Below are 55333 nucleotides of genomic sequence, written 5' to 3' on the forward strand. Positions count from 1 at the left end.
TGCTCCTCGCCCTCCCGCTCGCGCTCCTCTCCGCCCGCGCCGCCTTCATCGGCCACGACGCCGGCCACGCCCAGATCAGCGGAAACCGCAGGCTCGGCCGGGCCGTCCAGCTCGTCCACGCCAACCTGCTCCTCGGCATGAGCCGCGAATGGTGGAACGACAAGCACAACCGCCACCACGCCCACCCCAACCATCTCGACAAGGACCCGGACGTCGCCGCCGACGTCCTCGTCTTCGCCGCCCACCAGGCCGCCACCCGCACCGGCCTGCGCCGCTTCCTCACCCGCCACCAGGCCTGGCTCTTCTTCCCGCTGACCACCCTGGAGGCCATCGCCCTCAAGGTGTACGGGGTCCAAGCCCTGTTCTCCCGCACCGGTCCGTGCCGCACCCGCCACGAACGCCTCGTCGAGGGCGCCCTGCTCCTCGCCCACCTCGCCGGATACGCCACCCTGCTCCTGAGCCTGCTGACCCCGCTCCAGGCCCTCGTCTTCGCCCTCCTGCACCAGATGCTGCTCGGCGTCCACCTCGGTCTGGCCTTCGCCCCCAACCACAAGGGCATGGACCGCCCCGACGCCCATCCGGACGGGGACTCCTGGGGACATCTGCGCCGTCAGGTCCTCACCTCCCGCAACATCCGCGGCGGCGTGGTCACCGACTGGTTCCTCGGCGGTCTCAACTACCAGATCGAGCACCACCTCTTCCCCAGCATGCCGCGGCCGCACCTGCGCCTCGCCCGGCCCGCCGTCCGCGCTCACTGCCGGGCGCTCGGACTCCCGTACACCGAGACCGGGTTCGTCGACTCCTACCGGCAGGCACTCGGGCATCTGCACGAGGTCGGCGCGCCGCTGCGGGCCGGGGAGGCCGCGTAGGACCGGGGGGTCGGCACGGAGAGGGGGACCAGCCCGCCGGTCGTGCCGAGCGCCGCCCCGGCGCCCCGTCCTTCTCAGAGCAGTGCGCAGGAGTTGACCACGTCACCGCTCGCGGGCCGCTCGATCACCCGGTCGGCGGGCGGTGCGACATCCGCCTCCACCCACTGCCGCAGCGCCGTGAACGCCGAGCGGTAGCAGGGCAGGATCGGCCGCAGCCGGTCGGGGTACGTGTCGTAGAGACCGTCGACGTGCGTCCCGTCCTGCACGGTGTAGTAGCGGTGCATGCGACCCCGGCCGCGGTCGTCGATCATCCGCGCGTACACGTCCGAGTCCGTGGTGATCGGCAGCAGGGTGTCCAGATCGCCGTGCAGCGTGATCAGCGGCTTGCCGATCCGCCCGGTGAGCGCCACCTTCGCCACCGCCTTCCGCACCGAAGCGGGCCGCTTCGCGTAGTCGTACCCGGCGTCCGAGGCGCACGGCGCGAAGATCTGCTCCACCGTCGAACCGGCCGTCGTGCCGGGGCAGTCGCGGTCGTACGAGGGGTCGAACTCGGCCCGGAAGATCTTCTGGGTCAGCCCCCAGTACGCCTTCTCGTGGTACGGCCACAGGAACCGCGAGCCGGGCGCGAAGCCCGCCCGGAGCAGGTCGTCGTCGGTGGCCCGGCCCAGCCGGCGGGCGACGGTCACCGGTAGACTGGTGAGCAGATTGGGGCCGTCGGTGGTCCACAGGACGCCCTCCCAGTCGACACCGCCGTCGTAGAGCTCGGGCCGGTTCTCCAGCTGCCAGCGGGTCAGGTAGCCGGCGTTGGAGACGCCCGTCATGTACGTGCGCCGCGGGCCGCTGCCGTACCGCTGCCGCACGGCCTGCTTGGCCGCCTTCGTCAGCTCGGTCACCCGGCTGTTCCACTCGGCCACCGCGCCGCCCGGCTCGCGCCCGTCGGTGAAGAAGTCGGGGCCGCTGTTGCCCTTGTCGGTGGCGGCGTACGCGAAGCCCTGTGCGAGGACCTCGTCGGAGACGACCGTGTCGGTGGAGTACTGGCGACGGGTGCCGGGGGCGCCGGTCACGACGAGGCCGCCGTTCCAGCGGTCGGGCAGCCGGATCACGAACTGGGCGTCATGTGCCCAGCCGTGGGTGGCGTTGAGCCGGGAGTCGTCGGGGAAGTAGCCGTCGATCTGGATCCCGGGGACGCCCGACGGGTTGACGGTGTCCTTCGCCGACAGGCCGGCCTGGTCGGACATGTCCGTGTACGGAGTACCCGCGAGCCCCGCCGTCGTCAGATCCGGCAGACACGCCGCCTCCTGGTGCTGGGCCCCGGGGACCCGGAGCCGGTCCTGGCGGGCGCAGTGACCGCCGTCGTGCGCTCCGGCGGGGGAGACGGGGCCGAGGACGGTGAGACCCGTCAGCAGGGCGGCGAGCAGGGGTACGCCTCGGGAAGGGCGCAGGCGCATGGTGGGCCTTTCGGTGGGACGACGGTACGGACGGCGCGCGCGGGGCGCACGCCGGTGCGCGCCGAGGAGGCGCGCCGCCACATCCTGCGGGGCGCCCCGTTCACCGGCCATGGGGCCGCACCACACGTCGCGAGCGCGCGCCATGTGGGACACGCTCAGATGGGTCGCTCCGCCATCGCGGCGAGCGCCTCCAGCAGTGCCGGGAGCCGCGGACCGCGGGTCACCGGCAGCACCTCGCGCGGCGCTTCGTCCAGGAGGACGAAGGCCATGTCGTCGGTGCGCGCCACGAACGACCAGCCCGGGCCGTCGGCCCGCAGCAGCCGCGCGTCGCCGTCAGCGAAGACGGACCGGATCCGCCCGGCGGGCGGCGGCTCCTCGACGTACCCGCCCAGCTCCTCCAGGACCCGGCGGACCGTGCCGCCCGGGCCGGGGGAGCCGGGGGAGTCGTTCCCGGTGACACCGTCCGTCCCGGCCGGGGTCTCCTCTCCGGCCCGCGCGTTCTCCGTGCCGTCCGGGCCCATTTTGCCGCGCCACTCGCTCCACCGCAGCGCCACCGTGTCGGCGCCCAGGCGGCGTTGTGCCGGTCCCCATGTACCGCCGTCCGGCGGGGTGAGCGGAGGCGGCGATCCCTCCTCCGGGGCCGGGTCGTGCGGGGCGGGAAGCCCGGGGGCACGGGTGGCGACGGCGAGCGGCCAGCCCGGCAGCGCTTGGACCACGGACCTTTCGTCGGGCGAGAGGTCGTACTCCATGCCGCAGTCCCAGGACGCGATGGCGACGGCGACCAGGGACACATCGTCGACGACCACGGTCCACCGGGCGCCCGCGCCGTCCTGCCCGAGGACCAGGCCGTACCCGTCTGCCCACGGTTCCAGTCCGAGCGCCGCGCAGGACTGCGGGTAGTCGTCACCGAGCACGGTGGGGAACCGTGCCGGTGTGAGCAGGGCCGCCGTCAGGACGAACAGCTCGCCGTCATCGCCGCCGTCGGCACCGGAGCCGTCGGCGACACCGTTCACGGCGGATTCCGGTTCACCCACGTCGGCCTCCCCTTCTGGTCGTCGGCGCACCCTAACCAGTGGGTAACCCGCCCGTCGAGAGGTGCCCCGGGATCTCCTCCGGGAAACGCCCCCGACCATGCGGTCGGCGCGACAGGCGTCGCCCGCGTGACACGGGTCGTGTCCGTGACGCGGGTCGTGCTCGTGGGGCGGGTCGTGCCCGCGACGAGGTGCGGGCACACGCCGGACGCGACCGCGGGCGGTCCGTCACCCCGCCCCGCGTACGGCGAGTACCAGATAGCACGCGTCCTCGTCCACGTAGGAACGCATCTCCCAGCCCGAACCGGCCAGCAGGGGCCGGAGGTTCGGCTCGGCCCGCAGATCGTCGTCGGTGATCCGCCGCCCGTGGCGGGCGGCGAGGGCGGCCCGCCCCACGGGATGGAAGAGCGCGAGGCACCCGCCGGGCCGGACCACCCGCGCCAGTTCGCCGAGGCCCAGGGCCGGGTCGGAGAGGTGGGAGATCAGCCCGGCGCCGAACACGGCGTCCAGCGCGCCGTCGCGCAGCGGCAGCCGGTTCACGTCCGCGAGGAGCAGTGTTCCGTCCCGGTCGCGGTTCCGACGGGTGGCCTCGGCGAGCATCTCGGGCGTCAGATCCGCTCCGATCACCGTGCCCGTCGGCCCGACCGCCGCACGCAGGGGCGGCAGTGCCCGGCCCGTACCGCAGCCGGCGTCGAGGACCGCGTCGCCCGGACGGAGTCCGAGTCCGGCGACAGCGGCGGCATAGGCCGGGCCGTCGTCGGGGAACTTGTCGTCCCAGCCTGCGGCGCGGGCGCCGAAGAACTCCCGTACATGTGTGGGGTCATCGCTCATGTGCCTCATGATCCCGGATCCATGGCTCCCTCCTCCGTGTGATTCCGGAGAAGTCGGAGAAGAGAACATGCTTGTTCCCCCTGGAAGGATGAGCGATCTGCGCACACGTTCGACATTGCCTTGATCGTTCATGAACATTGCTCTGTCATATTCCAACCGGTTTCGAAATGCGCCCCCGACGCGACCCCGACCCCGCACTAGCGTCCCCGAGTCATGGGACACCTGGACCACGCCACCTACGGCTGGCTGACCCCCGTGCTGTCGTACGCGATGGCCTGCGCCGGCGCCGCCCTCGCGCTGCGCTGCACCGTACGGGCACTGGAAGCGACCGGCCGCTCGCGCCGCAACTGGCTGCTCACCGCGGCCTCCGCCAACGGCACCGGCATCTGGACAATGCACTTCGTCGCCATGCTCGGCTTCGGCGTCACCGGCACCGACATCCGCTACGACGTACCCCTGACCCTCCTCAGCCTCGTCGTCGCCATGACGGTCGTCGGCGCCGGCGTCTTCGTCGTGGGATACGGAAGGGACCGGAGCCGATCGCTTCTGATCGGCGGCCTCACGACCGGCGTCGGCGTGGCGAGCATGCACTACATGGGCATGGCCGCGCTCCGGCTGCACGGACAGGTGACCTACGACCCGACCCTCGTCGCCCTCTCCGTCGTCTGCGCGGTCGCGGCGGCCACCGCCGCCCTGTGGGCCGCCCTCAACATCCACCGGCCCACCGCCGTGGCCGTCGCCGCGGCGGTCATGGGAGCCGCCGTCAGCAGCATGCACTACACCGGCATGTTCGCCGTCTCCATCGACGTCGCCCCGTCCACCGCGCCCCTGCCCGGAGCCGGCGCCATGCAGTTCGTCTTCCCGCTGGCCGTCGGTCTCGGCTCCTACCTCTTCATCACCTCCGCCTTCGTCGCCCTCTCCCCGACGGCGAGGGAACGCGCCGCCTACGCCTTCGCCGAGCGCCTGACCGAACCGGACGAACGCGCCGTCGACGTGGCACCCCCCGGCTTCCGCCCCGGCCCCGCCCCCTACCCCGCGCCGACCCGGCCCCACGCCCACGCCGCCGCCCACCTGTCGGGCCCGGTACATGGCCCCGCGGACACCTGTGACGCACCGCTCTGAGACTCCAAGAGCACGCCCACCCCCGCTTCCCGGCCCTTCCCCTCCGGCCGATACCCGCCCACCCCTGACCGCTCTCCACCTCCGGCCGCTCTCCGTCCCCCTCCCCCTCCCGCTCCCCGCCCGGCGTCGTCCCGCCGACGCCCGTCCTGGCGGACCCGCCCCCCCCGGGTCCGTGACCGAAGGAACCAGCAACCATGCGCCCTCCCCGCAGATCCCCGGACGACGCATCCCCCGCGCATCCGCCGCGGCACGTCCGAGGACGCCGCGCCCACGCGGGGCCGCCCGCCGACGAACCCGCCCCGCACGAACGCACCCCCGACTCCGCCCCCACCCACCTGCCCGGTCCCGTTCCCACCCCCGAACACACCCCCGTTCCCACGGTGGCCCCGGATCCGGCGACCCGGCCCGAGCCCCGCCGCCCCTACCGGCTGCGGGCCGCGGGACCGCGCACCGTCCGCGCCAAGATCGTCTCGCTTCTCATGGTCCCGGTCGTCTCGCTCCTCGCCCTGTGGGGCTTCGCCACCGTCACCACCGCCCAGGACATCGCCGGTCTCCGGCGCCTCCAGTCCGCCGACAGCGACATCCGGCAGCCCGTCGTCCAGGCCATTCACGCCCTTCAGGACGAACGCCGGGCCGCCGTCCGCCAGGCCGCGGCCCCGAGCACCGGGCGCGCCGCCGAGCTCGGGGAGCGCGCCCGCGCCACCGACGCCGCCGTCGCCCGCCTCCGCATCGACGACCGGCACACCGTCGGCGACAGCGGCGGACTGCCCGCCGACGTCTCCACCCGCGTCGCCGGCTTCGTCGGCCGGGCCACGAGCCTCGCCCGGCCGCGCGCCGACGCCGCCGCGGGCCGCGCCGACCGGGACCGGGTCTACGAGACGTACACCGGAGCCATCACGGCCGGATTCGCCGTCGGCGGCGCCCTCGCCGGAATCGAGGACACCGACGCCGGCCCCGACGCGCGCGTACTGCTCGAACTCGGCCGCGCCGGCGAGATGCTCGCCCGCGAGGACGCCCTGCTCGGCTCCGCCCGGCTCACCGGACGGCTCCCCGACCGGCAGTTGCGCGAACTGAGCGGAGCCGTCGAGACCCGCCGCACCCTCACCGACTCCGCCACCGCCGACCTGCCCGCCGCGCAGCGCGCCGCGTGGCAGCGGATCACCGCACAGCCCCTCTACCGGCGGCTCGCCGGTGCCGAGGACCGCACCCTCGCCGCCGCACCCGGCCGGTCCGCCGCCGAGGCCGTCACCGCCGCCGACTGGGACACCCTCCACACCTTCGTGCGCGACGGCCTCAGAAGTGTCGAGCGGGACGGCCACACCGCCGCCGCGGACCGCCACGATCCCCTCGGCGCGGGCATGCTCAGCCCCGGCGGTGCCGCCGTCCTGCTCGGCCTGCTGGCCGTCGCCGCCTCCCTCGCCGTCTCCGTACGCGTCGGCCGAGGCCTCGTCGTCGAACTCGTCGGCCTCCGCAACACCGCCCTCGCGATCGCCCGCCGTGAACTCCCCTCCGCCATGCGCCGCCTGCGCGCGGGCGAGAACATCGACGTACGGGCCGAAGCACCGCCGAAACCCGCCCCGCACGACGAGATCGGCCAGGTCGGCGAAGCCCTCACCAGCGTCCACCGGGCGGCCCTGTCGGCGGCCGTCGAACGCGCCGAACTCGCCGACGGGATCTCCGGCGTCTTCGTCAACCTCGCCCGCCGCAGCCAGGTCCTGGTCCACCGCCAGCTCACCCTGCTCGACAGCATGGAACGCCGCGCCGACGACCCCGGCGAACTGGGAGACCTGTTCCGGCTCGACCACCTCACCACCCGCATGCGCCGCCACGCCGAGAGTCTCATCATCCTCTCGGGCGCCGCGCCCGGCCGGGCCTGGCGCACGCCCGTCCCCCTCACCAGCGTCGTCCGCGCCGCGGTCTCCGAAATCGAGGACTACGCGCGCGTGGAGATACGACGCCTCCCCGAAACAGCCGTCTCCGGAGCCGCCGTCGCAGACCTCACCCACCTCCTCGCCGAACTCGTCGAGAACGCCGCCCAGTTCTCCCCGCCCCACACCAAGGTCCGGATCAGCGGCGAACCCGTGGGCAACGGCTACGCCCTGGAGATCGAGGACCGGGGACTCGGCATGGGCAAGGGGAGCCTCGACGAGGCCAACGCGCGCATCGCCCGGTCCGAGGCCCTCGACCTCTTCGACAGCGACCGGCTCGGCCTGTTCGTCGTCAGCCGGCTCTCCGCGCGGCACGCTGTCAAGGTGCACCTGCGCCCCTCTCCGTACGGCGGGACCACCGCCGTCGTCCTGCTCCCGACCGAGCTGCTGCAAAGCGCCCCTCCCGTCGGGCATATGCCCGCATCAGAGCCGGACGAGGCGGCCAGGACCCCGGAGCACACGCCGCTCGCACCGTCCACTGCCACCCCCACGGGGGCCGACGTCCGTACACCCCCGTGGCCGCCCCGGATTCCCGTGCCGACCGCGCCCGCCGAAGAGCCGGCGGGTGTCGCCCCCGGACCCCGGCCGTCCGCCGTGACCAGCCTGCGCCGACGCCCCCGGGGACTGCCGGCGGCCCCACCGGCTCCTGATGTCGTGAAGGCGGCCATGCACGTCGGTGGAGACGGGGACACGACCAGAGGCGCGGGCGGGCCCGGGGGCGACGACGGAGACCTGCCGCGGCGGGTACGGCAGGCCAGCCTCGTACCCCAGTTGCGCACGGCGCCTCACGCCCCCGCCTCCGCCGGGGGCCCAGCCGGCGCACCGCCGCCGGCCGGAGCTCCCACCGGCCCGGCCGACCGCACCCCCGAGCAGGTCCGGGCCCGGATGTCCGCCTATCACGACGGCTGGCGCCGGGGCGGTGGACGGCGACCCGGAACACCGGCCCCCACGCCACCCGGGGCCCCGAACCCCGCGGACCCGACCCCGGTCCCCGGCTTCGGTTCGTACCAGCCCCGTACACCCGGCATGTCGGCCATCGGCACGCCCGCCGACCCCGGAAGGGAAGGAGACCACGCATGATCGACCACAAGAGGACGTCCCGCCGCCGCTCCGGAGAGCTCGACTGGCTCCTGGACGACCTCGTCACCCGCGTCCGCGAGGTCCGCCACACCGTCGTGCTCTCCGACGACGGTCTCGCCGTCGGCGCTTCCAGCGCGCTCAGCCGCGAGGACGCCGAGCACCTGGCCGCGATCGCCTCCGGATTCCACTCCCTCGCCAAGGGCGCGGGACGCCAGTTCCACACCGGAGGCGTGCGCCAGACCATGGTCGAGATGGACGACGGCTTCCTCTTCGTCGCCGCCGCCGGCGACGGCTCCTGCCTCGCCGTGCTCAGCGGGCCCGACGCCGACATCGGTCTCATCGCCTACGAGATGGCCCGCCTGGTGAAACGGGTCGGCGAACACCTGTACACCCCGCCGCGGCTCACCGTGCCCCCACCGGCCGCCGGCTGACCGGAGAACAGACCCCCTATGAACGAGGACAGCACCGGCCCGGCCCCGGCCGCGCCGGGCAGTCAGTGGTTCGACGCCGAGGCCGGGCCGCTCGTCCGGCCGTACGCCATGACCGGCGGCCGCACCGAACCCGGCCCCAGCGACGTGCGGTTCGACCTGATCGCGCTCGTGGCCGCCGAAGACCACCCGCCGGACCGGGCCGACGAGGCCCTGCTCGGTCCCGAACACCGCATCCTGCTCCAGCTCTGCCGGGACGAGAGACAGTCGGTCGCCGAACTCTCCGCCGACGCCGACCTTCCCGTCGGCGTCGTCCGGGTCCTGCTCGGCGACCTCCTCGAAGCGGGACTCGTGAAGGTCGGCAGACCCGTGCCGCCCGCGCAGCTCCCCGACGAACGGATCCTGAGAGAAGTCATCAATGGTCTACGAGCGCTCTGAGAACGACCTGTCGGGCGACGGGGACGAGCCCGACCTCGCCCTGAAGATCCTGGTCGCCGGCGGATTCGGGGTGGGCAAGACGACCCTGGTCGGCTCGGTCAGCGAGATCCGCCCGCTGCGGACCGAGGAACGGCTCAGCAGGGCCGGGGAGTCGGTCGACGACACCGGGGGAGTCGACCGGAAGACCACCACGACCGTCGCCATGGACTTCGGCCGCATCACCATCCGCTCCGGACTCTCCGTGTACCTCTTCGGGACCCCCGGACAGGACCGCTTCTGGTTCCTGTGGGACGACCTGTCGCAGGGCGCGCTCGGTGCCGTCGTCCTCGCCGACACCCGGCGGCTGGAGGACAGCTTCCCGGCGGTCGACTACTTCGAGCACCGGGGCATCCCCTTCGTCGTGGCCGTCAACTGCTTCACCGGCGCGCGGCGGTACGGGGTGGACGACGTCTCACGCGCCCTGGACCTGGACCGGGGCACCCCGGTCGTGCTCTGCGACGCGCGGGTCAGGGACTCGGGGAAGGACGTCCTCGTCCGGCTCGTCGAGCACGCGGGGCGGATGCACGCCGCACGGCTGCTGGAGACGGTGGGGTGACGTCCGACACGTCAGGGGACGACAGAAGCTTGCCCTGCCCACCACAGTGGGTAAGGCTTGCGGTACACACGCAACATGAGGTCACGCGAGGCCGCGGACGGGGCACGCGGGGCCACAGGGGGAGGACCGACATGGCTCTGGACCGAGGGCTCGACTGGCTGCTCGACGACCTGACCCGCCGGGTCGCGGCGATACGGCACGCGCTGGTGCTGTCGAACGACGGACTGGTGACCGGCGCGAGCGACGGACTCGAACGGGAGGACGCCGAGCACCTGGCCGCGGTCTCCTCCGGACTGCACAGCCTGGCCAGGGGCTCCGGCCGCCACTTCAGGGCGGGCCGGGCCCGGCAGACGATGGTCGAATTCGACGAGGCCCTGCTCTTCGTGACGGCGGCGGGGGAGGGCAGCTGTCTGTGCGTGCTCAGCGACGCGGAGGCCGATGTCGGCCTGGTCGCCTATGAGATGACATTGCTGGTCAACCGGGTGGGAGAGCACCTCGGGGTGTCCGCTCGACAGCTCGACGGGAGGGATGGAATGGGCGGCGTCTGAGAGTTGTCCACAGGGCGTGCGAGTGTCGTCACTTTGCGTTACAGTCATCACTGAGAGTGTTCGAGCTGAACGCTGTACGGGGGAGGACTGTCCGTATGACCACGAAAGAGACGACAGGGCGCACGCCGGGGCTCGCCATCCCAGGCGCCCGAGCCGCCCGAGCCGCCCGAGGTGACCTCGCGGAAGGCGGCACGACAGCCGCGGGAGCGACCGGTGCGGGGTACGAGCGGGGGCGTGCGGCAGGCGGACCGCTCACCGGGCGCCCGCGCTCACTGCCCATGCTTGCCGGACCCGCGGCCGCCACTGCCGGTGACCGGGCAGTGGCGGCCGCGACCGAAGCCGGGCCGCCACGCGCCGGATCCGGGCCCGGAGTCGCATGCTGGCCCGGATTCGGATCCGGAGCCGGGCCCAGGTCCGGATCCAAGTCCGGAGCCGGGGCCGAGTCCGTGCTGGATGACGACCCGGGAGCCAGGCTCGGCGTGACGGTGACACCGGGCCGAGCCGCGCGTGAACTGGAGCTGAAGCGGGACGAGTTCGAGTTCGCCGCTCTGACCGGCATCATCCGAACCGTGCCGGCCACCGGGCCCGCCGCCTCGGAGGGGCCTGTCGACGTGGCCCGGCGTCGCGTCGCGCGCACCGAGATCGAACGGCTCCGCTCGGCCGGCGATTTCCCGGACGGGCTGCGCGAGCGCGTCCGGTGCGTGGGCGTGACCGAGGGAGCCCGGCTGCTGCCGGCCACCCCGCACCGCTTTGCCCGGCTCGCCCGGACCGGGCACTTCAGTCCCGTGCGCTTCTACGTCAACCGTTACCGCGCCGTCGTCTGGCTCTATCCGGTCGCCGAACTCAGGGAGTTCGCCCGCGACAACGCCGGACTGCTGACCGGCCGGCTTCCGGCGGGTGTCCGCGACCGGGAAGACGAGAACATCGACTGGCGCCCGCGTAACTGGCGGGCCCGACGGCTCGACCTGCTCCTCAGGACGAACGACGATCCGTGGGCGCGCGTGGCCGCCATCGCGTCCCTGCTGGATCCGGCGCAGCTGGCGGAGATCGTCGACGATCCCTTCGAACGGGCCTATCTGGACCGGTTCCGGCCCAGGCCCCCGGCCTGGCGGCCGACCTCCCCCACGGCCAGGGAGATCGCGGACCGGATCCTGCTCGCCGACGACCCCGACGAGATTCTCTGGCACCGGCTGAGTCTCGTCCTCGCCCTGGACCACGCTCGCGCCCACCGTGAGGCTCCACGCCCGGGCGCCCCGGCGCCGACCCTCTTGCGCCTGCCTGTTCCGGCTCGTCCGGTGGCCGCGTGGCCCGATCCCGACAAGCCCGTCCACGCGGCACGGACCTCCACAAGCCCGGCCACGGCTCCGGCCACGACCTCGGCCCCGGGATCGACTTCGTCAGCGTCTGTGCCGGAGACGGCGACGGCTGCGCGGCCACCCGGCCTGCTGTCACCCGCTGCGAGGGCCGGACGCGGACCCGCCGCACCCGGACGGCCGCCGGCCATGGAGCGGCCTATGGGCCGTCGGGTCAGGCGGAGTCTGTTCGAACGACTGCGGGGGCGGAGGGAGACGAGCCCCTCCGGTGGGTGAGGAGTACCGGCCGGGGTGCGGGGGCGGCACGGCGCGGGCACGATGGGCGCATGCTTCTTGCCCGGGTCGCGGAGGTGTCCGGCGAGGTCGCCGCCACATCCGCGCGGTCGCGGAAGACCGGGCTGCTCGCGGAGCTGTTCGCGCGGGCCGAGCCCGAGCAGAGCGCGCTGGCCATCTCCTATCTCTCAGGGCGGATTCCGCAGGGGCGGATCGGCATCGGCTGGAGCGTCCTGAAGGAGGTCCTGCCCCCGGCCGTTTCACCGGCGGATACTCCGAGGCTCACCCTGTCGGACGTGGACGAGGCCATGGCCGAGCTGGCCGGGGTCGTCGGCGCGGGCGCACAGAGCCGGCGGCGGGAAAGGGTGCGGAAGCTCTTCGCCGCCGCGACCCTGCCGGAACAGGAGTTCCTGATCCGGTTGCTCACCGGTGAGCTTCGCCAAGGAGCCCTGGACGCCGTCGCGCTCGAAGGCGTCGCCCGTGCCGCCGGGGTGGGCTCCGGAGAACTGCGGCGTGCCGTGATGCTCGACGGGTCGCTGCCCCGTGTCGCACAGGCCGTACTCAGGGAAGGAGGAGATGCCCTCGACCGGTTCACGCTCCGGGTCGGCAGTCCCGTCCTGCCGATGCTTGCCCATACAGCGAGCAGTGTCACCGGCGCGGTCGCGAACCTCGGACCGTGTGCCGTCGAGGAAAAGCTCGACGGGATCCGGATCCAGGTGCACCGGCGGGGTGAGGAGGTCCGGGTCTACACCCGGTCCCTCGACGACATCACCGACCGGCTGCCCGAGGTGGTCGCCCTGGCCCGGGAGATCTCCGGCGACATGTTCGTCCTCGACGGCGAAGCCATCGCCGTCGACCCGGTGACGGGCCGGCCGGTGTCCTTCCAGGACATCGCCTCTCGGGTCGGCTCGCGCGTCGATGTGGACGCGGCGCGGACGGCCCGGCCCCTGTCACCCGTCTTCTTCGACGTACTCGCTTCGGAGGGGCGGCCGCTGGTGGACCGGCCGGGTCACGAGCGGCACGCCGTGCTCGCGCGGCTGCTGCCCGAACCGCTGAGGGTACGCCGCACCGTCGTCGCCGACCCGGCGGACGCGATGGCGGTGGGGGCGGCGGAGACGTTCTACCGTGACACGCTCGCCCGAGGCCACGAGGGCGTCCTGGTCAAGGCGCTCGCCGCGCCGTACATCGCCGGCCGGCGGGGCCGCACCTGGCTCAAGGTGAAACCTGTCCACACCCTCGACCTCGTGGTCCTCGCCGCCGAATGGGGGCATGGGCGGCGCACGGGGCTGCTGTCCAACCTGCATCTGGGCGCCCGCACGGTTGACGGGACGTTCGTGATGCTGGGTAAGACCTTCAAGGGTCTGACCGACGCCATGCTGCGCTGGCAGACCGAACGTCTCGGCGAGCTCGCCGAGAAGGACGACGGCTTCACCGTCCGGGTCCGGCCCGAGCTCGTCGTGGAGATCGCCTACGACGGCCTTCAGCGCTCACCGCGCTACCCGGCCGGAGTGACGCTCCGCTTCGCCCGTGTCCTGCGCCACCGGCCGGACAAACCGGCCACCGAGGCGGACACCCTGGACACGGTCCTGGCGAGAGCCTGAACCAGGGGCAGGAAAGAAGAAAGGGGGAGGGGGGGGAGGCCCCCCCACCGTGTGGTCAGGCTCGGCTGCCGGGTCCTCCGCGTGTGGCGAGGTGAGGGGGTAGGCGTGCCCCCCTCGGGTCAGCGTCGGGGGCCGTCGGCGTCGGTATGGCGGCGGCGGACCCAGAGGGGGAGGACGAACCAGCAGAGCAGACACCAGACGAGGAGTCCCGCGACCAGCCAGGGCACGAACGCCGCGCCGGTGGCGACCCGCAGCACCAGCAGGAGCGCGGCACCCATGGTGGCGAGGAGCAGGACGAGGCCCAAGAAGGTGAGCCGGGCCGCCCAGGTCACGGCCCGGGGCTTGAGCCGGCGGCCCACCACCACCCGGTGGAAGGACACGGGACTGATGAGCGTCCCGGTCGCGGCGGCTCCCAGGCACACCGTGACGATGTAGATGAGCCGGTCGTAGTCGGACAGGTGGGCGAAGCGAGGAGTGAAGACGACGGTCAGCAGAAAGCCGAAGAGGATCTGTACGCCCGTCTGGGCGACCCTGATCTCCTGCATCAGCTCGGCCCAGCGCCGGTCCGCCCGCTCATTCGGTGTTTCGCGGCGCCCCAGGAACAGGCCGTCGGCGTCCGGCTCCACGATGTCCTCCCCGCCTCCGGTTCCGGCGGGCCGCCCGCGCTGCCCGGATCCCCTGGGCTCACCGGTTGCCGCGGGCTCCCGGGGTTCCGCAGGGCCCTCCGGTCCGTCGTGCGTCTCTCCCGCCATGCCGCCTCCTGAGCGCCCCGCCGTACCGTTCTCTCCTTCACCCTGCCTCTCCACCGTGGCATGAACCTCGCGGGACGCCGCGCCGAGAGGCATCCTGGAAGCGGCACCCGAGGAGATGATCGACGTGTACGACTTGCACATCGACACCGATGTCACCGTGCAGCTGAGTGAATGCTGCCGGGAGGACGCCCGGGCCGTCTTCGACGTCCTCGATCACGCCTACCGGCTCGAGGACCTGTCGGCGCCCGGTACCCAGGCGGAGACCGTGCCCGCCACCAACGTCTGGACGGCCACCTTCGACACGTCCGGAGGCAGGCACGAAGAGACCGCGCCCGCCCCGCTGACCGGCATGGTGGGAGCGGTACTCAGCGGCGGCTACCACGCCGTCGATGAGGTGGAGAAGGTACTCGCCCGAAGTTTCGCCATCCAGTCCGTCGAGTCCGTCTCCGGCGACCAGGAGACCGAGGCGCGTCTCCTCCTCGCGTCCCGCTGACGAGCACCCACCCCGGCACCCACCCCCGCAACCCGCACACCGGGCCCCAGCCCACGCTCCCCGGGCGGAGTGGACCGTCTCCGTCCGGGGATCACTTCTGCCCGCCCCCTCCCCACCAGCGCGAACCCGCCGCGAGCCCAGCTATACACCGTGTGTAGAGTACGAGCGTGCCGCAGGGCCGCGCCGTGGACGCGCGTGGGCCCCGGTCGTCGCATCGTCAACGGGGAAAGCGGGTCTCACATGTTCCGAACCAAGCCGGGCCGCCGTCAGTGGCCGGCCCTCGCCCTGCTCGCCACGGCGTCACTGGTTCTCACCCTCGGCGGCTGCGCCGCCGACACGGTCACGCCCGCCGAGGCGCGCGAGCAGGCCGGTCAGGGTGACGGTGCGCATACGGAAGGCAAGGACGGGAAGGGGGAGATACCGGCCAGTGGTGCGGTCGACTGCGCCAAGGTCAAGTGCATAGCCCTGACCTTCGACGCCGGTCCGGGCAAGGACACCCCCCGGCTGCTCGACATCCTCAAGGAGAAGCAGGTCCACGCCACCTTCTTCCTCCTCGGCAAGAAGCATGTCGTCCGCTATCCGGAGGTCGTCCGGCGCATAGCCGACGAGGGGCACGAGGTGGCCAACCACACCTGGACCCATCGCATCCTCACCGACACCGACGCCGCCGAGGTGCGCGACGAGCTCTCCCGCACCCAGGACGCCATCGCGGAGATCACCGGGCACAAGCCCACCCTCATGCGCCCGCCGCAGGGTCGCACCGACGACACCGTCTCCGGCGTGTCCCGCGATCTCGGCCTCGCCCAGGTCCTGTGGAGTATCACCGCAAAGGACTACTCCACCGAGGACTCCGCGCTCATCCGGCAGCGTGTGCTCGATCAGGCCCATGGCGACGGCATCATCCTGCTCCACGACATCTACAAGGGCACGGTCCCCGCCGTCCCCGGCATCATCGACGAGCTCAAGCGTCGCGGCTACACCTTCGTGACCGTTCCCCAGCTGATCGCCCCCGCCAAGCCCGAGCCCGGCACCGTCTACCGCCCGGAGCGCCTCGAGTAGGCGCGCGATCGCGCGATTGCGCCGTCGCGCGACCCAACAGGTCGAAAAGGGGTGAGGTGACTCACACCCGGCACAGGGGGCACCCTGGAACAAGCGGGAGATGCGCGCCGTTGGACTGTACGTGACGGCGAAGGGGCCCGGTCCCCAAGGTTCCCCCCCAAGAGGCGACCGCTCTTCGCATCCCCGTCACGGCAACCGGCCCCGGTTTGGAACCCCCCGTCCAACCGGGGCTTTGTCGTGGCCGCCCCAGGCTGCCGACGCCCGGACATCCCCCGCACGGCGCGCGCTCCGGCGCGTTGGCCACCTTCGGGTGAGTCACCCCTGCCCCTGGCATGGCCCTGCGGACTTGGGGCATTGATCGCGACGAACCGGCGAACGCACAGAACCCCACCCGCGTACGTGCCGACCACCACGCCCGTCCGCCCACCGTTTGCGGCTTCTCCACCGTCAGCCCGCCTTCAGGGAAAACCGGGGGATTCCATGCCACGCACCACCCGCCGGGTGACCGTCACCGCTGCGGCCGCCCTCGCGCTCGCCTGCTCCGCCGGCACCCGGCCGGTCCCCTCGACACCGCCCGCCGCCGTGTCCGGCCCCAGCGCCCGGCAGCACCAGGACCGGTTCCTCGAGGCGGCCGAGCACCGGCTCGTCGTCGAGTGTCTCGAGGCTCAGGGACTCTCCTTGCCCCCGGCCTTCCGGGCCCGCGCCCCGGATCCCGCCCCCGCCGAGGAAACCCGGCCGTGGACCGCGCTCTCAGGAAAGGACCCTCGTGAACCCTCCCTGACCCTCGTCACCGGCGTCACCGGCGTCACCGGCTGTACGGCCGAGGCCCGCGTCCGGCTCTACGGAGACCAGACCCGCTGGTTCCGTGCCCGGGCCACCGTCGACAACCTCCGGGCCGAGGCTCACGCCCGTATGCGGGACGATCCCGCGTACCGCGCCGCGTTCGACCGCTGGACCCGGTGCGCCACGCCCGTCGGCGCCCGGCGGGCGGGCAGGACCGCCCCGGCCGTCGCCGGCAGGTGCGGACGCGAGAGCGGACTGGCCGATGTACGGGCCCGGCGTGAACCCGTGGAACTGGCCGCCGTACGCGCGCTTCACCGTGATCAGGTCACCACCTACGAGCAGATGCGTGCCGGCGCGCTGAAACGCGCGGCGGAACTGTCCGCGCCGCCGTCGCCCACCGGGAAGGGCGGGGACGTCACCCCCTGACGCCTCTCCCCTCTTCACGCCGCGGGGAGAACCGGAGAGCGGCACGGGGGCGCATGCCGTTCAGTGATCCGGGAAGGCCGCCGGCGCATGGTCCCAGCGATCGGCCGCGTCGCGCAGGGCGGCCGTGGGCATCCGTATCTCCACGGTGTACTGAGGGGCAGCGGTCCCCTCGTCCTCCCACTGCCAGGTCGGCGCCGCCTCCAGGGACGGATGCACCCGTACGACGGCCTCGTGATCGGTGTGCCCGGCGAGGCTGAAAGCCAGGACCGGTTCGAGGAACCAGAGCTTCGGGGACAGCCACCCCTCGTCGCCGGGCTCGGTCACCGCGATCGTCCCGGCGGCCACCGCGCGCAGCCAGGCGGACATCCGGCGGGCCTCGTCGGTCAGCGGACACGACTCGGTGAAGGACCAGCCGCCCTTGGAAGTCCGCGCCTTCCCGCCGATGATCAGCCAGTTGTCTTGTCGTCGTAGAGGTCACCCCGGACCTGGGAAAACTGGTAGCGCAGCGGGTAAAGCTCGATGCTGTTCGCCCGGTCGCTCAGAAGCGTCGGGAGATGATGTCAGGGGCACCGGGGAGTTCTCGCCGCCCGGCGCGACTCGAGTCGGCCGGGGCGGGGCCGACCGCGTGTCCGTGGTCATGAAGGTGATGCGGAACAGCCCCAAGGCATCGAGGTGCGCGCCGTCACAGACCGGTGACCACACCCGTCCCCGCCGCGCGGGATGGCAGGCAGGACGGGCCGCAACGACGGTTCGAGGATGCGGGAACTCGAAAACCCGAAGACCCGAAGAGTCGGGTCCCTGCGGATACCCGGGCGGGAGCCGATCAGCGCCCGCGGCCGGGCCGTCGCTCGGTCGGGTGGCGCAGCGTCGAGGACAGCAGCAGCCCCGCGCCGCGGACGGTACTGGTCGCCGGGTCGTTGGCGAGGCGCAGCCGGGCACCGAGCCGGACGGCCAGGCGGCTGGTCAGATCCATGCGCAGCGCGCCGCCCCCGGTGATCAGCACACCCCGGCGCAGCGCTCCGAGCACGGCGCCGGTCCCGTCGCGCCGCCACAGGTCCCGCACCATGTCCGCGGTCGCGTCCACCACGGTGCCGGCCGGGCCGCCGTCCGATTCGGGCAGGTCGTCGAGGCCGACTTCGGCGAGCAGGGCGTCCTGTACCAGACCGTCCACCAAGAGCGTCACCTCGGTCAGCGCCGCGCCGAGGTCGACGACGAGCAGCGGGCCGCCGCTGGTGGGAGCCGCGTAGGCCGCGGCGGCCCGGGCGCTGTCCACCGACACGACCCGGGCAGGGCCCAGGCCGGCCACCATCCGGCGTGCCGTCTCCCGCTGCACGGGGTCGGCGAGGACCGGATGGCACAGCATGACGACGGTGTCCTCCACCGCCCCGCCGAAAGCCGAGTCGGCGACCTTCCGCAGCAGCCGCTGGTGCGGCCCGGCGTCCGTCACACGGCCGCGCAGGACCGGTCCGCTCGGTACGTCCGCGAGCACGCCCGCGCCCGGTACCCACACCCGGGTGCGGGAGCTGCCGATGTCGAGGGCGAGCCCGCGTACCGCGCCCGCCGTCCCTCGCGCCGCCTTGTGCGCCGTGCTCATCGCCCACTCCCGCCGCTGATCCGTTGTGCCAACGGATCCGAGGTGAATCCGCGGCATCACTATGCAATATCCGTACGGATAACGCCATGCTGCCGCGGATCGCAGGTACATCGGACCGTCAGGCCGCGGCACCCAGCCACAGGTCGGGGCCGAACACCTCGTAGTGGACGTCCGCCGGGGCGACGCCCCGGCCGATCAGGTCGCCGCGCACGGCGCGCATGAAGGGCAGCGGGCCGCACAGGTAGGCGTGGACGCCCTCGGGCAGGTCGAGCGTGGTCACGTCGGCGCGGCCCTCGTGGGCGCCGGACGTGCCCGGCTCCTCGTACCAGAGGTGCAGCGTGCCCTCGGGGAGGGCGGCGACGAGCCGGCGCAGTTCCTCGGCGTGGGCGTGCGAGAGGGGGGAGCGGTCGGCGTGGACGACGGTCACCGGACGGGTCGAGCCCGTCTCGGCGAGGTGGTCGAGCATGGCGAGCATCGGGGTGGAGCCGATGCCGGCGGAGGCGAGCAGCAGCGGGCCGTCGCCCTCCGGCAGGACCAGGTCACCGAACGGCATCGAGACGTTCACCGGAGTGCCGACGCCGCCGTTGGCGTGCAGCCAGGACGAGACCTCGCCGGCCGGGTCGCCGTCGACACGCTTGACGGTGATCCGCCACTCGGGGCGGCCCGGCGCGGTGGACAGGCTGTACTGGCGGATCTGGTGGGCGCCGTCCGGCAGCTCGACCTGGACGCTGATGTACTGGCCCGGGCGGAACGCGGACACCGGACGGCCGTCGGGGTGGCGCAGCGTGAAGGAGGCGATGTCGGCGGTCTCCTCGTTGCGGCCGGTGATCTCCATCTTGTGCCACACCTGGCCGGCGTCGACGCCCTGCCCCTGGTAGAGCCCGGCCTCGATGGCGATGAGGGCGTTGGCCATCAGCCAGTAGACCTCGTCCCATGCCTGGGCCACCTCGGGCGTCACGGCCTCGCCGAGGACGTCCACGATGGCGGCGAACAGGTGCTCGTGGACGATCTTGTACTGGTCGGCGGTGACGCCGAGGGAGGCGTGCTTGTGCGCGATGCGCGACAGCATGACGTCCGGACGGGTGTCCGGGTTCTCCAGGAGCGCCGCGGCGAAGGCGGCTATGGAGCCGGCCAGGGCCTTGCTCTGGTCGCCTATCGCCTGGTTGCCCCGGTTGAAGAGGTCCCGCAGCAGCTCGGGGTGGGCCTCGAACATCCCCTTGTAGAAACGCTTGGTGATCTCGTCGAGCGCTCCGCCGACGGCGGGGAGGGTGGCGCGGACAACCGGGGTGGCCTGCTCGGACAGCATGGCGACTCCAAATCTGGTAGATGATCTACGTATTTAGGCCTGTGAGATCCCGTGTGCGGGGCACGCGGGGGTAGAGAGGGTGGATCAGGGGTCGCGGGGGCCGGTGGACAAGGTGAGGAGCACCGGTCCGGTCGGCGATTCGACCAGGTCCGCGACGGTCAGCGGGTCGAGCGTGCGGTAGAACGCCTCCTGAGCCTGGCGCAGGAGGCCGCGCAGCCGGCAGGCCGTCCGCAGAGGGCAGGGCGGGTCGCCCTCGCAGGCGACGACTTCCTCGTCGCCCTCCAGGGTTCGGGCCAGCCAGCCCACGGACGACCGCCGTCCCAGCTCGGTGAGGGCGAGACCGCCGTTCCGTCCGCGCCGCGCCTCGACGACACCCAGGTGCTGCAGTCGCGTGACGACCTTCGCCATGTGCGCGTAGGGCACGGCCATGGACTCCGCCACCTCGCGGGTGGTGGGGTAGCTGTCCTGCTCGGAGACCGCCAGACGCATCACGGCACGCAGCGCCAGGTCGGTGAACTTCGTCAACCGCACGCCCTGACGCTATCAAAGGCGTATTTCAGAGTCGTATTTAGGGGGGTGCTTCGGGGTGCCTCGGGGCGAGGGTGTCGGAAGACCGCCCGGAAGGGCCGGTCAGCTCCCGTGAACCGCCCGCAGCACGGCCAGCGCGCGGTCCGCGTGGGCGCTCATCCTCAGCTCGCTGCGTACGGTGCCGAGCACCCTGCGGTCCTCGCCGATGACGAAGGTCACACGTTTCGTCGGTGCGAGCGAGAAGCCGCGTCGTACCCCGAACCGTTCGCGGATCTCCCCGGACGGATCCGAGAGCAGCGGGAAGCCGAAGCCGTGCCGGCCGGCGAACTCCCGCTGCCGCGGCACCTCGTCCGCGCTGATGCCCACCGGCCGGGCGCCGACCGCCCGGAACTCCGCCGCGAGGTCGCGGAAGTGGCATGCCTCGGCGGTGCAGCCGGGGGTGAGGGCGGCTGGATAGAAGAAGAGGACGACCGGCCCTTCGGTCAGCAGTTCCTGGAGGGAGCGGGGCTCCCCGGTCTCATCCGGAAGCGTGAAGTCCTCGACGAGGTCACCGACGTTCATGCGCCGGGACGTTACCCGACGGCGGCCCCGGCGCGGCAGTGCCGGCCGGTCCCCGCGCGGGGGAGGAGAGGGGTCCCGGGCCTCCGCCGCCCGCTTTCGACCCCCACCCGTGCGCCCGCTGCGGGCAACGGCCCCGGCTTGGTGTCATTCGGTGCGGAATCGGTGCCGAATGACCTCGCCGGTCCCGTCCGGGCCTGCCCGCTCGGCCCGTCGCAGCCGCTCAGCCCGTCGCACCTGGTCCGACCTGCCCGATCAGGTCCGTCCTACCCGACCCGGTCGGCGTCGACCGGCTGCCGGTCCGCGCAGGCACGGGGCCGCTCCGCGCGCTCCGCCAGGACCGCGAGCGCACGCTCGCCCCAGCGCACGTTCTCCTCCTCGGACGTCATGCCGCGAAGGAGTGTCAGATACGGGCCGACCCGTTCGGTCTCCCTCAGATACGCGGCCTCGTCCAGGCCGTCCAGCATCCGCTCGCGCATTTCCTCGTATCGGGCGAGTTTCCCCCGGGCCGCCTCCATCCACTCCCGTACGTGTGTGTGCACGGCCGAGGCGTCGCCTTCGTCGCACGCCTGCACCTGCACCATCAACTCGTCGCGGACCGCCGTCGGCTTCGGTGGCCCGGCCGTGTACGCCACGAGGTCCCGGTGGCCCGCCTCGGTGAGGGTGAACACGCGCTTGTTGGGGCGTCGTTCCTGCCGTACCACCCGGGCGGCGATGAGGCCGGCCTCGGACAGCCGGTCCAGCTCGCGGTAGAGCTGCTGCGGCGTGGCCGCCCAGAAGTTGGCCACGGACACGTCGAAGACCTTGGCCAGGTCGTACCCGGACGCCTCGCCCTCCAGGAGAGCCGCGAGGACCGCGTGCTTGAGAGACATCCGGACAACGTAGCAGCAGGGCAACGGGATCCGGTCCGCCTATTCGACCGTGAAAGACCTGGTGAGGGGCGGGGTCCAGGAAGCGTGACGCAGGATCGCGCGGACCGCGGCGCCGGACGGGGCGAGCCGAAGGAGTGTGTTGCGCAGGGGTACGGCGAGGGGGTGCGCGAGCTGCTGTCCCATCCGGCCCGCCTGCCGGGCGGCGGCCGCGACGGCGGTGGTACGCGGACGCCGTACGGCGTCGTATCGGGCGAGCGCGGCGTCCACGTCCGTCGCCTCGTCCAGTTCCGCCGCGAGGACGACCGCGTCCTCCAGCGCCTGGCAGGCACCCTGGCCGAGGTGCGGGGGCATGGCGTGGGCGGCGTCGCCGAGCAGCGCCAGACGGCCGAGAGCGAAGGACGGGAGTGGAGTGGCCAGTTCCATGATGTCGTGGTGGAGGACGGCCTCGGGGCGGGTCGCCGCGAGCAGTGCCGGAATGGGCTCGTGCCAGCCGGCGAAGCGCCGCCGCAGCACCGCGAGCGGATCCCGAGGGCGCACCCCGGCGGGCGAGTTCAGGACGGCGTGCCACTCGGCTCGCCCGTCGGCGAACGCGAGGTGTCCGAACTCGGCGCCCCGCCCCCAGGTGATCTCGAAGTCGGTGCGCAGGTCCAGCGGACGGTCGGTGACGGCCCGCAGGACGGTCGAGCCGCTGTACACCGGGCCGGGATGGTCCGGGAACAGGGCGCCCCGCAGCCGGCTCCCGACTCCGTCCGCACCGACCACCAGATCCACCTCGGCCACAGTCGCTCCAGCCGGTCCCGAGCCCGCCGGGCCGGGCTCCGTCACACCCGCCGTCCCGGCTCCCGTACCCGCCGTCCCGGATGCGAGCCCCGGAGCCGGCCCGGCTTCGTCACCCGCGCCGAACGTCACCCGCGCCCGCCCGTCCGGCAGTGGTACGACGGCCGTCGCCGTCACCCCCGTGCGCACCGTCCCCGGAGGCAGCGCGGAACCGAGCAGCCGGTGCAGCTCGGCGCGCGGGATGCCCACGAGCGGGGCGCCGAGGGCGCGTTCGAGAGCGGCCCCGTCCATCCGTGCCAGCCAGGAGCCGCGCGGTGTACGGGTGCCACCGGTGTACTGGCCGCGTCCGGCGGCCCGCACGGCCGTGCCGACCCTCAGCGCGTCGAGGGCGCGGATGCCGTTGGCGGCGAGCGAGATACCGGCCCCGGCGTCCGCGAGGACCGGCGCGCGGTCCACCACCGTCACCTCCCAGCCCGTCCGCCGGAGTCCGATGGCGGCGGCGAGCCCGCCGATTCCGGCGCCGACGACGACCGCGGTCCGCTGGTGGCTGCTCATGCTTCGTGCCCCTTCCCCTGAACCCCTGATCCGAGCCGTGCGGCAACGAGCCCACGGCTTCTACATCCGTAGAAGAATAGACCTGGGGTTCTACAGGTGTAGAAAGAGGGTGTGACTCCACCCTCCGAACCCTCCGACGGTTCCCGCCGTCGCACCCTCCTGGCCGACACCGCCCTCGACGTCCTGGCCGACGCCGGGATGCGCGGCCTCACCCACCGGGCCGTCGACGCCGCGGCGGGCCTGCCCGCCGGGACCACCTCCGCGTACTACCGCACCCGCTCCGCCCTGCTCACCGCGCTCGTCCGCCGTCTCGTCGAGCGCGACCAGGAAGAACTCCGCGCCGCCGCCGCGCGCACTCCCGCGCCCCGGACAGCGGACGATCTCGTCCACGGGCTGACGCTCCTGGTCGCCGCCCGGACCGGCGGCGAGGGCCGGCGCCGCTCACTCGCCCGCTACGCCTGCGTCCTGGAGAGCGTGCGAGACCCGGAGCTGCGGGACATCCTGGTGCCGAGGGAGAACCCGGGCCGCCGGACCGTCCGGGACTTCCTCGCCGCCCGGGGGGTCCCGGACCCCGAGGCCCGCACGCTGACGCTGCTCGCCTGCGTGGACGGACTGGTCCTGGACCGGGTGGTCACCGCGAACGACGCGGTGAGCGGCCGCGACGAGGTGAGGAAGGAGATCGAGGGGCTGGTGGCCGCGGCCCTGCGACCCTGAGCGGCGCGGACGCCCGTGCCCGCGCCGACGACGTCAGCAATGGAGCAGGCTCCGATGGACACCGACACCCCGGACAGCGGCGCGTACGTGTACACGGCGTACATCCGCACCACGACCGACAGGCTGTGGCAGGCCCTCACCGACCCGGACCTCACCCGGCGCTACTGGGGAGTGACCTTCGTGACGGACTGGATCACCGGTTCGCCCATGGTCTGGGAGGAGGGTGGACGGACGACGTCCGACCCCGCGCAGGTCGTCCTCGCCGCCGAACCCGGCCGGCGCCTGTCCTACACCTGGCACACCTTCACCCCCGAATGGGCGCATGCCGTCGGCATCTCCGACGACGTGTACATCCGCCTCGTCGAGGAGGGTCGTTCCAAGGTGACGTACGAGATCGAGCCGGCCGGCGACATGGTGAAGCTCACCGTCGTCCACGACGACCTCAAGCCCTCGGGCGCCATCCGCGCCCTGGTGGGCGAGGGCTGGCCGGCGCTGGTCTCCAGCCTCAAGAGCCTGCTGGAGACCGGCGAGGAACTTCCCGAGGTCCCCCGCTGAACCGGGTCCCGGCCACAGCCTGGGGGCCCGGCCCCGAACCATCGGCCCCGGCCGAAGTCCCTCGGGTACCGTCCGGAACACGGCTCCGGCCGGGCGCCGGTCACCCCGGCCGGGGCCCGCGCCGCCCCGTCAGCGGTACTCGACGGTCAGCGTCACCGGCGCGCTCTGATTGACGAACAGATAGGCGATCGAAGGCGGCGCCGCGCTGAAGCCGAGCCGCATCTGCGTCGTCCCGCTCCGGTTCAGCGCGGCCAGTGCCGCCGGGGACAGGTCGCTCGACACCGCCCGGCCCGAGAAGAACGGGCCGAACTCCGCCCCGCCGGCCACCGTCGCGGGCGCCGCCCAGTCCGCAGGCTCGACCGCGCACCCGCCGAAGCAGCCCGACCGGACGTCCACCAGCAGCCGGTTGCCCGCCGGCGACGCCCAGGGATCGCCCGCCCCGCTCGACCGGTCGACCTTCAGATAGGCCCTGGTGATCTCCTTGCCCGCCGGGATACGGGAGGTGTCGAAGGACAGCAGGGTCTTGTTCACCTTGCCGTCCGTGCCCCGGCCCAGCGCGAGGCCGTACAGATCCCTCAGGGTGCCGACCGCCGCGCCCGAACCGTCGGCCGCCGCCTTCACGTAGCCGTCCTGCGTGGCGACGCTCGACAGGGTCACCGAAGTGCCGCCGGTGGGCGGTGTGGAGGTGCCGCCGCGCAGCGCCCCGATCATCCCCATCACGGCTTCGATCTGCTTCCCGCCGTGCCGCGCGTAGGCGCTGTCGCCGAGGTAACCCCACCAGTTCCAGCAGCCGTTGGGGTTGTCGAGGGTCAGGGTCGGTGCCGCCTGCGGATACAGCACGATCATGTCGTTGGTGTCCGCGTACTCGTCGAGATGGGAGCCCTCGATGAAACGGGTCCCGAAGCCCTGGTAGGCGTACCCCTGCTTGCAGCCGTGCAGTGCCACCACCAGGCGGCACTTCGCCCCGCCCGCGCAGGACGCCGGGACGTACGCGAAGCCGTCGTCGCCCATCGACAGCGCGGCGGCCGAACCGCCCGGAGCGTACGCGTTCTGGTCGAACCGGATCAGCGTCCCCGCGGGCTTCGCGGCGGGCCCGGCCAGCGGGCCCATCAGATGGCCGAGCATCTCGGCCTCGGCGTCGAATCCGCAGTCGTTGAGGAAGGGGGTCTGCGTCACCCCGCAGGAGTTGGGGCCCAGCGGGGTGATCCAGGCGTGCCCGGCGGCTGTCGTCCGGTTGTAGCGCACCCGCGCGCCGAAGTGCGTGTAGTAGTCGGCGAGCGCCGTCGCGACGGGCTGGCGCACGGTGGTGTCCTGCGTCCCGCTGAACACGTACACGGGGTCGTCCGCGAGATTCGCCACCGGGTCCACCAGCCCCTGCGCCGCCCGGTCGCGGGTCGCCTGCTCCAACTGCGCGAGCCGGAGGTCCTGGAGGGTGTCCATGCAGGCGTTGAGCGCGGTGGCCAGCAGCCCCTGGGCGCAGTCGTACGGGCCGGACGCGAAGGCCGCCGAGCCGGAGATCGTCCCGGAGTAGGCCACGTGCAGCTGCGTCGCCATGTAGCCGCCGGAGGACACCCCCGCGGTGTACACGGCGTCGATGTCGTACGGCGTGAGCGTGCCCGCCACCGGTACGGGGGAACCTGACGCGGCCGCCGCCGGCGACACGGGTTCCGCCGCGACCGGGGACGCCGGCAGGGCGAGCGAGAGGAGAGCGCCGGCGGCGGCGAGGAACAGGGCAGCCGGGCGGCGCCGGGGCCGCCGCGGGCGTACGGGACGAGTGGAGCGGACATCGGGTGGGGCGGCGCGCAAGGCGCGTATGGGGCGCATGAGGACTCCCGTGCGGCTCGAACGGTGAGGGTTCGCGCCGGAGAGTAGAGCCGTGGCCGAGCGGGTCCCTATGGGCCCGGACGCCACAAACACCTTCTTCACCCTGTGGTTCGGCGGTGCGGGCAGCCCCTGAATCGTGCTCCCGCCGGGTGGGTTGCGACGATGGCCGCATGACCACAGACAAGCCCACCGGCACCGACAGCCTCCTCGGCGCTGCCGGCACCGACAGCCTCCTCGGCGCTGCCGGCACCGACAGCCTCCTCGGCGCTGCCGGCACCGACAACCCCGCCGGTACAAAAGGCGCCGCGGACGGCGGCTCCCGGGACACCCGGCTGGCCGAGGCCGTCGCCCTGCGCGAGGCGGGCCGCCGCGAGGAGGCCCGCGCCCTCCTCGTCCGGCTCGCCGCCGGCCATCCCGGGGACGCCGAGATCGCCTATCAGACCGCGTGGGCGCACGACGTTCTCGGCCTGGAGGCCGACGCCGTTCCCTACTACGAACAGGCCCTCGCGGCCGGGCCGGACGCCCTGGGCGCCGAGGACCGCGGCGGCGCGTTCCTCGGCCTCGGCAGTACCTACCGGATTCTCGGACGGTACGAGGAGGCCGCCGCCACCCTGCGGCGGGGCACCGAGGAGTTCCCCGAGGACGGTGCCCTGCGCGCCTTCCTCGCCATGGCCCTGTTCCACACGGGGGAGCACCACGACTCGGTCCGGATGCTGCTGCGCCTGCTCGCGCGGAGCAGCGAGGACCCTTCCGTGCGCCGGTATCGCGAGGCCATCGAGTACTACGCGGAGGACCTGCACCGCGTGGAGTGAACCCCCGCGCCCGCGCCGCCTCGTCTCTCCCGGACGCGGACCGGGAGGAACCTCCACCGACAAGTCCCGTCCGTGGCCTTGGGCGGCCGGCGGGCCGTCAGTCGTTGACGGCGGTCAGCAGGACCACGGCGTCGTCGAGCGCGGCGAGCCCGTGCCGTTCCTTCGGGATCATCTGGAGCTGACCGGCCGCCAGCTCCGCGGACCGGCCCGCGGCCGTCAGCCGCACCCGGCCCCGCAGCACCTGGAGGCTCGCCGCAGGGGGTGCGTTGTGCTCGTCGAGGGCCGTTCCCGAGACCAGGGCGATGACACTCTGCCGGAGCACCCCGTCGTGCATCACCAGATGGGCGCTGCGCCCGTGCGACGCGGCACGCGCCTTCGCCAGGTGCTCCTCGGCGAGGGCGGCGAGGTCGTGGGGTGCGGGCTCCTGCATCGTGTCTCCCTGCTGCGGCTGCGCGGACGGGTATCCCCCCCAAGCCTTGCGCCTCGCGCGCGTCCCGCAACTCGGCCCCCGGCCGTCACCGGGCGGCCGTCACGGCTTCAAGAACGCGGGCGGCGGGGTCCACCGGCTCTTCGGGGACACTGTGGAGGACACCCCGTACTCCTTCTTCAGATGCTCCGGGACGGCGTAGTGCATGACCCGGCCGCGGGTCAGCGAGGACAGTTCGAACACCGTGGTCAGATGGCCGAGGCGGTCGAGCAGCCAGGCTCCCAGCGGAGAGCGGTCCTCCACGTTCTCCAGGACCCCGAGCAGATGCGGCACCGCCTTGACCACGGTGTCCCAGGTCGTACGGGGCACACCCAGCCAGTCGGCACACGTGTCGCCCACGAGGTGACGGATCAGCGCGGAGACGATCGGGTCGAAGAAGGTCCCCGGCACCACCTCCTCGTACAGCTCGATGAGCTGACGGGTGAGCAGTTCCCCCTCCTCCGAGGGCCCCATGTGACGGATCATGTACAGATCGAGGAAGGCACGGGCCTCCTCCAGGCTCTTCGGGACGGCCTCCTGGTTCACGCCGAGCATGGCCCCCACCACCCGCCAGGCGTAGAGGTAGGCCTCGGCGCCCTCGGTGGACATGTGGATCCCGAGCCGGTGGAGGCTGTCCAGGACCACCATGGAGAAGAACATCTGCCCGCCGATCAGGTCCTCCTGGCAGATCGGCACGCCCAGTGCCGCCGTGTCCCAGAGGCCCTCGCGCTTCAGATGGTGCCGGATCGCCGCGTGCAGCAGCCGGACCTTCTGGGCGGCCGGAACGAACCGGCCGCCTTCCTCGAAGGCGTCCGGCCGCATCAGATAGAGAGTGAACTGTCCGGTCTCCGCCATCCGCTTGGACGGATATTTGAGTCCGTGCGTGGTCGCGAGCAGCTTCGCCACATGCGGGACGAGATAGCAGGAGGGCATGGCGGCGAAGGAGAGCGCGGTGGTGATGTGCACATCGTTGTCGGTGAAGAAGAGCCGGGCCTTCTCCATCTCGCCCCAGTCCACCCAGTCCGGCGCGGAACGGGTGGCGTCCAGATACTCGCGGGCGACCTCCGGCAGCCCGTCCGGCAGCGGTGTGCCGACCGTGGACACGTACCGCATCAAAGTGTTGAACCGGCCGACCTCGCCGCGTTCGAAGAGCGTGGCAACGGTGGCGTCGGCGAGTTCGTCGCCGGTCTGGCGCAGGGCGTCCATCGACGCCTCGGTGGGGATCATGCGGGGCTCCTTCGACGAGCATCCGGACGGGAAGGGAGAGGGGGACAGCGGCAGAGAGGGGAGTGCGGGACAGGGGTATGGGGAGCAGGGGTACGCGGCCGGGGGCGGACGGCGGTCAGGACACCCGGGCCGACGCCGAGTGCGCGAGCGAGGTGAGGGCGGTGACGGCGGCCGGGGGCGCGTCGAGTTCGCCGAGGGCGCGCAGCGCCTCCTCGACCCGGGCGGCGATCATGGCCTCCACCCGCTCCGGAGCCCCTGCGCTCCGCATCAGCGCCCGCACCTCGTCCAGCGTCTCGTCGTCCTCCTTCCGGTGCCCGTTCCCGGCCGCTTCTCCGTGGCCGTGGCCGCGTCGCTCGTGCTCGTGCTTGTGCCCGTTTCCGCGCCCGTGTCCGTGTCCGTCCAGCAGGGTGCGCAGCCGTTCGCGCCCGGACCGGTCGGCGAGCCGCCAGGTCTCCGCGAGCAGCGCCGTCGGCCGCCGGCCGCGCAGGTCGTCCAGGCAGGCCTTGCCGGTGCGTTCCGGGTCGCCGAACAGCCCCAGCAGGTCGTCCCGCAGCTGGAACGCCTCGCCGAGCGGCAGTCCGTACGCCGAGTAGCCCTCGCCCAGCCGGGGCCCGGCACCGGCCAGCGCCCCGCCGATCAGCAGCGGGTGTTCGACGGTGTACTTGGCGGTCTTGTAGCGGATCACCTTCAGCGAGACCGCCGTGTCCGGCACCCCGCCCGTGTGCAGGATCTCCAGGCACTCGCCCGCGATCAGTTCCCGCGCGAGCGCCGCCCACAGCGGCCGGGCCCGCCCCAGATACGCGGCGGGCAGCCCGCTCTCCACGAACAGCTGCCCCGCCAGCGCCATCAGCAGATCGCCCACCAGCATCGCGAGCGACCGGGCGGCCCCGGCGGGCCGCGGATGCCCGGGGACGGCGGTGCGCAGCGCCCGGTGCGCGGTGGGCCGTCCGTGCCGCAGCGGACTGCCGTCGATCAGATCGTCGTGCACCACCGCGGCCGCGTGCACCAGCTCGACGGAGGCCGCGGCACGGACCAGCGCCTCGCTGTCCGGCTGCCCGCCACCCCGCCAGCCCCAGTAGCAGAACGCGGCCCGCAGCCGCTTGCCGTTCGCGACCGCCGACTCCAGCTCCTCGGCCACCGGGCCGAGGCTCGCGTCGACGGCGGCCAGCGCGTCGGCCTCCCGGGCGACGAAACCGCCCAGCACCTCGTCCACCCTGGCCTTGAACGCGACCGGGTCCCAGCGCTCAGCCATCGGCCCGCGACCGCCGCTCCAGTACGTGCTGCGCCAGCACCTCCAGATGGGCCGGCGGCACCGCCGCGTACCGGTCGAGGGCGAGCCGTCCGCGCGCCAGCAGATCGTGCTCGGCGTCCTCGACCAGCCGGGCCGTGTCCGAGCGCCGCAGCAGCCCCCGGACCGTGCCCACCGCGGTGCCCAGGGTGCTCACCGCCAGATCGGCGAGCCCCGCCACCAGCAGCACCGCCCGCTCGTCCGCCCCTTGGGCGGCCGTGCCGTTCGCGCCGTCTTCCCCCGTCGTACCGCCGCTCCGCGATGTCAACGCCGTACCCCGTTCCCGCGCCCGCGCGCGCTCGTCCTTGGGTGGTCGGCCTCAGCGTGGCGGGCGGCGCGCACGGGCCGCGCGGGAAACTCACGAACGAGTGATGATCGGACTTCCGTGTTCCGTCGGGGCGCGTCCGGCCCGAGTCGTCCGGACGGACCTTGCGACAGTGTGAGCGCGTCCGTCGGAGCGTCGTCCGCGCGAGCGGGTGGCGCCGGGCGCCGCCCGGGCCCCGTGGGGAAGGCCCGGTGCTCTCGCGTATACGGTCCGCCCCGCATCCTCCGCGCCCGGGCGCGGAGGATGCGGGGCGGGCGGACGTCAGGCGGCGGGGAAGCCGGGCACGCTCCGCTCGATGATCGCCGCCGTGTCCAGGCCCGGCGGCAGGGTGCCGAAGGCGGCTCCCCGGTCGGCGTCGAGACGCGAGGCGCAGAACGCGTCGGCGACCGCCGGGTGACCGTGCCGGACCAGCAGGGAACCCTGGAAGACCAGGGCGAGTCGCTCCACCAGCCGCCGGGCCCGGTACTGCAGAGCGGCGGCCGGACCGTCGAGGCCGGTCAGTTCCTCGCGCAGGCGCGCCACGGCCCCGTCCAGCCGCCGGTCGGCGCCCGCGGCCAGGTCCACCTCGGCGAGGAAGGCCTCGACGGCGGAGGGCTGCCGGGTCATGGCCCGCAGCACGTCGAGCGCGGCGACGCTGCCCGAACCCTCCCAGACGGACGGCAGCGGCGACTCCCGGTACAGCCGGGGCAGGCCCGAGTCCTCGACATAGCCGTTGCCGCCCAGACACTCCAGCGCCTCGGCCGCGTGCGAGGGCCCGCGCTTGCACACCCAGTACTTGGTGACCGCGAGCCCGAGCCGGCGCAGCAGGTCCTCCCCGGCGTCGCCCGCCGAGGCCCGGTCCACCGCGCCCGCGAGCCGCATCGAGGCGACCGTCGCCGCCTCCGCCTCGACCGCCAGGTCCGCCAGCACGTTCGTCATCAGCGGCTGGTCGATCAGCCGGGCGCCGAACGCGCGGCGATGCCCGGTGTGGTGTGCGGCCTGGACGAGGCCCAGCCGCATTCCGGACGCGGAGGAGAGCGCGCAGTCGAGCCGGGTCATGTTCACCATGCGGATGATGGTGGCGACGCCCCGGCCCTCCTCGCCGACCAGCCGGCCGAGGGCGCCCTCGTACTCGATCTCGGCGGACGCGTTGGAACGGTTGCCCAGCTTGTCCTTGAGCCGCTGGAGCCGGATCGCGTTGCGCGAACCGTCCGGCAGCACCCGCGGCACCAGGAAGCAGGACAGCCCGCCGGGCGCCTGGGCCAGCGTCAGGAACACGTCGGACATCGGCGCCGAGGTGAACCACTTGTGCCCGGTCAGTGCGTACAGGCCCGGCTCGCCCGTCGCCGCCGCGCGGGTGGTGTTGGTCCGTACGTCCGAGCCGCCCTGCTTCTCGGTCATCGACATGCCGGCGATCAGACCGCGTTTCTCCGTGGGAACCCGCAGCCCGAAGTCGTACGACGAGGAGGCCAGCAGCGGCTCGTACACCGCGGCCAGCTCCGGCTCGGCGCGCAGCGCGGGCACCGCCGCGTACGTCATCGAGACCGGGCATAAATGCCCCGCGTCCACCTGCGCCCACACGAACAGCTTCGCGGCCCGCGCCACATGGGCGCCGGGCCGGTCGTCGGCCCACGGCGCGCCGTGCATCCCGTGCCCGACCGCCACGGTCATCAGCTCGTGCCAGTACGGGTGGAACTCGACCTCGTCGATCCGGTGACCGTACCGGTCGTGGGTGTGCAGGATAGGGGAGTGGCGCTCGGCGAGCCGGCCCCACTCCTGCGCCTCGTGGCCGCCCGCCGTGACGCCCAGCTCGCGGACCTCGGCCTCGGCCCAGCCCGCGCCCTCGCGGCGCAGCGCCTCCAGGAGCGCGGGGTCGGCCGAGACGTCGTAACCGGTGAGCGGCGGAACCTGGTTCGTGACCTCATGGGTGGACGGCATCGGGAACTCCCAGGGCTCGCAGGGCGAAGGTGAGGAGAGCGGGTACGGTGCCGGGTCCGGCCTCCCGGATGAGCGGGCCGGTCAGCGCCTCCGCGCTCGCGCCGACCAGTGCCGACGCGGTGAGCCCGGCGTCCTGGGGCGGCAGTTCGCCGCTGCGGACACCGGCGGCGATCCGCTCGGCGAGGACAACGCGGAACGCCCGCCGGAACACCTGGCGTTCGGCGCCCGCGGCCGTGGTGCGGCAGGCGTAACCGTGTTCCGTGAGCAGTCCGAGACCTGCCTCGACGATCGCGGCGCGCTGGGCGTCGAACCGGGCCTGGACGGCGGGCGGGCGACGGTAGGGCATGAAAGGAGTGAAGCGGTGATGCACCGCTTCGAACAAGAGGGCGGGTGAAGACAAGAGCGGAGAGAAGTCAGCAGCCTGGACCGATCGGCGGCGTGGACGTCAGGGCGAGAGCGGAGCTGTGCAACCGGGCCTCCCAGATGCGCCGGTCGGTGCCCAGTGTGTACGCGACACAGCAGTCGCACGGCGGGATCAACGCCGTGAACGCCCGCTCCTCCGCGGTCTCGCCTTCGATCTCCGCCCACTCCTGCGTTGCCAGGTCGACGGGCTCGATCGCGCCCGCCACGAGCCTCGCCGCCGCCCGGCGGAGGGCGTGACGGCGTGCCAGGCCCGGCTCGGGCAGCCCGATTCCCGCCTCCCGCAGCGCCTGCTCGAACACGTCACGGATGTCACGGGGGTCGGCCCGGCGCGGCAGACCGGCGAGTTCGCGCAGCGCGGGGGTGTCGGCCCCGGCCGCGAGCGCCTCGGCCGCGATCATCGGCAGATCCTCCGCCGGTATCCCCTCCGCCTGGTGACGGCAGGCCGCTTCGCCGAGCGCGGTGCGGCCGTCGGGTGTCGTGCTCTTCGGCCCTGCTGCCGGTCCCGTCGGGTTCATGCCGCCCACGATGCCAGTACGGCTGTCGGTACGGCTGTGAGGGGGAGACACCAGGGAAGAGCGGGGGCGGGTCCCGAGGCATGACGATGCCCGCGTGCCGGGCACACGGGCATCGTCTTTCGTCGCGGGCGGGCCGCGCCGGGTCAGCCGGTGAAGGCCTCCACGAGCGACCAGATCGCCAGGCCGGCCATGCAGACACCGCCGACGCGCTGGACCGTCTTGAGCGGGACGCGCTTGGCGATGAACCGGCCCGCGATCAGCGCGAGCGCCGAGACGCTCATGAGCGCGGCCGCGGAGCCGATCGCCGTCGACCAGGTGCCGTTGGTGGCGGCCAGGTTGGCCGTGGTGATCTGGGTGAGGTCACCCCACTCGCTGATGAACACGGCCATGAAGGCGGTGGAGAAGACCGGCCAGAAGCCGGTCACCGTCTTGCCGGTGCTCTCCTCGCCGTCCTCGTCGTCGCCTCCGCCGCGCAGCAGCATGAACGCGCCGAAGCCGAACAGCGCGGCCGAAACGAGCTTGACGATCCAGGGGGAAAGGAGCCCGAGCAGACTGCCGGCGCCGACGGCGATGGCCACATGCACGATGAACGCGGTCGAGGTGCCGAACCAGACGTACAGCGGACGCATCCGCGTGCCCATGGCGAGGGACGCGAACATCGTCTTGTCGGGGAGTTCGGCGAGGAAGATCAGCCCGAAGGCGGTGACGATCGCCAAGGGGTCGAGGTGCATACCGGAGCTCTCTGCTCGAACCGGGCCCGGGCCCGGCACGGCGCCTCGATGGGCGACGGGAGGACCACTCGGCCCGGCGTGACGAACCACACCCGCGGGGTCGCGGAGATGGCGTACTGCCTGGCCGAAGGTCTCGCCCGTCCACGCCTCGGCGCGGACCCGGCCACCGGGAACCCGGGGGTTCCAGTGTGTCGACGACCGGTTTGCGGGGCTACTCCCCTTCGCTCGGACAAGTGTAGCGGACGAGAAGACGCCGGATGGAAGTCGTAGACGCTGTCCGCGACTGACGTAGACAGCGTCTACGTCGCTTCGGTACAGCAGGACACGTGACCCAAGAACCTCTTCCCGGGCAGACCCCCGGGGCCTCCTCCGGAACCTCCGGCGAACCCGACGAACCCGTCCCCCACCCGCTCCCGACTCCGGCGGTCTGCGCGACCGGCTGGTGCGGGCCGGGGTCGAGCTGGTCGACGCCGAAGGTGTCGAGGCCCTCTCGCTGCGCGAGATCACCCGCCGCGCCGGGGTCTCGCACGGCGCGCCCCGCCGCTGGTTTCCGACCCACCTCGATCTGCTCTCGGCCATCGCCCACGAGGGCTTCCGCGCGCTCGGAGCACGGGTCGCCGGTATCGGCGCGACCGACCCCCGGGACCGGATCGAGGCCCTGGCCCGCCTCTTGGCCTGCCTGCTCGGGCTCGCTCTCGCCTGTCCAAGGCCTCGCCCACGGGTTCGGGGACCCCGGCCCTCGGGCGGCAGTCTGCTCGCCCTCGGCCTGGCGGGGGCGGCCGGGTACGCGTTCGTGCGGCACGAGCGGCGGGCCCGTACCCCCTGGTCCCGCTTGGGATGCTGTTCGAACCCTCGCCGGTGCGCCACCTCCCGTCCGGGCCGAGGAACCGGGCGCCCCGAGCGGCCTCGGCGACGGACGCCCGGCCGCCGCCTGGGGCCGGGCGCCGCCGGGCTCGGGGCGCTGCTCGCCGTGTGCTCAAGGCGCGCTTCGGGGCACGGCGGGTCGCCGCCGGCGGCGCGGGACCGCTCGTCGCCGGAGTGGCCCTGCTGAGCCGTACGGAGATCACCGGCTCCGCGCTCGCGACCGGCGGGTGCGCCGCGCTCATCGGCGCCGGATTCGGCGCGGTGATGGTGACCGCCACCTCCGTCGTGGTGCACCGGGCCGCCGAGGAACACGCCGGTGTCGCGGGCGGGCTCCAGCAGACCGCCATGAACACCGGGCCCGTGCTCGGGGTGGCCCTGGCCGCGCCGCTCCTGGCGTCCCAGGCCGCCCTGCCCATACTCGCCGCCGTCGCCGCGCTCGCCCTGCCCGCCTGTCCGGGGCTGCCGGGTGACCGGGCCAAGGGGACGCGAGCGGAGGTGGAGGCGGGAGCGGAGCGGCATTCAGGTGCGGATCCGGGGAGCGGTGCCGGGCGCCAGGTGGCGGACACGCCAGAGGGGACGTAAGGTGCCGGACCGCCTGATCTCGAACGTATGATCATGAAATGCCCTCAGGTGGTCACCGGCCCCCCTCCGCGTCGGGGACGCGCACCCAGTTCAACCTCGGTCTGGCGCTGCCCGTCCTCTCCCTCGCCATCGTCGTGGTGGTCGACCTCGTCACATCGCGGGGAGAGCATTTCGACCGGCTCCTCGTGATCGGTCCCGCTCTCGCCGCCGTCACCTGGAGCGTGCGCGGCACCCTCACCATCGGCCTGCTGGCGATCGCGCTGCGGCTCGCCCTCGGCGTGGCGCAGGGCGACACCGCCTCCGGCATCCTCGCCGCCGAACTGGTCCTCGTGGCCGTCACGGCCGCCGCCGTCTGGGTCAGCCGGGTCCGCACCCGCTACGAACAGGACCTCAGAGAGGTGACGGCCGTCGCCGAGGTCGTCCAGCGGGTCGTGCTGCGCCCGCTCGCGCCCCGGCTCGGCGAGGTCGAACTGCACCTGTTGTACGTCGCCGCCGCGGCCAAGGCCCGGATCGGGGGCGACTTCTACGAGGCGGTACGCGTCCCGGGCGCCGTCCGGGTGATGCTCGGCGACGTCCAGGGCAAGGGCCTCGGCGCCGTGGAGACCGCTTCCGTACTGCTCGGCTCCTACCGTGCCGCCGTCACCGACGCGCCCGGCCTGCCCGCCCTCGCCGACAGGCTGGAGGAGGGTCTGGCGCGCTACGGGGCCTGGGCGGCCCCCGGCTCCGACGCCGCCGAACGCTTCGCCACCGTCCTGCTCCTCGAATTCCCCGACGGCCGGGACGTGGTCCGCGTCCTCAGCTGCGGCCACCCCGCCCCGCTGCTCCAGCACGCGGGACGGGTCCGGCCCGTCCCGCTCGGCGAACCGTCACTGCCGCTCAACCTCGCGGCCCTCCAGGCCTCCCGGCACCAGGTCGAGGAGGTCCCGTTCCTGCCCGGCGACCGGCTGCTGCTCTTCACCGACGGAGTGAGCGAGACCCGCGACCGGGCCGGCGACTTCTACCCGCTGGAGCGGCGGATGAGCCGCTGGACCGACGAACCGGGCGACCGGGTGCTCCCGCTGCTCCACCACGACCTCACCGCCTTCGGCGCGGGCCGGCTCGACGACGATGTCGCCGCCCTGCTCGTCGTCCGTCTTCCGGAGCCGGCCGCCCTCACCCCCGCGCCCGCCCCGGCCGGCGCCGGCGGACTTCCGCCGGCCTGACCCGAGGCACCCCCGGAGCCGGGGAGTCTCGTCGGCCCGCGCCCCCCGGCGCCCCACGCGCCGTCAGGCGCGGTACGGCGTGTTCGCCTCGGCCCAGGCGGCCAGATGACGGGCGCACTCGGCGACCGACTCGCGCCAGGTGCGGTCGGCGCCCTCACCGGCCTCGTCGCTGACGTGCTTGACCATGCGCAGCGGCACACCGGCCTCCGCGGCCACCGACGCGAGGGCGTAGCCCTCCATGTCGACGAGCGAGGCACGGGCGGCGAGCCGCTCCCGCGCGGCGTCGTCCGAGATGAACATGTCACCGGTGGCGAGGACCACGTCGCCGCCGTCCGGCAGCGTGACCGGGGTGCCGTACTGCTCGCCCGTGAGGGTCGCGAGCAGCCTGCTGTCGAAGTCGTGCTGGATGACCGTGCCGATCAGATGGGTGCCCGTCCAGCCGGGGCGCAGCGCCCCCGCCGTACCGAGGTTCACGACCTCCGAGGGCCGCGGGCCGCGCGCGAGCACGGTGGCGAGCGCCGTCGCCGCGTTGACCTTGCCCATCCCGGTCAGCAGGATCGGCAGGTCGGTGCGAAGGTGCTGGGCCTCCTCCTTGACCGCCAGGACGAGCAGGGGGCGACCGGTCGAGATCTCGCCTATGAGTTCCATGACGGCCACGCTACCCGGTGCCCGGGCCGCTCCGGCTCTCCCCGGTCTCCTCCGCCGTGCCGCGGCCTCCCGGGCCCGGCGGGGAACGGCGCGAACCGGCCGCCGTCCACCGGACCCCACCGCCGGGCCGTGCCCGCGCGCCCGGCCCCCCTCGTACGCCCGCGCGCGTGCTCCCGGCGGGCTTCGGCCCCACCGTCCTTCCCGCCGGCCGGCCGCCGTACCGGCAAAATCGCGCCGGGGTCGGATTCTTTGAGGCCAGACGCTTGTGCGGGCCCCCGCGGCGCGGCACGCTCCTCGGTATGAACACAGCCAGGCACGCCAGTGAACGCCTGATGAGCTGGCCCTCGCTGATCGCCGGCCGCGCGCCCTGCGGCGCCGAGCTCGGACTGCGCACCGCGACCCAGGAGATCGTGCACTTCCACGGCGAGCACGAGGCCGACGTCCATCTGACCCGCGCGATGATCGCCCGGCTCCGGCCGGCCCTCCTCGGCTCCAGCGCGGTCCGGCTGCGCGCCGGATCCGGCTGGGTGACGGTCCGTCTGGACGCGGGCTCCGACATCGACCTGCTCGCGACGCTGGTGAGCGCCGCCCTCCAGGCCACCGGAGCCCCCTACCCGGGCGACGACCGCCGCCCCGACCTCTGCACCCGCACCGGCCACCCCTGGGTCCACGCCGTGAGGTAGGGCCCGTCGTCGGGATCAGGCCGGTCCCACCCGTTCGGCGGCACCGCGGGCGGGTGCGGCCGCCGAGCGGGGTACTCGACGAGACATGCCCCCCACTTCCCGCGCGCCGCACGGCGGAGCCCCGGACGACGGAGCCGCCGGCCACGGACCACCGGACGACAGGGCCGCAGGCACGGGAGTCCCCGAGGACGAAGGCCCGGGCGGCGACCTCCCGGCGGGCCGGGCCCCTCGGCTCCACCGGCTTCACGAACGGGTCGTCACCTCGCCCGTCGGACTCGCCTGGAGCCGAGGGCGCGCGATGGAACTCATGCACCGTGCCATGGGGTTCGCCGCGCTCTGCCTCCTCACCCTCGTCCCGCTGCTGATCGTCATCGCCGCCGCCGACCTCGCCAGCGGCCAGGGCTTCGCCCGCTGGCTCGTCCAGGGCCTCGGCGTCTCCGAGGTCTCCCAGGAGGAGATCGAACGTCTTTTCGGTCAGCCCGGGCAGGCACTCCAGCGCACCACGGCCTTCGGCCTCGCCGCGCTCGCCGCCTTCGGCGTGACCTTCGGCTCGGTCGTCCAGACCGGCTACGAACGCGTCTGGGACCTGCCCACCGCCCGCTGGCACACCATGTGGCGCCATGTCGTATGGCTCGCCGTCCTCGTTGCCGCGCTACTGCTCTTCGTGGCCAACCCGGCCCGCCCCAACGCGCCCGTCTGGCTCACCGCCGTCACCGCGCTCGGCGACGTCACCGGGGCCTTCCTCTTCTTCTGGTGGTCGCAGCGCTTCCTGCTGTGCGGGCGCATCCGCTGGCGTGCCCTGCTCCCCGGCGCCGCCCTCACCGCCGTCGGTCTGCTCGGCCTGCGGGTCTTCTCCCAGTTCGTGTTCTCCCCGCTGATCGCCTCCAACGCCGTGACCTACGGTCAGTTCGGCACCGTCCTCGTCCTCCAGTCCTGGCTCGTCGGCGTCGGCTTCGTCGTGTACGGGGCGGCTCTCGCCGGCCGTCTCGTCCACGAGGTCCGCGTCCTGCGCCGTATCGACCGGCATCCCCCGCCGACCCTGCCGCCTTTGCCGCCCCTGCCCCCGTCCCCGCCCCCGGACGGCTCCGCCGGCCTCTGACGCCCCGCCCCCTCCGGCGGGCCGTCCATGCCGCACCACCGGGTGATCACACGATCCGGTGATCGACACGCGCCGGGCCCGACGGGGCCGCGCCGCCCGCTTGGATGAGGACTGACCCATCCGCCCGTCGAGAGAGAGCCGCCCATGGCGACCACCTGGCTGCCCCCCGCCGAGTTCGTCGCGACGCTCCCCAGAGCGACCGCGTACGCCTGCTTCTATTTCACCGACACCCACGGCCGCCCCCTCCAGCTTCGCGCCACCTGGCAACCGGACCTGTGGCAGTGGCCGGGCGGGAACATGGACCCGGGGGAGACCCCCTGGGAGACGGCCGTCCGGGAATGCCGGGAGGAGACCGGGCTGATCTTCGAGGGCCCGCAGCGCCTCCTCGCCACCCACTTCATCTCCCACCGCGGCGAGGAGTGGCCGGCCAACCACATCGGTTTCGTCTTCGACGGCGGCGAGCTGACCGACGCCCAGATCGCCGCCGTGGTCCTCGACCCCGGGGAACACACCGAATACCGGCTGCGCACCCTCGCCGAATGGGAACGGGAGATGAACCCCCGTTCCTTCCGCCGGCTCGTCGAGGTCGACCAGGCCCGGCGGACCGGGGCGACGATCTACCTGGAGTCGGACGAGGAGCACTGACCACCCCGGCCGGCCGTGATCCGTGCGGGCCGTGACCGGTGCGGCCGACCGCGATCGGCACGCCGGACGCGATCGGCGTGCCCGGCGGCGTAACCTCGGTGACTCCTCGGCAGTTGATCAGGCCATGAAGAAGCGCAGCATGCTCGCCATCGCCTCCCTCGCCGCCGGTGTCGTCACCGCCCTCGTCTCGCCGACGCCGCACGCCTCCGCCGCCGAGCCGAGCGGCACGGCCGGTGGTGTCACCGGCCTCCTCCAGGAGGACCAGGGCCTCGGCACCCTCGTGGACCAGACGGTCGACGGCGCCGGACAGGCCCTCCAGACCCCGCAGGCCGGCGGTCTCGTCTGACCTCGGCCGGCCGGGTCCCGGTCCGATCCGGTGGCCTGTGACCGGCGGTCCGCGGCCCGTCGTCCGGGACCTGCCGGCCGAGCCCGTGCCCCGTACCGCTTCCCTCCTCCCCGAACGCGGTGCGGGGCACGCCGGCGCCCGATCACGCGGGTGGGGGCGGCCCGTGCGCGCGCACGACCAGGGAGATGACAGGATGTCCCCATGAGCGACAACGTGTACTTCGACATCACCATCAACGACGAGCCGGCCGGCCGGATCACCTTCAAGCTTTTCGACGAGGTCGTCCCGAAGACCGCCCGCAACTTCCGCGAGCTGGCCACCGGCGAGCACGGCTTCGGCTACGCCGGTTCCTCCTTCCACCGCGTCATCCCCGCCTTCATGCTCCAGGGCGGCGACTTCACCCGCGGCAACGGCACCGGCGGCAAGAGCATCTACGGCGAGAAGTTCGAGGACGAGAACTTCAAGCTCAAGCACGACCGTCCGTACCTGCTGTCGATGGCGAACGCGGGCAAGAACACCAACGGTTCCCAGTTCTTCATCACGACCATCGTGACCGACTGGCTCGACGGCAAGCACGTCGTCTTCGGTGAGGTCGTCGAGGGTCAGGACCTCGTCAAGAAGATCGAGGGCCTCGGCTCCAGCAGCGGTTCCACCAAGGCCAAGATCAGCATCTCCGAGTCCGGCGTCGTCAAGGCCTGACCCGACTGCGACTGCACGGCCCCCGGGCCGCGCGTCGACCACCCGCCCCCGTGCGTCACACCCTGGCACCGGGGGCGGTCGCATGCCCGGATGCCGTGCGTCCCTCAGCGGTCGGCGGACGCACCGGAGTCCGGTGGGACCCGGCGGACCCACCGGACGCGGCATCGGATTCGCTCAGCCGCAGCCACGCAGCCACGCAGCCACGCAGCCACGCAGCCGCTCAGCCGTTCCCGTCGCCGTAGCGGCGCTCGAACCGGGCGACCCGGCCCTCGCTGTCCACGGTCCGCGCCTTCCCCGTGTAGAAGGGATGGCTCTCGGACGAGATCTCGACGTCCACCACCGGATACGTCTCGCCGTCGTCCCACTCGATGGTCCGGTCACTGGTCGCCGTCGACCGGGTGAGAAACGCGAACCCGGCGGTCCGGTCGCGGAATACCACCGGCCGGTACTCCGGCTGCTTGTCCTGCTGCACATGTCCTCCTCGGACGGCCGTACGTCCCCCGGTCCTGCCAGCCTCCCCGCGCACCGCTCCCACGACCACGCCGCGCGCCCCGACCGGGTGACGGGCCCCTGGCTCGGGTGTTGTCCTATTGCCGCTGTTCCCGGTGGCGACGCCCCGGTTAGGGTGAGACGGGGGAGCAGGGCATGCCGGGTCCGCCCGCCCCGACAAAGGGGGAACCATGATCGCGTTGCTGATCCTGCTCGGCGTCTTCGCGGCCTGTGCCGCGCTGCTGATCTCCGTCCTGCTGCGCCGGACCGACAAGCCCACCGAGAACGCCGACGGCCTCCTCGCCGAACAGGCCGCCCGGGAGCGGGCCCACATGGACCGCTCGAACTTCTCGACCATGGCCGTGCACTCCAACCTGCCGACGATGACCGACCACCATCACCGCAGGCGCTGATCCGCCGTCAGGCCCCGGTGCGAGGGACGCCCCCGCCCGCCCTTTCGCTCGGACCACCCCTGCGGGGCATTGACCCGGCCGCCGACGCTCGCGAGACTCGGGCGTCGGCCGTCGCGGCGGCGGGCACCGGGTGGCCCGACCCCGCGCCGGGGACCCGCACCGCCCGGCCGGCCCGTATCCGACCCACCGACTCACACCCGACACGCATCGATGACGAGCGTCTCGCGACCTGGGGGCATGATGACCGGCCGAGTTCTTCCGTACGACGTGGTGGGTGACGGCCCGCGCCGCGCCCTGGTGCTGCACAACTGGTTCGGCGACCGTACGAGCTTCGCCCCGCTGCGCGACCATCTGGACCCGGCGGCCGGCAGCTGGGCCTTCGTGGACTGCCGCGGCTATGGGGAGGCGATCGACGTCGAGGGCGCGTACACCATGGAGGAGGTCGCGGCGGACGCGTTCGCGGTCGCCGACAACCTCGGCTGGGACACCTTCTCCGTCGTCGGCCACTCCATGGGCGGCAAGGCCGCCCAGCTCATGCTGCTGGACGCGCCGGAACGGGTGCGGTCGCTCGTGGGCATCTCCCCGGTGCCGGCCTCCGGCTTCCCGCTGGACGAGGAGAGCTGGAACCTGTTCGCCGGCGCCGAACACGAGCCCGGGAACCGCCACACCATCATCGACAACACGACCGGAGGGCGGTACGGCGACGCATGGGTGTCCGCACTCGTCGACCGCTCGGTGCGGCGCTCCTCCGCGACCGCCTTCCGCGCCTACCTCGACTCCTGGGCCCGTGGCGACTTCCACGAGCGGGTCCGTGAACACCCGGCGCGTGTCCTGCTGGTGGTCGGCGCCCACGACCCCGCGCTCGGCCGGGAGGCGATGGAGTCCACCTGGCTGCGCTGGTACCCCAACGCCCGGCTCACGGTGCTGCCGGACACGGGTCACTACGCGCCGGAGGAGAGCCCGAAAGCGCTCGCCGACGCCATGGAGACGTTCCTGGCCGACTGACCGGATCTCCGAGCACGGACCGACCGGACGTGCCCGAGCCCGCGGTCGCCCGCTGAGGCGCGACGGGCTCGGGCGCATCCGCCTCCCGTGTCCGCCGACTTCCCGGCCGGCCCCGGCGGTCGTCCCCATGGCGAGGGGAGCCGGGGGACGTATTCCGGCCGTAAGTTACCGGTTGGTTTCTCGTGACTTCGGGCGGGACCGCCGCTACAACGTGTTCCCATTCGCCCCACGGTGAGGAACACCTCATGAGTAAGAGATCCATTTCGGCCGCGGCCACCCGAGGTCCGACCCGCCGCCGGTTCGTGACGGGTACGGGCGCCGTCCTCGGCGGTCTCGCGCTCCTCGGCCACACCGCCTTACCCGCGCACGCCGCCGCGGCCCGCGAGGACACCGCCCCGGGCGCCCGCGCGTTCTTCGGCCCGATCGAGCCGGGGGCCCGGATCCCCGTGCTCGTCGTCGGCACCGGCTACGGCGGCTCGGTCGCAGCCCTCCGGCTGGCCGAGGCCGGTGTCGACGTCCATATGGCGGAGATGGGCATGGCCTGGGAGACCCCCGGCTCCGACGGGAAGATCTTCGCCAACACCACCCGGCCCGACCAGCGCTCGTTCTGGCTGCGCACCCGCACCAAGCAGCCACTGAGCCAGTTCCTCGGCTATCCCCTGGACAAGGACATCCCGCGCTACACCGGCGCCCTCGACGCCGAGGAGTTCGCCGGAATCACCGTCTACCAGGGCCGGGGCGTCGGTGGCGGCTCGCTCGTCAACGGCGGCATGGCCGTCACCCCGCGCCGGGAGATTTTCCCCGCGCTCCTGCCGACCGTCGACCCCGGCGCGATGTACGACGTCTACTACCCCCGCGCCAATCAGGCCCTCGGCGTCGCCCCGGTGGACCGCTCCTGGTGGGAGAGCACCGACTGCTACCAGTTCGCGCGTGTCGGCCGCAAGCATGCCGAACGCTCCGGTTTCCCCTTCGTCTTCGTGCCCAATGTCTACGACTGGGACTACATGAAGCAGGAGGCCGCGGGCACCGTGCCCCGGTCGGCGCTGGACGGCGAAGTCATCTACGGCAACAACCACGGCAAGAAGACCCTGCCGAAGACCTATCTGGCCCGGGCCGCCGCGACCGGCCGGGTCACGGTCTCCCCGCTCCACGAGGTCACCACGGTCACTCCCGCGCCCGGTGGCGGCTACACCGTCGCCCTGAACCGGCTCGACACCACCGGCGCCACAGTCGAGACCAAGACCGTGACGGCGGGCCGGGTGTTCTTCGCCGCCGGCAGCGTGGGCACCGCCAAGCTCCTCACCCGGCTCCGGGACACCGGCGCCCTGCCCGCCCTGAACGACCAGGTCGGCCAGGGCTGGGGCGACAACGGCAACGTCATGTGCGGCCGCGCCAATCATCTGTGGGACCCCACCGGAGCGCTCCAGTCCGCCATGCCCACCACCGGCATCGACAACTGGGACGCGGGCGGCGCCTTCGCCGAAGTCGCCCCCCTGCCCACCGGCATCGAGACCTTCGCGTCCTTCTATCTCTCCATCACCAGGACCCCGCACCGCGCCGCGTTCCGCTGGAACCCGGGCACCGGCCGCGTCGACCTCACCTGGGACCGGTCCTGGAAGCAGACCTCGATCGACGCCGCGAAGACCATCTTCGACCCCATCAACGCCAAGGAGGGCACGGTCTACCGCAGCGATCTGTTCGGCGCGTACAAGATCTGGGGCGACCACCTCACGTACCACCCGCTCGGTGGCGCCGTCCTCGACCGCGCCACCGACAACTACGGCCGGCTGCGCGGCTACAGCGGTCTGTATGTGATCGACGGCGCGCTGATCCCCGGCAGTACCGGCGTCAACCCGTTCGTCACCATCACCGCGCTCGCGGAACGCAACATCGAGAAGATCATCGCCACCGATCTGTGACGGCCGGGGGACGGCGGGGGCACCGGGGACGGGGGAGGGATACGGGGGCCCCGCCGCCCCCATGTCCCTGGGCGGCCCGTGCCGCCGTCCGTGACGGCAGCCGGCGTTCCCGCGGCCGTCAGTTCCGGTACTCCTCGTACGTCCTCGGGTCCTCCTCGGCGATCCGGCGCAGCGTGCGGGCCACCCGTTCGGCCGGGGGGCCGTCGTCGGCCGGCCGCCAGTCGAACCACCGGCGGGAACCGTCCACCGAGTGCTCGGCGTACGTCACCACCACCCGCTCCGGGTCCCGGAAGTCGGTGTACGCGGAGAGGAAGGTCAGACCCCAGCGAGTCCAGAGATCCGGCCGCGCCCGCAGCGCCGAGTCGAGCAGCCGCGCCGTGGTCCGGCCCGGCCATTCCCAACCGTGGTCGCCGCTCGCGCGGGTCAGCTCCGCGTCGTAGACGGCGGCCTCGAAGCGGTACTCGGGCGGTTCGGGGGAGCGGGAGGGCTGCGCTCCCCGGCGACGCCAGTCGCGCCACACCACCGTGTCGTCCGCACGGACCACGGTCACCCACAGCGCTCCGCAGCACCCCTCGGTGCACGAGGCCTCCGCGAGTTTCACCTCACGGGGCTCGGCCGTGGCCCGCAGGGCGCCGCGGTCCAGCAGGTAGCCGGGGTCGTCGCCCGGGCCGTGTCCGAACGCCTCGGGCAGCAGCGGCCGGCCGTCGAGAAGGAAGCGGGTCTCGACCCTTCCCGCGTCATCCGGATCGGGCAGGGCCACCTCGATCCGCAGCCGCCCGGGCGGCTCGGCTGCCCCGAACACCTGCTCCGCCGTGTGTCGCAGCCAGACAGCACGGCGCCGGACTGCGGGCGTGGCATCGGCGTCGGGGCCGGTGCGGACGGTGCTGGTCCATTCCGGGTAGAGGATCAGGGCGCCGAGCGTGTCCAGCAACTGCTCGCGCTGTCCTGTGCGCCAGGGCAGCACATGGGCCTGCCCGCTGTGCAGGTCGAGGGCGAGGGAGAGGAGGACGACGGCGTGCTCGACGGTGGGCGGTAGCGCGACGGCCCGTCGCACCAGCGCGTCGAAGGCCGCCGTGGCCTCGCTCAAGGACAGGAGTTCGGGCCGGTCGGCGTGCTGGTCCGCGACCCGGGACAGCAGCCGTCCCGCCTGCGCCAGGAGCCGCGGGTCGACGGGGGCCCCGCTCAACAGCGCGGGCAGCCCGAGGGCTTCGGCGATCCACCGGGCCTGCCGGGCTCCGATCGTCCGGGGGCCCAACGGCTGCCGGATCAGCCGCGACCGGATCTCCCGCCGGTCTCCCGACAGCAGCGCGTCCACCAGCGGACGCGTCTCGGGCGAATGGACCTGGGCATCAAGCCGGCGCAGCGCGGCGGTCCGCGCGTCCAAGGGCTCCAGGGCCGCCATCACGAGTCCGAAGAGTTGACGCAGCCCGGACAGAACTTTGAGGTACGGCACATCCTCGGGCTCGCCGAGTCGCCGCAGCAGTGCCAGGCCCACGCTCACCGGACGGCGTGTGGTGCCCGTGCGGGTGAGGTGACGGCCGATCGCGCGGGCGGCGGCCTTGTCGGCGAGGTCCATGGTGAGCACGGCGCCGACCAAGGGGCCGTCGTCGACAGGGAGCCCGACGAGACAGCGGTGCAGCTCCGCCGACGCGGCCGGGGTGTCGGGTCCGGCGAGGAGGGGAGCGAGCGCCACCTCGACGGCGGCGAAGGCGTGTTCGCCTCGCAGCCCGGCCCGCTCGGGCCCGGGGGGTTCGTCGGGCAGCGGGTGACCGCCGCCGAAGGGGCGGTCGGGTTGCTCCTGTGCGAGGCGCAGGGCGTAGGAGTACAGGGAGGGGCGGGAGGTGAGCGCCGCGCGCTCCTGCGGGGCGCTCACCGGGTGGGGGAGAACTCGATTCCGTTGATCATGTGTACGAGAGTGCCCGGATCCGCGCCCCGCGTCCAGGGGTTTCCAGCGGTCGACCGCCCGGTGGCGGGCCGGTCAGCCGGAGGCGGCCGTTGCCTCGAACCCGGGATCGGTCCCGGTCCCGGGTTCGGCGAGTCGGAGCGTCACGAATGGCACGGTGTCGCCCGGCAGCAGATAGCGCTCGGTCTCGACGAAGCCGCGCGCCCGCGCGAAGCGCAGCCCCTCCGTGTTGCTCGCGAGCACCACGGTCTCCACACCCGCCTCGCTCAGCGTCCGCGCGTGCCCGAGCCCCCGCTCGTACAGCGCGGTCCCGAATCCCCGGCCCCGGTACTCCGGCAGGATCCGGGAGATGACGGTGGCCGCGGGCGTCTCCTCGTCCGGCGGGCGGACGGTGGAGCAGCCGACCGGCACCCCGTCCGCGTAGGCGACGTCCAGCAGATTGCGGCCGGCGCGCTCCCGTACCTGCTCCTCGGAGAGCGGGGCCGTGGGGATGATGGCGTTGTGGATCAGCCGCCAGTCCGTCAGGGGAGCGGCGCCGGGGCCGGTGCCGGGTCCGGTGGTGGAGCCGGTCGGGTCGGCGGGGGTGGCGTCGGAGGCGATGGCACGGACGATGAGCAGGTCGGTCATGAGGGCAGACAAGCGGCAGGCCCGTCTCGCCGTCAACTGCCTTGCCGATATAGCCCGAACGGGTGGGCGCGCCGGGGCAAGGTGACACTCGGCGGCGCGGACCGGGTACGCATGGCCGCATTGCCCCCAGCTCTGGAGGTGGCCGACCCATGCCCGTCCGCAAGGGCACCGCAACGATGCTCGTCTGCGCTCTCGCCGCCACCCTGGCGCTGACCGGCTGCACCGCGCAGCGGCCGCCCGCCGCCCCGCCGGCTCCCGGCCCGCCGAGACCGTCGGGCCCGCCGCACCCCCAAGAGCCCCAGGAGCAGGACGGCCGCCCCTCCTCCGCCCGTATCCCCGCTCCGCCGTCCCCCGTTCCCGCGCGCCTGCCCGGCCTCGGCCCGCTCACTCAGGCCCGCGTCCCCGACGGCACCACCCAGGCCCTCGTCGTCAGCGGCGACAGCCCCGATGGGAATGTGGCCACCGCCGTGCTCTACGAACGCGACCCGGCCGGCCGCTGGCGTCCCGTGGCCGGCCCCTGGACCGGCCACAACGCCCTGCGCGGCTGGACCGACGACCACACGGCGGGCGATTTGCGCTCCCCGACCGGTGTGTACCGCATCGGCGACGCGGGCGGTCGGCTTCCCGACCCGGGATCCCGGATCCCCTACGACGAGGACCCGCTGTACGCGGTCTCGGGCACCGGCTTCCTCGGCGAACCCCTCGAAGGCTCCTTCGACTACGTCGTCGCCATCGACTACAACCGGGTCCCCGGCACCACCCCGCTCGACAAGCAGCGCCCGCTGGGCGACGACAAGGGCGGCGGCGTGTGGATCCACGTCGACCACGGCGGCCCCACCCAGGCGTGCGTCGCGCTGCCGCGCGAGCACATGCGGGAACTGCTCCGCGCCCTCGATCCGGGGCGTGGCCCCGTCGTCGTCATGGGCCCCGCCGAGGTCCTCGCGGAGTAGAACGCGATCCGGTGGCAGCCCCCTCGACAGGCACCCCGGCCGGCCGGCCCGTGCCGGCGTCACGTCTCATCGTGCCCTGGCTCACCGGCCGGGGCGGGGGAGCGGGAGCGGGTTCACACTCCGGGCGCGGGCGTCACCATGATCCCGTGCCGGGCGAACAGCGCCGCCGTGACCCCGTCGCCCGGCACCAGACCGCCGCCGAACGACCCGTCGTACACCTGCCCCCGCCCGCAGGAGGGGCTGCGCGGCATCAGTACCGCCTCGGCGCAGCCCGCCTCCCGGGCCGCGGCGAGGGCCTGCCGGGCGCCGTCGACGAACGCGTCCGTCACATCGGCGCCGGTGTCGTCCACCACCCGCGCGGTGCCCTCCAGGACCCCGTGCCCGTCGCCGCCGACCAGTTCGGCGGGGCGGCGCGGGGTGGTGAGACCGCCCGCCTGCTCCGGGCAGAACGGCACCGGCGTGCGCCCCGCGAGCAGTGTGTCCAGTTCGGCGGAGGGCTTGGCCCCGCCGTCCCAGCGGCACGGGATACCCCGCAGACAGGCACTGACCAGAACGGATGCGGTTTCCATACGGCCAGGCTACCGGGGGTCGTTCGGCGCGCTGCCCGGAGATCCGGCCGAGCTGTCGGCCGCATCTCCGCCGGGGCCGGCCTTGGCCCGGCGGTGGGCGGCGACCCGCTCGCGCGTCGCGCACCGGCGCGAACAGTACCGCCGCCGCTCGCGGCCGCTGCCCAGTGGCACGAAGACGTCCTGGCAGGCGGTGGACGCGCATACCCCGCCCGGAGCGTGGCCCCGTTCCCAGAGCAGCACCGCGAGCGCCAGGCAGGAGGAGGTGAGGAACCACCGCGCCCATGGCGCGTCGTCGTCCGTGTCGACGTGCGGGTGCCATGGGCTCGCGCCGCCGTGCGAGGTGAGGCGGAGCGGGCCGGTCCGTTCGGCGAGGAGCGTGTTGAGCCGCCCGGCCGCCGTGTCGATCCCGTCCGCCGTGAAGACGGTATGGAGCCTTGCCGCCGCCTCCCGCAGTTCCGGCAGGTCCGCCTCCGTCAGACCGAGGGGCTCGCTCTCGCCGTACGCGCGCAGCACCCCGGCGACCGTGTCGAGGGTGCAAGACTCCCGGCTCAGCGCGTTCACCAGGTCGGCGGCGCGCCGGGAGTTGGCGAGAACGGAGTGCCGGGCGGTGTCCGGGGCCGGCAGCGGGGTGGGGGCGGGGTACGGGGGCATTCGGTGAAGGTAACGCATGTTGTGGGGTTTTGAGTTACCCCCGTAGCGTCCCGCCCGTGTTCCGTCCTTCCTCGTTCCGCCCCTCCTCGGCGCCCCGGCGGCGGCAGCCCTCGGCACGGCGTCTGCTCGCGGGCGCGACCGCCGCCCGAACGGGCGACGAGATGTCCGGCCCGGCCCTGCTGCTCCTCGGCCACGCCTGGACCGGATCGGCGGCCGGTGCCTCCGCCCTGCTCGCCGCCGTGACGGCCGCCTCCGCGCTCGGCGGACCGCTCTTCGGAGTGCTCCACGACCGCGCGGCCCGGCCCGGACGGCTGCTCGCCTGGGCGCTCACCCTGTACGCGACGGGGCTGACCGTTGTCCTGGCGGGCCTGGCCGGCGCATTTTTCCCGCTCACCCTGCTCGTCGCGCTCGCCACCGGTCTCCTGGCGCCCGCCCTCGCCGGCGGCTGGACCGCGCAGCTGGGCGCCGCGGTCCCGGCGGAGCGGCTGCCCCGGGCGCACGCGCTCGACGCCGCGACTTTCAGCGCCGCGAGCCTGCTCGGCCCTGCCCTCGCCGGACTGCTCTCCCGGTGGCTCGGCGCCCCCGCCGCCGTGGTGGCCGCGACGGCCCTGATCCTGCTGGCCGTGCCCGCCACCCGGGGACTGCCGCACCGCGCCGCGGGTCCGGAGCCGGCCCCCGCCCCTGCCGACCGCACAGCGGAAGCCGACCGCGCGGAAGCAGCTCGCCCGGAAGCGGCTTGTCCGGAACCGGTCCGTACGGATCCGGTGCTCGCGCATGCCGATCGCGGCACGAACCCGGACAGGACCGATTGGGTGACTCTCGACGGCGTGGGCCGGGACCTGGCGCGCGGATTCGGCTGCGTGCTGCGCTCCGTGCCGCTCGCCCGCGCGACCCTGGGCACCACGCTCTCCAGCCTTGGCCAGGGTGTGTTCGTCGCCTGTGTCCCGCTGCTCGGGGAGCGGCTCCTGGGCGGGCCGGGCGACGGCGCGCTGCTGCTCGCCGCCACCGCCCTCGCCGCCCTCGGCACGAACCTGTCGCTCGCCCGGCGTCGGCGCCCGCTCGTACCCGACACCGTGCTGGCGGCCGCGCCGCTCCTGCTGGCCGTCGCCTTCGCGACGGCGGGCCTCGCCGCGGGGTCGGGCGCCGGGGCCGGCGCGGGGGTGGCCGCCGGACTCCTAGGTGCCGCCGCGCTGCTGGCCGGGATCGCCGAAGGGCCGCAGCTCACCGCCCTGTTCGCGGTGCGTCACCGGGAGACGCCGGAGCGACTGCGGGCCCAGGTGTCCACGACCGGTGCCGGTGTCAAGATCTCCGCGTTCGCGCTCGGGGCCGCCGTCGGGGGTCCGCTCGCTGTCCACTCCCTTCCGGGAGCTCTGGGGGCGGCCGCGGCGGTGCAGGTGCTCGCGGCGGCCGCCCATCGGGCGGTGGCCCGTGTACCGGGGGCGTACGCGCGCGTGGTCAGGAAGAGGAGGCGACGGCGCGCAGCGAGGCGGTGTGGGCGCGGACCTGCTCGGGGGTGAGATACGCGTCCGTGTACTCGAAGTCCTTCAGCGTCCCCGACTTCGAGGCCAGGAATCCGGTGCGGACGAAGTCGTCCCCGGCCGTCGCGTTGATCAGCCAGTTCGTCATCACCCGGGCCTTCGCCACATTCGTGCGCAGCGCCGCCCAGTGGTAGCCGCGGGCCACCAGCTGCGCCGGCAGGCCGTGGAGTTCGATGCCCATCGGCTTGGAGACGGCGTCGATCCCGCCGAGGTCCACCACCAGCCCCAGATCCTTGTGCACATACGGATAGGTCTGATCGCCGCGCAGCGCCGCCACCAGGTTGTCCGCGGCCACCTTGCCCTGCCGCATCGCGTGCTGGGCGGTGGGCGGGCAGACCGCGCCCGCGTCGTCCTTGGCCAGGTCCGGCACAGCCGCCGCGTCCCCCATCGCGTACACCCCGGGCAGCCCCGGCACCGTCAGATCCGGCTCGACCACCAGCCGGCCGCGCACCGTCTCCGCGCCGAGCGTGCCGATCAGCGGGCTCGCCGCGACCCCCGCCGTCCAGATCAGCGTCCGGCAGGGCAGCACCCGGCCGTCGGTGAGCGTCACGTTGTCGTCGTCGACGGAGGCCACGGACACGCCGAGCGACACCTCGATCCCGCGCCGCCGCAGGATCTCGAGGGCGGCCTGGCCCAGCTTCGGCCCGAGTTCCGGCATCAGGGCGGGTGCGATGTCGACCAGATGCCACTTGATCAGTTCCGGGTCGATCCGGCTGTAGCGCTTGACCGCGTTGTGGGTGAGCATCTGCAGACAGGCCGCCGTCTCGGTGCCGGCGTATCCGCCGCCCACCACGACGAACTGGAGCCGTGCGGCCCGCTCCGCCTCGTCCTCGCTCGCGTCGGCCAAGTCGAGCTGCGCGATCACGTGGTCGCGGATGTACGCCGCCTCGGCGAGCGTCTTCAGGCCCCGCGCGTGCTCGGCGAGCCCCGGGATGTCGAACGTGCGGGTGATGCTGCCCGGGGCCAGGACCAGATGGTCGTACGGCTCGGTGCGGATGTCGCCGGTGATGGTCCGCACCACGCAGACCTTGGCGTCCGTGTCGATGCCGATCGCCCCACCCGGGATGATCCGGGTCCGGTGCTTCTCGCTGCGCCGCAGGGACAGCGCCACCGACTGCGGGGTCAGCACCCCGGAGGCGACCTGCGGCAGAAGCGGGAGATAGAGCTGGTACGAGAAGGGGGACAGGAGCGAGATCGCCGCCTCCTGCTTGGTCAGCCGCCGTTGGAGGCGCCGTACGCACGCGACCCCGGCGAAACCGGCGCCCACCACGAGGATTCTCGGTCGAGACACGGGATAAGACCGCCTTTCCACGCCTTGTCCTGCCATGCGGGCCGTCAGTGGCCCTCCCGACGGACTTTCCGCACTCCATCATCCGGAACCAGATCAATTCCGGCAAAAGGAAGGAGGCGTGACGTCCCCGCCTTCATCTCATCTCGCCGTCGCGGGGCCGGGGCCGGGCCGCGGGGGAGCAGATCCGCGCACCGGCGGCTAGGGGAATCCGGCCGTCTGGTGCGGAGGTCCTGTGGCGACCGGCCCTGCCCTCGGCCGGACGCCGATGTCAGTGCCGTGCTTCACCATGACCGGCATGGAGAATAGGGAGACATGCACCGAAGAGATCTGGACCGGGCTGGGCGCGGTGACGGCTCCGTCGGGTCTGCTCGTGCTGGCGATGGCCGGCTGGGTCGACGCCTGGGCGACGTACGGCCCGCCGCTCTCCGAACGGGCCCGGAACGCGGTGGCCGCCGGGGGTGGTCATCTGCGCGACGGGCTCTGCGAGGCGATGGCGGTCCCGGCCGCCACCGACCGGCCCCTGCGGATCCGGGCCGCCACGGCGCCCTCCGTCTTCGACGGAGAACCGGTGATCTCGCTCCTGGAGGTCGAACTGGGCCTGCCCTGGCCCGACGACCGTGGTGAGGAACCCATGCCGCTCGGAGACCTGCCCGTGGACCGCTGCGGCATGGCGGTCGGCGACGCGGTCGCCCTCGACTCCTGGTCCGGTCACGGCGCGCCGTCCGACGATGGCCTGGCCGATCTCTCCTACTGGGGGTTGCACGCCGACGCCGCGCACGCGCGCTTCGGCGGCGTGGAACTCGGGCCGCCGGGAGCGGGCGGGCCGCGGGGCTGGTTCGATCTTCCGGTCGCCGAGGCGGAGCGGAGGGCCGCCGCCCTGGCGGACTGGCTGAGCGAGCGGCCCGGCGGTCGGGGACTCGTCTGGTCGGTAGACGCCCACACCGACCACCACCGCGTCGAACGGGCCGGCCGGTCCCATCCGCTGGAGGCCGGGCTCGTCGAGGTGGCCGGCTGTCCCGTGCTCGGCTTCGGGTGGGATTCTGGGGACCATTCGATGCGGCACCGGGGAGAGCGGGCCGCCGGGCAGGTGTACCCGGCCGCCCTGCGCCGCGCCGGCGACGGCGGGACCGTCCTGTGCTGGACGATCCCGCCGGGGGAACCGGAGGAGCAGGGAGAGCCGGGATGATTCCGGCGACCCCGGCGACCCCGGCGACCCGGGTACGAGGACACCCGCGCGCATCACCGCGACGCGGACGAGCAGGGGTGGAGGGCCGGGCATGACGGATGTGACGGATACGAGCGACAGCGATCCGTATCAGTGGCTGGAAGAGGTGGAGGGCGAGCGGGCGCTCGCATGGGTGCGGGAGCGGAACGCCGAGACGCGCGCCGCGCTCGCCGACGGGGAGGGCTTCGGCGCGCTGGTCGCCGAGCTGCGGGAGGTGCTCGACGCGCCCGACCGGATTCCGTACACCCTCCGGCGCGGCCCGTACCTCTACAACTTCTGGCGCGACGCCGGGCATCCGCGCGGTGTGTGGCGCCGTACCACCCTGGAGCAGTACCGCACCGATACGCCCGACTGGGACGTGCTGCTCGACCTCGACGCGCTGGCCGCGGACGAGGGTGAGGACTGGACCTGGGGCGGGGCCCTGGTGCTGCGGCCCGCCTTCCGGCACGTGCTGGTACGCCTCTCGCGCGGCGGCGGGGACGCCGTCGTCGTACGCGAGTACGACCTGGAGAAGCGGGCGTTCGTCCCGGACGGCTTCCGGCTGCCCGAGGCGAAGACCCGGATCGGCTGGATCGACGAGGACCATGTCTTCGTCGGCACGGACACGGGTCCCGGCTCGCTGACCGACTCCGGCTACCCCCGCACCGTCCGCCGCTGGCGGCGTGGCACCCCGCTCGCCGCCGCGGAACTCGTCCACGAGGGCGGGGTGTCGGATCTCTCCGTCTTCGCCTGGCGCGATCCCACGGAGGGCTTCGTACGCGACTTCGTGAGCCAGTGGCGGGACTTCTTCCACCACGAGACGCACCTGCTCGCGGCGGACGGCACCCTGCGCCGGATCGACGTGCCGGACGACGCCGACCGCGCCGTGTACCGAGAATGGCTCCTCGTCACCCCCAAGGCCCCCTGGCTCGGGCAGCCCGCGGGCTCGCTGCTCGCCTTCCGCTTCGAGGAGTTCCTCGCCGGGCAGCGCGAACCGGGGGTCCTGTTCACCCCCGACGAGCGGACGGCCCTCGCCGGCCACACCTGGACCCGCAACCACCTCCTCGTGGAAACCCTCCAGGACGTCGCGAGCCGTCTGCACGTCCTCACCCCCGGCCGCCCCGGAGCCGATTCCGGTGCCGGGGGCAACGGCTCCGGCACGCGGGCCGGCGGCTGGACACGCCGTGAACTGGCGGACATCCCGCCGCTCGCCTCCGCGACGCTCACCGACACCGATCCGGACACCGGCGACGAGTACTTCCTCTCGCTCACCGGCCATCTCCTCCCGCCCACCCTGCACCGGGGCGAGATCGGACAGCCGGGCGAGCGCCTCAAGCAGGCACCCGAGCGTTTCGACGCGACGGGTCTGACCGCCCGCCAGTACTTCGCGGTCTCCGCCGACGGCACCCGTGTCCCGTACACCGTCGTGGGTCGCTCCGGCGGACTCCCCGGCCCCGCCCTCCTCACCGGTTACGGCGGCTTCGAGGTGTCCCTGACGCCGTCGTACAACACCGTGCGCGGCCGTGCGTGGCTCGCTCGTGGCGGTACGTACGTGGTGGCCGGCATCCGCGGCGGCGGCGAGTACGGGCCCCGCTGGCACCGGGCCGCGCTCAAGGCCGAGCGGCCGCGTGCCTACGAGGACTTCGAGGCCGTCGCCCGCGACCTGGTCGAACGGGGCGTCACCACCTCCGCCGGGCTCGGCATCACGGGCGGCAGCAACGGCGGTCTGCTGATGGGGGCGATGCTGGTGCGCAGCCCGGAACTGTTCGGCGCGATCGTCGCCCATGTGCCGCTGCTCGACATGCTGCGCTTCCACACGCTGCTCGCCGGAGCCAGCTGGATGGCGGAGTACGGCGATCCCGACGACCCGGCCGACCGGCCGCACCTGGCCGCCCTCTCCCCGTACCACCGGCTCGCCGCCGACCGCCCCTATCCGCCCGTCCTGCTCACCACCTCGACCCGCGACGACCGGGTCCACCCCGGTCACGCCCGCAAGACCGC

The 55333-nt window shown here is 73.4% G+C and carries 56 protein-coding genes and 1 pseudogene (2 of these 57 running past the window's edge); 30 read left to right on the forward strand and 27 right to left on the reverse strand.

From position 1 onward, the window contains the following. On the forward strand, window positions 1-869 hold the 3' portion of the coding sequence (locus tag ACGFRB_RS24350; protein WP_393245890.1) for an acyl-CoA desaturase. The gene continues 226 nt to the left of window position 1, outside the view; 869 of the gene's 1095 nt are visible here — the last part of the coding sequence; its start codon lies beyond the left edge, outside the window; it ends in the stop codon at window positions 867-869. A gap of 74 nt (window positions 870-943) precedes the next feature. Here ACGFRB_RS24350 and ACGFRB_RS24355 read toward each other — a convergent pair whose 3' ends face one another. The 3 genes from ACGFRB_RS24355 to ACGFRB_RS24365 all read right to left on the reverse strand — a co-directional run bounded on the left by ACGFRB_RS24355 (window position 944) and on the right by ACGFRB_RS24365 (window position 4179). After that, complete coding sequence (locus ACGFRB_RS24355) at window positions 944-2311, reverse strand: tannase/feruloyl esterase family alpha/beta hydrolase (RefSeq protein WP_393246001.1); 1368 nt, start codon at window positions 2309-2311, stop codon at window positions 944-946. Between the two features lie 161 nt (window positions 2312-2472). Then, window positions 2473-3330, reverse strand: a complete 858-nt coding sequence (locus ACGFRB_RS24360) for a hypothetical protein (RefSeq protein WP_393246003.1) — start codon at window positions 3328-3330, stop codon at window positions 2473-2475. Window positions 3331-3576: 246 nt separating this feature from the next. After that, on the reverse strand, window positions 3577-4179 hold the full coding sequence (locus ACGFRB_RS24365) for a methyltransferase domain-containing protein (protein WP_363010662.1): 603 nt from the start codon (window positions 4177-4179) through the stop codon (window positions 3577-3579). A gap of 213 nt (window positions 4180-4392) precedes the next feature. Between ACGFRB_RS24365 and ACGFRB_RS24370 the strand changes: the two genes are divergently transcribed. The 8 genes from ACGFRB_RS24370 to ACGFRB_RS24405 all read left to right on the forward strand — a co-directional run bounded on the left by ACGFRB_RS24370 (window position 4393) and on the right by ACGFRB_RS24405 (window position 13505). After that, the gene (locus ACGFRB_RS24370; RefSeq protein WP_393245892.1) at window positions 4393-5301 is read left to right on the forward strand and encodes an MHYT domain-containing protein; all 909 of its coding nucleotides are present in this window, start codon (window positions 4393-4395) and stop codon (window positions 5299-5301) included. 194 nt (window positions 5302-5495) lie between these two features. Then, window positions 5496-8309: a nitrate- and nitrite sensing domain-containing protein gene (locus tag ACGFRB_RS24375; RefSeq protein ID WP_393245894.1), complete on the forward strand. Its 2814-nt coding sequence runs from the start codon at window positions 5496-5498 to the stop codon at window positions 8307-8309. Next, on the forward strand, window positions 8306-8740 hold the full coding sequence (locus ACGFRB_RS24380; RefSeq protein ID WP_393245896.1) for a roadblock/LC7 domain-containing protein: 435 nt from the start codon (window positions 8306-8308) through the stop codon (window positions 8738-8740). The genes ACGFRB_RS24375 and ACGFRB_RS24380 overlap by 4 nt, the downstream gene beginning before the upstream one ends. An 18-nt stretch (window positions 8741-8758) precedes the next feature. Continuing rightward, window positions 8759-9175, forward strand: a complete 417-nt coding sequence (locus ACGFRB_RS24385) for a DUF742 domain-containing protein (protein WP_393245898.1) — start codon at window positions 8759-8761, stop codon at window positions 9173-9175. Beyond that, on the forward strand, window positions 9156-9770 hold the full coding sequence (locus ACGFRB_RS24390; RefSeq protein ID WP_393245900.1) for an ATP/GTP-binding protein: 615 nt from the start codon (window positions 9156-9158) through the stop codon (window positions 9768-9770). The genes ACGFRB_RS24385 and ACGFRB_RS24390 overlap by 20 nt, the downstream gene beginning before the upstream one ends. Before the next feature lie 131 nt (window positions 9771-9901). After that, window positions 9902-10318 carry a roadblock/LC7 domain-containing protein gene (locus ACGFRB_RS24395; protein WP_363010674.1) on the forward strand — a complete coding sequence of 139 codons (417 nt, stop codon included), beginning with the start codon at window positions 9902-9904 and terminating at the stop codon, window positions 10316-10318. A 479-nt stretch (window positions 10319-10797) separates the two neighbouring features. Then, window positions 10798-11907 (forward strand): DUF6397 family protein, encoded by a 1110-nt coding sequence (locus ACGFRB_RS24400; RefSeq protein ID WP_393245902.1) that lies wholly within the window; start codon window positions 10798-10800, stop codon window positions 11905-11907. 50 nt (window positions 11908-11957) lie between these two features. Next, a complete protein-coding gene (locus ACGFRB_RS24405; RefSeq protein WP_393245904.1) occupies window positions 11958-13505 on the forward strand; it encodes an ATP-dependent DNA ligase in 1548 nt (515 codons plus the stop codon). A gap of 119 nt (window positions 13506-13624) precedes the next feature. On the opposite strand, the gene ACGFRB_RS24410 is transcribed toward ACGFRB_RS24405, so the two are convergent. Further along, window positions 13625-14131: a DUF6328 family protein gene (locus ACGFRB_RS24410; RefSeq protein WP_363010679.1), complete on the reverse strand. Its 507-nt coding sequence runs from the start codon at window positions 14129-14131 to the stop codon at window positions 13625-13627. Window positions 14132-14372: 241 nt separating this feature from the next. On the opposite strand from ACGFRB_RS24410, the gene ACGFRB_RS24415 reads away from it, so the two are divergent. The 3 genes from ACGFRB_RS24415 to ACGFRB_RS24425 all read left to right on the forward strand — a co-directional run bounded on the left by ACGFRB_RS24415 (window position 14373) and on the right by ACGFRB_RS24425 (window position 17018). Continuing rightward, entirely contained in the window at window positions 14373-14750 is a 378-nt protein-coding gene (locus tag ACGFRB_RS24415) for a hypothetical protein (protein WP_393245906.1), read from the forward strand. Between the two features lie 240 nt (window positions 14751-14990). Next, window positions 14991-15809, forward strand: a complete 819-nt coding sequence (locus ACGFRB_RS24420) for a polysaccharide deacetylase family protein (protein WP_393245908.1) — start codon at window positions 14991-14993, stop codon at window positions 15807-15809. Between the two features lie 480 nt (window positions 15810-16289). Beyond that, entirely contained in the window at window positions 16290-17018 is a 729-nt protein-coding gene (locus ACGFRB_RS24425; protein WP_393245910.1) for a hypothetical protein, read from the forward strand. A gap of 60 nt (window positions 17019-17078) precedes the next feature. Here ACGFRB_RS24425 and ACGFRB_RS24430 read toward each other — a convergent pair whose 3' ends face one another. The 7 genes from ACGFRB_RS24430 to ACGFRB_RS24460 all read right to left on the reverse strand — a co-directional run bounded on the left by ACGFRB_RS24430 (window position 17079) and on the right by ACGFRB_RS24460 (window position 23208). Further along, on the reverse strand, window positions 17079-17384 hold the full coding sequence (locus tag ACGFRB_RS24430; protein WP_393245912.1) for a hypothetical protein: 306 nt from the start codon (window positions 17382-17384) through the stop codon (window positions 17079-17081). A gap of 457 nt (window positions 17385-17841) precedes the next feature. Then, window positions 17842-18612: a rod shape-determining protein MreC gene (locus ACGFRB_RS24435; protein ID WP_393245913.1), complete on the reverse strand. Its 771-nt coding sequence runs from the start codon at window positions 18610-18612 to the stop codon at window positions 17842-17844. A gap of 118 nt (window positions 18613-18730) precedes the next feature. Then, window positions 18731-19918, reverse strand: a complete 1188-nt coding sequence (locus ACGFRB_RS24440; RefSeq protein WP_393245915.1) for a globin domain-containing protein — start codon at window positions 19916-19918, stop codon at window positions 18731-18733. Between the two features lie 84 nt (window positions 19919-20002). Further along, on the reverse strand, window positions 20003-20449 hold the full coding sequence (locus ACGFRB_RS24445) for an RrF2 family transcriptional regulator (RefSeq protein WP_393245917.1): 447 nt from the start codon (window positions 20447-20449) through the stop codon (window positions 20003-20005). A gap of 99 nt (window positions 20450-20548) precedes the next feature. Then, window positions 20549-21007, reverse strand: coding sequence for a peroxiredoxin (locus tag ACGFRB_RS24450; RefSeq protein ID WP_363010693.1), 459 nt, complete (start codon window positions 21005-21007; stop codon window positions 20549-20551). Window positions 21008-21270: 263 nt separating this feature from the next. After that, entirely contained in the window at window positions 21271-21876 is a 606-nt protein-coding gene (locus ACGFRB_RS24455; protein ID WP_393245919.1) for a PadR family transcriptional regulator, read from the reverse strand. A gap of 39 nt (window positions 21877-21915) precedes the next feature. After that, on the reverse strand, window positions 21916-23208 hold the full coding sequence (locus tag ACGFRB_RS24460; RefSeq protein ID WP_393245921.1) for an FAD-dependent monooxygenase: 1293 nt from the start codon (window positions 23206-23208) through the stop codon (window positions 21916-21918). 198 nt (window positions 23209-23406) lie between these two features. On the opposite strand from ACGFRB_RS24460, the gene ACGFRB_RS24465 reads away from it, so the two are divergent. Together ACGFRB_RS24465 and ACGFRB_RS24470 are read left to right on the forward strand one after the other, a co-directional pair. Further along, a complete protein-coding gene (locus tag ACGFRB_RS24465; RefSeq protein ID WP_393246005.1) occupies window positions 23407-23922 on the forward strand; it encodes a TetR/AcrR family transcriptional regulator in 516 nt (171 codons plus the stop codon). A gap of 54 nt (window positions 23923-23976) precedes the next feature. Next, window positions 23977-24477, forward strand: a complete 501-nt coding sequence (locus ACGFRB_RS24470) for an SRPBCC family protein (RefSeq protein WP_363010699.1) — start codon at window positions 23977-23979, stop codon at window positions 24475-24477. 129 nt (window positions 24478-24606) lie between these two features. Here the strand turns inward: ACGFRB_RS24470 and ACGFRB_RS24475 are convergent, their stop codons facing one another. Continuing rightward, window positions 24607-26301 (reverse strand): poly(3-hydroxybutyrate) depolymerase, encoded by a 1695-nt coding sequence (locus ACGFRB_RS24475; RefSeq protein WP_393245923.1) that lies wholly within the window; start codon window positions 26299-26301, stop codon window positions 24607-24609. 332 nt (window positions 26302-26633) lie between these two features. Between ACGFRB_RS24475 and ACGFRB_RS24480 the strand changes: the two genes are divergently transcribed. Next, window positions 26634-27113, forward strand: coding sequence for a tetratricopeptide repeat protein (locus tag ACGFRB_RS24480; protein ID WP_393246006.1), 480 nt, complete (start codon window positions 26634-26636; stop codon window positions 27111-27113). Between the two features lie 97 nt (window positions 27114-27210). Here the strand turns inward: ACGFRB_RS24480 and ACGFRB_RS24485 are convergent, their stop codons facing one another. From ACGFRB_RS24485 to ACGFRB_RS24520, 8 genes are all read right to left on the reverse strand, one after another. Next, window positions 27211-27543 (reverse strand): cupin, encoded by a 333-nt coding sequence (locus tag ACGFRB_RS24485; RefSeq protein ID WP_363010705.1) that lies wholly within the window; start codon window positions 27541-27543, stop codon window positions 27211-27213. Between the two features lie 99 nt (window positions 27544-27642). Beyond that, complete coding sequence (locus tag ACGFRB_RS24490) at window positions 27643-28806, reverse strand: oxygenase MpaB family protein (RefSeq protein WP_393245925.1); 1164 nt, start codon at window positions 28804-28806, stop codon at window positions 27643-27645. A gap of 115 nt (window positions 28807-28921) precedes the next feature. Then, complete coding sequence (locus ACGFRB_RS24495) at window positions 28922-30058, reverse strand: polyprenyl synthetase family protein (protein ID WP_393245927.1); 1137 nt, start codon at window positions 30056-30058, stop codon at window positions 28922-28924. Next, window positions 30051-30362 carry a polyprenyl synthetase gene (locus ACGFRB_RS24500; protein ID WP_393245929.1) on the reverse strand — a complete coding sequence of 104 codons (312 nt, stop codon included), beginning with the start codon at window positions 30360-30362 and terminating at the stop codon, window positions 30051-30053. Before ACGFRB_RS24500 ends, ACGFRB_RS24495 begins: the two co-directional genes overlap by 8 nt. A gap of 318 nt (window positions 30363-30680) precedes the next feature. After that, the gene (locus tag ACGFRB_RS24505) at window positions 30681-32336 is read right to left on the reverse strand and encodes an acyl-CoA dehydrogenase family protein (protein ID WP_393245931.1); all 1656 of its coding nucleotides are present in this window, start codon (window positions 32334-32336) and stop codon (window positions 30681-30683) included. Further along, window positions 32320-32682: a hypothetical protein gene (locus tag ACGFRB_RS24510; RefSeq protein ID WP_393245932.1), complete on the reverse strand. Its 363-nt coding sequence runs from the start codon at window positions 32680-32682 to the stop codon at window positions 32320-32322. Before ACGFRB_RS24510 ends, ACGFRB_RS24505 begins: the two co-directional genes overlap by 17 nt. Before the next feature lie 67 nt (window positions 32683-32749). Beyond that, a complete protein-coding gene (locus ACGFRB_RS24515; protein WP_393245934.1) occupies window positions 32750-33274 on the reverse strand; it encodes a hypothetical protein in 525 nt (174 codons plus the stop codon). A gap of 143 nt (window positions 33275-33417) precedes the next feature. After that, window positions 33418-34005: a TMEM165/GDT1 family protein gene (locus ACGFRB_RS24520; protein ID WP_363010719.1), complete on the reverse strand. Its 588-nt coding sequence runs from the start codon at window positions 34003-34005 to the stop codon at window positions 33418-33420. 427 nt (window positions 34006-34432) lie between these two features. On the opposite strand from ACGFRB_RS24520, the pseudogene ACGFRB_RS24525 reads away from it, so the two are divergent. From ACGFRB_RS24525 to ACGFRB_RS24535, 3 genes and pseudogenes are all read left to right on the forward strand, one after another. Then, a pseudogene (locus ACGFRB_RS24525) lies at window positions 34433-34675 on the forward strand (TetR/AcrR family transcriptional regulator); the annotation flags it as partial. A 302-nt stretch (window positions 34676-34977) separates the two neighbouring features. Further along, window positions 34978-35451, forward strand: coding sequence for a hypothetical protein (locus tag ACGFRB_RS24530; RefSeq protein WP_393245936.1), 474 nt, complete (start codon window positions 34978-34980; stop codon window positions 35449-35451). Window positions 35452-35489: 38 nt separating this feature from the next. Beyond that, window positions 35490-36653 (forward strand): PP2C family protein-serine/threonine phosphatase, encoded by a 1164-nt coding sequence (locus ACGFRB_RS24535; protein ID WP_393245938.1) that lies wholly within the window; start codon window positions 35490-35492, stop codon window positions 36651-36653. A 63-nt stretch (window positions 36654-36716) separates the two neighbouring features. Here the strand turns inward: ACGFRB_RS24535 and ACGFRB_RS24540 are convergent, their stop codons facing one another. Then, window positions 36717-37301: a nucleosidase gene (locus ACGFRB_RS24540; protein ID WP_363010723.1), complete on the reverse strand. Its 585-nt coding sequence runs from the start codon at window positions 37299-37301 to the stop codon at window positions 36717-36719. A gap of 299 nt (window positions 37302-37600) precedes the next feature. Here ACGFRB_RS24540 and ACGFRB_RS24545 point away from each other — a divergent pair, with 299 nt between their 5' ends. The 5 genes from ACGFRB_RS24545 to ACGFRB_RS24565 all read left to right on the forward strand — a co-directional run bounded on the left by ACGFRB_RS24545 (window position 37601) and on the right by ACGFRB_RS24565 (window position 40773). Further along, a complete protein-coding gene (locus ACGFRB_RS24545; protein WP_393245940.1) occupies window positions 37601-37984 on the forward strand; it encodes a luciferase family protein in 384 nt (127 codons plus the stop codon). 298 nt (window positions 37985-38282) lie between these two features. Then, on the forward strand, window positions 38283-39083 hold the full coding sequence (locus tag ACGFRB_RS24550) for a YhjD/YihY/BrkB family envelope integrity protein (RefSeq protein ID WP_393246008.1): 801 nt from the start codon (window positions 38283-38285) through the stop codon (window positions 39081-39083). Between the two features lie 144 nt (window positions 39084-39227). Then, window positions 39228-39728 carry an NUDIX hydrolase gene (locus tag ACGFRB_RS24555; RefSeq protein WP_363010729.1) on the forward strand — a complete coding sequence of 167 codons (501 nt, stop codon included), beginning with the start codon at window positions 39228-39230 and terminating at the stop codon, window positions 39726-39728. Window positions 39729-39852: 124 nt separating this feature from the next. Further along, the gene (locus tag ACGFRB_RS24560; RefSeq protein WP_363010731.1) at window positions 39853-40074 is read left to right on the forward strand and encodes a hypothetical protein; all 222 of its coding nucleotides are present in this window, start codon (window positions 39853-39855) and stop codon (window positions 40072-40074) included. Window positions 40075-40275: 201 nt separating this feature from the next. Next, window positions 40276-40773 carry a peptidylprolyl isomerase gene (locus ACGFRB_RS24565; RefSeq protein WP_393245942.1) on the forward strand — a complete coding sequence of 166 codons (498 nt, stop codon included), beginning with the start codon at window positions 40276-40278 and terminating at the stop codon, window positions 40771-40773. A gap of 220 nt (window positions 40774-40993) precedes the next feature. On the opposite strand, the gene ACGFRB_RS24570 is transcribed toward ACGFRB_RS24565, so the two are convergent. Beyond that, a complete protein-coding gene (locus ACGFRB_RS24570; RefSeq protein WP_393245944.1) occupies window positions 40994-41245 on the reverse strand; it encodes a type B 50S ribosomal protein L31 in 252 nt (83 codons plus the stop codon). 208 nt (window positions 41246-41453) lie between these two features. Between ACGFRB_RS24570 and ACGFRB_RS24575 the strand changes: the two genes are divergently transcribed. The 3 genes from ACGFRB_RS24575 (at window position 41454) to ACGFRB_RS24585 (ending at window position 44599) form a co-directional block, all read left to right on the forward strand. Then, entirely contained in the window at window positions 41454-41675 is a 222-nt protein-coding gene (locus ACGFRB_RS24575) for a hypothetical protein (protein WP_363010737.1), read from the forward strand. A gap of 240 nt (window positions 41676-41915) precedes the next feature. Continuing rightward, entirely contained in the window at window positions 41916-42680 is a 765-nt protein-coding gene (locus ACGFRB_RS24580) for an alpha/beta fold hydrolase (protein WP_393246010.1), read from the forward strand. A gap of 245 nt (window positions 42681-42925) precedes the next feature. Then, a complete protein-coding gene (locus tag ACGFRB_RS24585; protein WP_393245946.1) occupies window positions 42926-44599 on the forward strand; it encodes a GMC oxidoreductase in 1674 nt (557 codons plus the stop codon). A gap of 118 nt (window positions 44600-44717) precedes the next feature. Here the strand turns inward: ACGFRB_RS24585 and ACGFRB_RS24590 are convergent, their stop codons facing one another. Both ACGFRB_RS24590 and ACGFRB_RS24595 read right to left on the reverse strand, forming a co-directional pair. Continuing rightward, entirely contained in the window at window positions 44718-46472 is a 1755-nt protein-coding gene (locus ACGFRB_RS24590) for a hypothetical protein (protein ID WP_393245948.1), read from the reverse strand. Between the two features lie 105 nt (window positions 46473-46577). Then, window positions 46578-47129, reverse strand: coding sequence for a GNAT family N-acetyltransferase (locus ACGFRB_RS24595; protein WP_393245950.1), 552 nt, complete (start codon window positions 47127-47129; stop codon window positions 46578-46580). A gap of 149 nt (window positions 47130-47278) precedes the next feature. Here ACGFRB_RS24595 and ACGFRB_RS24600 point away from each other — a divergent pair, with 149 nt between their 5' ends. Next, window positions 47279-48079, forward strand: coding sequence for a L,D-transpeptidase family protein (locus ACGFRB_RS24600; RefSeq protein WP_393245951.1), 801 nt, complete (start codon window positions 47279-47281; stop codon window positions 48077-48079). A 113-nt stretch (window positions 48080-48192) separates the two neighbouring features. Here ACGFRB_RS24600 and ACGFRB_RS24605 read toward each other — a convergent pair whose 3' ends face one another. Together ACGFRB_RS24605 and ACGFRB_RS24610 are read right to left on the reverse strand one after the other, a co-directional pair. Then, window positions 48193-48648 (reverse strand): DUF523 domain-containing protein, encoded by a 456-nt coding sequence (locus ACGFRB_RS24605; RefSeq protein WP_363010746.1) that lies wholly within the window; start codon window positions 48646-48648, stop codon window positions 48193-48195. Window positions 48649-48657: 9 nt separating this feature from the next. Beyond that, window positions 48658-49299 (reverse strand): CGNR zinc finger domain-containing protein, encoded by a 642-nt coding sequence (locus ACGFRB_RS24610; protein ID WP_393245953.1) that lies wholly within the window; start codon window positions 49297-49299, stop codon window positions 48658-48660. 56 nt (window positions 49300-49355) lie between these two features. On the opposite strand from ACGFRB_RS24610, the gene ACGFRB_RS24615 reads away from it, so the two are divergent. Next, a complete protein-coding gene (locus ACGFRB_RS24615; protein WP_393245955.1) occupies window positions 49356-50816 on the forward strand; it encodes an MFS transporter in 1461 nt (486 codons plus the stop codon). On the opposite strand, the gene ACGFRB_RS24620 is transcribed toward ACGFRB_RS24615, so the two are convergent. Then, entirely contained in the window at window positions 50755-52128 is a 1374-nt protein-coding gene (locus ACGFRB_RS24620; RefSeq protein WP_393245957.1) for an NAD(P)/FAD-dependent oxidoreductase, read from the reverse strand. The genes ACGFRB_RS24615 and ACGFRB_RS24620 overlap by 62 nt on opposite strands. A gap of 295 nt (window positions 52129-52423) precedes the next feature. Between ACGFRB_RS24620 and ACGFRB_RS24625 the strand changes: the two genes are divergently transcribed. Next, window positions 52424-53314, forward strand: a complete 891-nt coding sequence (locus tag ACGFRB_RS24625) for a hypothetical protein (protein ID WP_393245959.1) — start codon at window positions 52424-52426, stop codon at window positions 53312-53314. Window positions 53315-53405: 91 nt separating this feature from the next. Then, window positions 53406-55333, forward strand: the 5' portion of a protein-coding gene (locus tag ACGFRB_RS24630) for a prolyl oligopeptidase family protein (RefSeq protein ID WP_393245961.1). 175 nt of this gene lie beyond the right edge of the window; only the first 1928 of its 2103 coding nucleotides appear in the window; it begins with the start codon at window positions 53406-53408; its stop codon lies off the right edge, out of view.

Origin of the sequence: Streptomyces sp. NPDC048718, assembly GCF_043198875.1 — a bacterium.
Taxonomy (GTDB): Bacteria; Actinomycetota; Actinomycetes; order Streptomycetales; family Streptomycetaceae; genus Streptomyces.

Coding starts and splice junctions, on each gene's coding strand:
- ACGFRB_RS24465 (WP_393246005.1), top strand. CDS start 23,407: ATGCGCGGCCTCACCCACCGGGCCGTCGACGCCGCGGCGGGCCTGCCC.
- ACGFRB_RS24535 (WP_393245938.1), top strand. CDS start 35,490: ATGCCCTCAGGTGGTCACCGGCCCCCCTCCGCGTCGGGGACGCGCACC.
- ACGFRB_RS24600 (WP_393245951.1), top strand. CDS start 47,279: ATGCCCGTCCGCAAGGGCACCGCAACGATGCTCGTCTGCGCTCTCGCC.
- ACGFRB_RS24430 (WP_393245912.1), bottom strand. CDS start 17,384: ATGTCCGCCTGGCTGCGCGCGGTGGCCGCCGGGACGATCGCGGTGACC.
- ACGFRB_RS24595 (WP_393245950.1), bottom strand. CDS start 47,129: ATGACCGACCTGCTCATCGTCCGTGCCATCGCCTCCGACGCCACCCCC.
- ACGFRB_RS24580 (WP_393246010.1), top strand. CDS start 41,916: ATGACCGGCCGAGTTCTTCCGTACGACGTGGTGGGTGACGGCCCGCGC.
- ACGFRB_RS24425 (WP_393245910.1), top strand. CDS start 16,290: ATGCCACGCACCACCCGCCGGGTGACCGTCACCGCTGCGGCCGCCCTC.
- ACGFRB_RS24575 (WP_363010737.1), top strand. CDS start 41,454: ATGATCGCGTTGCTGATCCTGCTCGGCGTCTTCGCGGCCTGTGCCGCG.
- ACGFRB_RS24545 (WP_393245940.1), top strand. CDS start 37,601: ATGAACACAGCCAGGCACGCCAGTGAACGCCTGATGAGCTGGCCCTCG.
- ACGFRB_RS24455 (WP_393245919.1), bottom strand. CDS start 21,876: ATGTCTCTCAAGCACGCGGTCCTCGCGGCTCTCCTGGAGGGCGAGGCG.
- ACGFRB_RS24555 (WP_363010729.1), top strand. CDS start 39,228: ATGGCGACCACCTGGCTGCCCCCCGCCGAGTTCGTCGCGACGCTCCCC.
- ACGFRB_RS24485 (WP_363010705.1), bottom strand. CDS start 27,543: ATGCAGGAGCCCGCACCCCACGACCTCGCCGCCCTCGCCGAGGAGCAC.
- ACGFRB_RS24560 (WP_363010731.1), top strand. CDS start 39,853: ATGAAGAAGCGCAGCATGCTCGCCATCGCCTCCCTCGCCGCCGGTGTC.
- ACGFRB_RS24515 (WP_393245934.1), bottom strand. CDS start 33,274: ATGAACCCGACGGGACCGGCAGCAGGGCCGAAGAGCACGACACCCGAC.
- ACGFRB_RS24405 (WP_393245904.1), top strand. CDS start 11,958: ATGCTTCTTGCCCGGGTCGCGGAGGTGTCCGGCGAGGTCGCCGCCACA.
- ACGFRB_RS24385 (WP_393245898.1), top strand. CDS start 8,759: ATGAACGAGGACAGCACCGGCCCGGCCCCGGCCGCGCCGGGCAGTCAG.
- ACGFRB_RS24380 (WP_393245896.1), top strand. CDS start 8,306: ATGATCGACCACAAGAGGACGTCCCGCCGCCGCTCCGGAGAGCTCGAC.
- ACGFRB_RS24435 (WP_393245913.1), bottom strand. CDS start 18,612: ATGAGCACGGCGCACAAGGCGGCGCGAGGGACGGCGGGCGCGGTACGC.
- ACGFRB_RS24495 (WP_393245927.1), bottom strand. CDS start 30,058: ATGGCTGAGCGCTGGGACCCGGTCGCGTTCAAGGCCAGGGTGGACGAG.
- ACGFRB_RS24550 (WP_393246008.1), top strand. CDS start 38,283: ATGGAACTCATGCACCGTGCCATGGGGTTCGCCGCGCTCTGCCTCCTC.
- ACGFRB_RS24440 (WP_393245915.1), bottom strand. CDS start 19,918: ATGCTGTCCGAGCAGGCCACCCCGGTTGTCCGCGCCACCCTCCCCGCC.
- ACGFRB_RS24460 (WP_393245921.1), bottom strand. CDS start 23,208: ATGAGCAGCCACCAGCGGACCGCGGTCGTCGTCGGCGCCGGAATCGGC.
- ACGFRB_RS24510 (WP_393245932.1), bottom strand. CDS start 32,682: ATGCCCTACCGTCGCCCGCCCGCCGTCCAGGCCCGGTTCGACGCCCAG.
- ACGFRB_RS24520 (WP_363010719.1), bottom strand. CDS start 34,005: ATGCACCTCGACCCCTTGGCGATCGTCACCGCCTTCGGGCTGATCTTC.
- ACGFRB_RS24610 (WP_393245953.1), bottom strand. CDS start 49,299: ATGCCCCCGTACCCCGCCCCCACCCCGCTGCCGGCCCCGGACACCGCC.
- ACGFRB_RS24395 (WP_363010674.1), top strand. CDS start 9,902: ATGGCTCTGGACCGAGGGCTCGACTGGCTGCTCGACGACCTGACCCGC.
- ACGFRB_RS24490 (WP_393245925.1), bottom strand. CDS start 28,806: ATGATCCCCACCGAGGCGTCGATGGACGCCCTGCGCCAGACCGGCGAC.
- ACGFRB_RS24605 (WP_363010746.1), bottom strand. CDS start 48,648: ATGGAAACCGCATCCGTTCTGGTCAGTGCCTGTCTGCGGGGTATCCCG.
- ACGFRB_RS24375 (WP_393245894.1), top strand. CDS start 5,496: ATGCGCCCTCCCCGCAGATCCCCGGACGACGCATCCCCCGCGCATCCG.
- ACGFRB_RS24390 (WP_393245900.1), top strand. CDS start 9,156: ATGGTCTACGAGCGCTCTGAGAACGACCTGTCGGGCGACGGGGACGAG.
- ACGFRB_RS24470 (WP_363010699.1), top strand. CDS start 23,977: ATGGACACCGACACCCCGGACAGCGGCGCGTACGTGTACACGGCGTAC.
- ACGFRB_RS24585 (WP_393245946.1), top strand. CDS start 42,926: ATGAGTAAGAGATCCATTTCGGCCGCGGCCACCCGAGGTCCGACCCGC.
- ACGFRB_RS24370 (WP_393245892.1), top strand. CDS start 4,393: ATGGGACACCTGGACCACGCCACCTACGGCTGGCTGACCCCCGTGCTG.
- ACGFRB_RS24475 (WP_393245923.1), bottom strand. CDS start 26,301: ATGCGCCCCATACGCGCCTTGCGCGCCGCCCCACCCGATGTCCGCTCC.
- ACGFRB_RS24450 (WP_363010693.1), bottom strand. CDS start 21,007: ATGAACGTCGGTGACCTCGTCGAGGACTTCACGCTTCCGGATGAGACC.
- ACGFRB_RS24540 (WP_363010723.1), bottom strand. CDS start 37,301: ATGGAACTCATAGGCGAGATCTCGACCGGTCGCCCCCTGCTCGTCCTG.
- ACGFRB_RS24415 (WP_393245906.1), top strand. CDS start 14,373: ATGATCGACGTGTACGACTTGCACATCGACACCGATGTCACCGTGCAG.
- ACGFRB_RS24420 (WP_393245908.1), top strand. CDS start 14,991: ATGTTCCGAACCAAGCCGGGCCGCCGTCAGTGGCCGGCCCTCGCCCTG.
- ACGFRB_RS24625 (WP_393245959.1), top strand. CDS start 52,424: ATGGAGAATAGGGAGACATGCACCGAAGAGATCTGGACCGGGCTGGGC.
- ACGFRB_RS24505 (WP_393245931.1), bottom strand. CDS start 32,336: ATGCCGTCCACCCATGAGGTCACGAACCAGGTTCCGCCGCTCACCGGT.
- ACGFRB_RS24565 (WP_393245942.1), top strand. CDS start 40,276: ATGAGCGACAACGTGTACTTCGACATCACCATCAACGACGAGCCGGCC.
- ACGFRB_RS24365 (WP_363010662.1), bottom strand. CDS start 4,179: ATGAGCGATGACCCCACACATGTACGGGAGTTCTTCGGCGCCCGCGCC.